51 protein-coding genes and 1 tRNA gene (1 of these 52 running past the window's edge) are annotated in these 56,636 nt (G+C 62.6%); 29 read left to right on the forward strand and 23 right to left on the reverse strand.

Annotated elements, in window-relative coordinates; translation table 11 throughout:
* From NCR40_RS00070 to NCR40_RS00105, 8 genes are all read left to right on the forward strand, one after another.
* The coding region (locus NCR40_RS00070) for a methionyl-tRNA formyltransferase (RefSeq protein ID WP_284507675.1) at positions 1–721 on the forward strand (721 nt) is incomplete at its 5' end.
* A gap of 94 nt (positions 722–815) precedes the next feature.
* Complete coding sequence (locus NCR40_RS00075) at positions 816–1,463, forward strand: LysE family translocator (protein ID WP_250508441.1); 648 nt, start codon at positions 816–818, stop codon at positions 1,461–1,463.
* A gap of 129 nt (positions 1,464–1,592) precedes the next feature.
* Positions 1,593–2,447, forward strand: coding sequence for a zinc metalloprotease HtpX (htpX, locus tag NCR40_RS00080; RefSeq protein WP_244826731.1), 855 nt, complete (start codon positions 1,593–1,595; stop codon positions 2,445–2,447).
* Positions 2,448–2,611: 164 nt separating this feature from the next.
* A complete protein-coding gene (rsmB, locus tag NCR40_RS00085) occupies positions 2,612–4,072 on the forward strand; it encodes a 16S rRNA (cytosine(967)-C(5))-methyltransferase RsmB (protein ID WP_250508442.1) in 1,461 nt (486 codons plus the stop codon).
* Positions 4,069–4,665 (forward strand): DUF4390 domain-containing protein, encoded by a 597-nt coding sequence (locus NCR40_RS00090; RefSeq protein ID WP_250462564.1) that lies wholly within the window; start codon positions 4,069–4,071, stop codon positions 4,663–4,665. Before rsmB ends, NCR40_RS00090 begins: the two co-directional genes overlap by 4 nt.
* Before the next feature lie 22 nt (positions 4,666–4,687).
* On the forward strand, positions 4,688–7,117 hold the full coding sequence (locus NCR40_RS00095) for a sensor histidine kinase (RefSeq protein ID WP_284502940.1): 2,430 nt from the start codon (positions 4,688–4,690) through the stop codon (positions 7,115–7,117).
* The gene (gene esaR / locus NCR40_RS00100) at positions 7,118–7,831 is read left to right on the forward strand and encodes a response regulator transcription factor EsaR (protein ID WP_250462569.1); all 714 of its coding nucleotides are present in this window, start codon (positions 7,118–7,120) and stop codon (positions 7,829–7,831) included.
* A 95-nt stretch (positions 7,832–7,926) separates the two neighbouring features.
* Positions 7,927–8,002: transfer RNA gene (locus tag NCR40_RS00105), tRNA-Phe, on the forward strand.
* 174 nt (positions 8,003–8,176) lie between these two features.
* Here the strand turns inward: NCR40_RS00105 and NCR40_RS00110 are convergent.
* A complete protein-coding gene (locus tag NCR40_RS00110) occupies positions 8,177–9,088 on the reverse strand; it encodes a glycoside hydrolase 5 family protein (protein ID WP_250508730.1) in 912 nt (303 codons plus the stop codon).
* 1,495 nt (positions 9,089–10,583) lie between these two features.
* Between NCR40_RS00110 and queC the strand changes: the two genes are divergently transcribed.
* The 5 genes from queC to NCR40_RS00135 all read left to right on the forward strand — a co-directional run bounded on the left by queC (position 10,584) and on the right by NCR40_RS00135 (position 14,070).
* Positions 10,584–11,318 carry a 7-cyano-7-deazaguanine synthase QueC gene (gene queC, locus NCR40_RS00115; protein WP_244826736.1) on the forward strand — a complete coding sequence of 245 codons (735 nt, stop codon included), beginning with the start codon at positions 10,584–10,586 and terminating at the stop codon, positions 11,316–11,318.
* A 24-nt stretch (positions 11,319–11,342) separates the two neighbouring features.
* On the forward strand, positions 11,343–11,975 hold the full coding sequence (queE, locus tag NCR40_RS00120; RefSeq protein WP_244826737.1) for a 7-carboxy-7-deazaguanine synthase: 633 nt from the start codon (positions 11,343–11,345) through the stop codon (positions 11,973–11,975).
* Positions 11,976–11,992: 17 nt separating this feature from the next.
* Positions 11,993–12,439 (forward strand): 6-carboxytetrahydropterin synthase QueD, encoded by a 447-nt coding sequence (gene queD, locus NCR40_RS00125; protein WP_244826738.1) that lies wholly within the window; start codon positions 11,993–11,995, stop codon positions 12,437–12,439.
* A gap of 162 nt (positions 12,440–12,601) precedes the next feature.
* Entirely contained in the window at positions 12,602–13,384 is a 783-nt protein-coding gene (locus NCR40_RS00130; protein ID WP_250462571.1) for an HpcH/HpaI aldolase family protein, read from the forward strand.
* Positions 13,381–14,070 (forward strand): tetratricopeptide repeat protein, encoded by a 690-nt coding sequence (locus NCR40_RS00135; protein ID WP_250508443.1) that lies wholly within the window; start codon positions 13,381–13,383, stop codon positions 14,068–14,070. Before NCR40_RS00130 ends, NCR40_RS00135 begins: the two co-directional genes overlap by 4 nt.
* Positions 14,071–14,110: 40 nt before the next feature.
* Here the strand turns inward: NCR40_RS00135 and rodA are convergent, their stop codons facing one another.
* The 5 genes from rodA to NCR40_RS00160 all read right to left on the reverse strand — a co-directional run bounded on the left by rodA (position 14,111) and on the right by NCR40_RS00160 (position 20,544).
* Positions 14,111–15,265, reverse strand: a complete 1,155-nt coding sequence (gene rodA, locus NCR40_RS00140) for a rod shape-determining protein RodA (protein WP_244826741.1) — start codon at positions 15,263–15,265, stop codon at positions 14,111–14,113.
* A 12-nt stretch (positions 15,266–15,277) separates the two neighbouring features.
* Positions 15,278–17,599, reverse strand: a complete 2,322-nt coding sequence (gene mrdA / locus NCR40_RS00145) for a penicillin-binding protein 2 (protein ID WP_250508444.1) — start codon at positions 17,597–17,599, stop codon at positions 15,278–15,280.
* A gap of 77 nt (positions 17,600–17,676) precedes the next feature.
* Entirely contained in the window at positions 17,677–18,189 is a 513-nt protein-coding gene (mreD, locus tag NCR40_RS00150; protein ID WP_244826743.1) for a rod shape-determining protein MreD, read from the reverse strand.
* A complete protein-coding gene (gene mreC, locus NCR40_RS00155) occupies positions 18,186–19,304 on the reverse strand; it encodes a rod shape-determining protein MreC (RefSeq protein ID WP_250508445.1) in 1,119 nt (372 codons plus the stop codon). The genes mreD and mreC overlap by 4 nt, the downstream gene beginning before the upstream one ends.
* Positions 19,305–19,500: 196 nt before the next feature.
* Positions 19,501–20,544, reverse strand: a complete 1,044-nt coding sequence (locus tag NCR40_RS00160) for a rod shape-determining protein (RefSeq protein ID WP_004189550.1) — start codon at positions 20,542–20,544, stop codon at positions 19,501–19,503.
* A 388-nt stretch (positions 20,545–20,932) separates the two neighbouring features.
* Between NCR40_RS00160 and gatC the strand changes: the two genes are divergently transcribed.
* The 5 genes from gatC to NCR40_RS00185 all read left to right on the forward strand — a co-directional run bounded on the left by gatC (position 20,933) and on the right by NCR40_RS00185 (position 26,068).
* Positions 20,933–21,232, forward strand: a complete 300-nt coding sequence (gene gatC / locus NCR40_RS00165; RefSeq protein WP_250508446.1) for an Asp-tRNA(Asn)/Glu-tRNA(Gln) amidotransferase subunit GatC — start codon at positions 20,933–20,935, stop codon at positions 21,230–21,232.
* Between the two features lie 90 nt (positions 21,233–21,322).
* Positions 21,323–22,816 carry an Asp-tRNA(Asn)/Glu-tRNA(Gln) amidotransferase subunit GatA gene (gene gatA / locus NCR40_RS00170; protein WP_250491652.1) on the forward strand — a complete coding sequence of 498 codons (1,494 nt, stop codon included), beginning with the start codon at positions 21,323–21,325 and terminating at the stop codon, positions 22,814–22,816.
* Positions 22,813–24,288, forward strand: a complete 1,476-nt coding sequence (gene gatB / locus NCR40_RS00175; protein ID WP_250508447.1) for an Asp-tRNA(Asn)/Glu-tRNA(Gln) amidotransferase subunit GatB — start codon at positions 22,813–22,815, stop codon at positions 24,286–24,288. The genes gatA and gatB overlap by 4 nt, the downstream gene beginning before the upstream one ends.
* A 138-nt stretch (positions 24,289–24,426) precedes the next feature.
* Positions 24,427–25,266 carry a PPK2 family polyphosphate kinase gene (locus NCR40_RS00180; RefSeq protein ID WP_250462594.1) on the forward strand — a complete coding sequence of 280 codons (840 nt, stop codon included), beginning with the start codon at positions 24,427–24,429 and terminating at the stop codon, positions 25,264–25,266.
* A gap of 19 nt (positions 25,267–25,285) precedes the next feature.
* Positions 25,286–26,068, forward strand: coding sequence for an exodeoxyribonuclease III (locus NCR40_RS00185; protein ID WP_244826749.1), 783 nt, complete (start codon positions 25,286–25,288; stop codon positions 26,066–26,068).
* A gap of 1 nt (position 26,069) precedes the next feature.
* Here NCR40_RS00185 and NCR40_RS00190 read toward each other — a convergent pair whose 3' ends face one another.
* The 4 genes from NCR40_RS00190 to metX are packed head-to-tail and all read right to left on the reverse strand — an operon-like array spanning position 26,070 to position 30,086.
* Positions 26,070–27,008 (reverse strand): M48 family metallopeptidase, encoded by a 939-nt coding sequence (locus NCR40_RS00190; RefSeq protein WP_350029282.1) that lies wholly within the window; start codon positions 27,006–27,008, stop codon positions 26,070–26,072.
* Complete coding sequence (locus tag NCR40_RS00195) at positions 26,990–28,276, reverse strand: AmpG family muropeptide MFS transporter (RefSeq protein WP_250491655.1); 1,287 nt, start codon at positions 28,274–28,276, stop codon at positions 26,990–26,992. The genes NCR40_RS00190 and NCR40_RS00195 overlap by 19 nt, the downstream gene beginning before the upstream one ends.
* A 59-nt stretch (positions 28,277–28,335) precedes the next feature.
* Positions 28,336–28,944, reverse strand: a complete 609-nt coding sequence (metW, locus tag NCR40_RS00200; RefSeq protein WP_250462600.1) for a methionine biosynthesis protein MetW — start codon at positions 28,942–28,944, stop codon at positions 28,336–28,338.
* The gene (gene metX, locus NCR40_RS00205) at positions 28,941–30,086 is read right to left on the reverse strand and encodes a homoserine O-succinyltransferase MetX (RefSeq protein WP_250508448.1); all 1,146 of its coding nucleotides are present in this window, start codon (positions 30,084–30,086) and stop codon (positions 28,941–28,943) included. Before metX ends, metW begins: the two co-directional genes overlap by 4 nt.
* A gap of 293 nt (positions 30,087–30,379) precedes the next feature.
* Between metX and NCR40_RS00210 the strand changes: the two genes are divergently transcribed.
* Both NCR40_RS00210 and NCR40_RS00215 read left to right on the forward strand, forming a co-directional pair.
* The gene (locus NCR40_RS00210) at positions 30,380–30,661 is read left to right on the forward strand and encodes a type II toxin-antitoxin system Phd/YefM family antitoxin (protein ID WP_244826753.1); all 282 of its coding nucleotides are present in this window, start codon (positions 30,380–30,382) and stop codon (positions 30,659–30,661) included.
* Positions 30,658–30,978: a type II toxin-antitoxin system RelE/ParE family toxin gene (locus NCR40_RS00215; RefSeq protein ID WP_244826754.1), complete on the forward strand. Its 321-nt coding sequence runs from the start codon at positions 30,658–30,660 to the stop codon at positions 30,976–30,978. Before NCR40_RS00210 ends, NCR40_RS00215 begins: the two co-directional genes overlap by 4 nt.
* Here the strand turns inward: NCR40_RS00215 and NCR40_RS00220 are convergent.
* Entirely contained in the window at positions 30,968–31,738 is a 771-nt protein-coding gene (locus NCR40_RS00220; RefSeq protein ID WP_250508449.1) for a pyrimidine 5'-nucleotidase, read from the reverse strand. The genes NCR40_RS00215 and NCR40_RS00220 overlap by 11 nt on opposite strands.
* A 76-nt stretch (positions 31,739–31,814) precedes the next feature.
* A complete protein-coding gene (gene argB, locus NCR40_RS00225) occupies positions 31,815–32,714 on the reverse strand; it encodes an acetylglutamate kinase (protein WP_244826756.1) in 900 nt (299 codons plus the stop codon).
* A gap of 148 nt (positions 32,715–32,862) precedes the next feature.
* On the opposite strand from argB, the gene NCR40_RS00230 reads away from it, so the two are divergent.
* From NCR40_RS00230 to NCR40_RS00250, 5 genes are all read left to right on the forward strand, one after another.
* Positions 32,863–33,066, forward strand: a complete 204-nt coding sequence (locus NCR40_RS00230) for a cysteine-rich CWC family protein (RefSeq protein WP_350029287.1) — start codon at positions 32,863–32,865, stop codon at positions 33,064–33,066.
* A 90-nt stretch (positions 33,067–33,156) separates the two neighbouring features.
* A complete protein-coding gene (locus tag NCR40_RS00235; RefSeq protein WP_250508450.1) occupies positions 33,157–34,449 on the forward strand; it encodes an ATP-binding protein in 1,293 nt (430 codons plus the stop codon).
* Positions 34,450–34,481: 32 nt separating this feature from the next.
* On the forward strand, positions 34,482–35,024 hold the full coding sequence (locus NCR40_RS00240; protein ID WP_244826758.1) for a response regulator transcription factor: 543 nt from the start codon (positions 34,482–34,484) through the stop codon (positions 35,022–35,024).
* A gap of 483 nt (positions 35,025–35,507) precedes the next feature.
* On the forward strand, positions 35,508–37,067 hold the full coding sequence (locus tag NCR40_RS00245) for a methyl-accepting chemotaxis protein (protein ID WP_250508451.1): 1,560 nt from the start codon (positions 35,508–35,510) through the stop codon (positions 37,065–37,067).
* A 293-nt stretch (positions 37,068–37,360) separates the two neighbouring features.
* Positions 37,361–38,662: a solute carrier family 23 protein gene (locus tag NCR40_RS00250; protein WP_250508452.1), complete on the forward strand. Its 1,302-nt coding sequence runs from the start codon at positions 37,361–37,363 to the stop codon at positions 38,660–38,662.
* 55 nt (positions 38,663–38,717) lie between these two features.
* On the opposite strand, the gene NCR40_RS00255 is transcribed toward NCR40_RS00250, so the two are convergent.
* Positions 38,718–40,382 (reverse strand): Na+/H+ antiporter, encoded by a 1,665-nt coding sequence (locus NCR40_RS00255; RefSeq protein ID WP_244828152.1) that lies wholly within the window; start codon positions 40,380–40,382, stop codon positions 38,718–38,720.
* 364 nt (positions 40,383–40,746) lie between these two features.
* Here NCR40_RS00255 and NCR40_RS00260 point away from each other — a divergent pair, with 364 nt between their 5' ends.
* Positions 40,747–42,066, forward strand: coding sequence for a sensor domain-containing phosphodiesterase (locus NCR40_RS00260; RefSeq protein WP_250508453.1), 1,320 nt, complete (start codon positions 40,747–40,749; stop codon positions 42,064–42,066).
* 24 nt (positions 42,067–42,090) lie between these two features.
* On the opposite strand, the gene NCR40_RS00265 is transcribed toward NCR40_RS00260, so the two are convergent.
* On the reverse strand, positions 42,091–45,666 hold the full coding sequence (locus tag NCR40_RS00265; RefSeq protein ID WP_250508454.1) for an indolepyruvate ferredoxin oxidoreductase family protein: 3,576 nt from the start codon (positions 45,664–45,666) through the stop codon (positions 42,091–42,093).
* A gap of 234 nt (positions 45,667–45,900) precedes the next feature.
* On the opposite strand from NCR40_RS00265, the gene NCR40_RS00270 reads away from it, so the two are divergent.
* Positions 45,901–46,548: a glutathione S-transferase family protein gene (locus NCR40_RS00270; protein WP_250462620.1), complete on the forward strand. Its 648-nt coding sequence runs from the start codon at positions 45,901–45,903 to the stop codon at positions 46,546–46,548.
* Between the two features lie 6 nt (positions 46,549–46,554).
* On the opposite strand, the gene NCR40_RS00275 is transcribed toward NCR40_RS00270, so the two are convergent.
* The 9 genes from NCR40_RS00275 to NCR40_RS00315 form a co-directional block, all read right to left on the reverse strand.
* A complete protein-coding gene (locus NCR40_RS00275) occupies positions 46,555–46,797 on the reverse strand; it encodes a hypothetical protein (protein WP_250508455.1) in 243 nt (80 codons plus the stop codon).
* A gap of 42 nt (positions 46,798–46,839) precedes the next feature.
* The gene (locus NCR40_RS00280) at positions 46,840–47,061 is read right to left on the reverse strand and encodes a hypothetical protein (RefSeq protein WP_244828154.1); all 222 of its coding nucleotides are present in this window, start codon (positions 47,059–47,061) and stop codon (positions 46,840–46,842) included.
* Between the two features lie 63 nt (positions 47,062–47,124).
* Complete coding sequence (locus tag NCR40_RS00285; protein WP_244826765.1) at positions 47,125–48,042, reverse strand: carbohydrate kinase family protein; 918 nt, start codon at positions 48,040–48,042, stop codon at positions 47,125–47,127.
* A 5-nt stretch (positions 48,043–48,047) separates the two neighbouring features.
* On the reverse strand, positions 48,048–49,292 hold the full coding sequence (locus NCR40_RS00290) for an AGE family epimerase/isomerase (protein ID WP_250508456.1): 1,245 nt from the start codon (positions 49,290–49,292) through the stop codon (positions 48,048–48,050).
* 12 nt (positions 49,293–49,304) lie between these two features.
* Positions 49,305–50,306, reverse strand: a complete 1,002-nt coding sequence (locus tag NCR40_RS00295) for a LacI family DNA-binding transcriptional regulator (protein ID WP_244826767.1) — start codon at positions 50,304–50,306, stop codon at positions 49,305–49,307.
* 194 nt (positions 50,307–50,500) lie between these two features.
* Positions 50,501–51,109, reverse strand: coding sequence for a class I SAM-dependent DNA methyltransferase (locus NCR40_RS00300; protein ID WP_250508457.1), 609 nt, complete (start codon positions 51,107–51,109; stop codon positions 50,501–50,503).
* Complete coding sequence (locus NCR40_RS00305) at positions 51,106–51,912, reverse strand: PIG-L deacetylase family protein (RefSeq protein WP_244826769.1); 807 nt, start codon at positions 51,910–51,912, stop codon at positions 51,106–51,108. The genes NCR40_RS00300 and NCR40_RS00305 overlap by 4 nt, the downstream gene beginning before the upstream one ends.
* Positions 51,900–52,946: an acyl-CoA dehydrogenase family protein gene (locus NCR40_RS00310; RefSeq protein WP_250508458.1), complete on the reverse strand. Its 1,047-nt coding sequence runs from the start codon at positions 52,944–52,946 to the stop codon at positions 51,900–51,902. The genes NCR40_RS00305 and NCR40_RS00310 overlap by 13 nt, the downstream gene beginning before the upstream one ends.
* Positions 52,947–53,216: 270 nt before the next feature.
* Entirely contained in the window at positions 53,217–54,236 is a 1,020-nt protein-coding gene (locus NCR40_RS00315) for a bile acid:sodium symporter family protein (protein ID WP_250508459.1), read from the reverse strand.
* A 477-nt stretch (positions 54,237–54,713) separates the two neighbouring features.
* Here NCR40_RS00315 and NCR40_RS00320 point away from each other — a divergent pair, with 477 nt between their 5' ends.
* Positions 54,714–55,112, forward strand: coding sequence for a hypothetical protein (locus NCR40_RS00320; RefSeq protein WP_244826772.1), 399 nt, complete (start codon positions 54,714–54,716; stop codon positions 55,110–55,112).
* 512 nt (positions 55,113–55,624) lie between these two features.
* Positions 55,625–56,636, forward strand: the 5' portion of a protein-coding gene (locus NCR40_RS00325) for a porin (protein ID WP_244826773.1). The gene runs 83 nt beyond the window's last position; 1,012 of the gene's 1,095 nt are visible here — the first part of the coding sequence; the start codon lies at positions 55,625–55,627; the stop codon falls past the right edge of the window.

Consider the following 56,636-nt stretch of genomic DNA (forward strand, 5'->3'; position numbering starts at 1 on the left):
GTGGGCGCGTGTGGGGGGCACATCGTGCGGGGGGATGGGGAGCAACGGCCGCGGCGCGGCCCAAAACACAGCCCGGGTTGGTGGGGCCGCGGCGGCCCCCCCCCCCCCCCGCGCCGCGCCGATCCATCGCGCGATCGAAGCGGGCGACGCCGAATCGGGCATTACGCTCATGCAAATGGACGCGGGCCTCGACACCGGCGCGATGATCCGCGAGGGCCGCACGGCTATCGGCGCGGACGACACCACCGCCACGCTGCACGACCGCCTTGCGAAACTTGGCGCGGATCTGATCGTCGCGGCTCTCCGCGACCTCGAACGCGACGGCGCGCTGCCATCGACACCGCAGCCTGACGACGGCACGACCTACGCACAGAAGATCGCCAAGAACGAGGCCGCGCTCGACTGGCGGCGTCCGGCGGAAACGCTTGCGCGTCAGGTGCGCGCGTTCGACCCGTTCCCCGGCGCGTTCGGCACGCTCGATGGCGTCGCGATCAAGATCTGGTCCGCGCAGCCGGTGAGCGGCGAATGGCAAGCCGATCCGGGCACCATCGTGGATGTGTCGGCGGAAGGAATCGTCGTGGCCTGCGGAACGGGCGCGCTCAGGCTCACGCAGTTGCAAAAGCCCGGTGGCAAGCGCCTGCCCGTGCGCGAGTTTCTCGCGGGCGCGCCGCTTGCCCGAGGTCAGCGTTTCGCGCTGCAAGAAACCGATCCGGACGCTTGACCCAGGCTTGAAGCACGCGCGACGGACATGTAACGCATGCGTCGCGCGGCGCTAGAATCGTGAATCTTCAACACGCGCACGCTTGGAGTTTCCGATGCTCGGCATTACCGGTTTTGCCTTCTTTCTCGTCGCCGTCTTTCTGCTGAATGTCACGCCCGGCCCCGATACCGCCTATATCGTCGGGCGCAGCGTCGCGCAGGGACGCGGCGCGGGAATCGTATCCGCGCTCGGCATCTCGGCGGGCTGCATCGTTCATACGCTCGCGTGCGCATTCGGATTGACGGCGATTCTCGCGGCATCGGCCACGGCGTTCACCGTCGTCAAGATCGCTGGCGCGATCTACCTGATTTATCTCGGCGTGCGGCTCATTCTCACGAAGCACGACAAGGCCGTAGACGCCCACGCAGACGGAACCAACGCGCAAGCCGCGCCAAAATCGCTGCATCAATTATTCGCGCAAGGCTTCGTCACGAACGTGCTGAATCCGAAAGTCGTGCTGTTTTTCGTCTCGTTCTTTCCTCAATTCGTCGCGGCGGACAGCCAGCACAAGACGCTCGCGTTTCTCACGCTCGGACTCGTGTTTATCGCCATGAGCACGGTCTGGAACAGCTTCGTTGCGTGGATTGCGGGCAGCGTCACCGAACGTTTTTCGGGCAAACCGGGGATTAAAAAGTGGCTGGATCGCGGTGTGGGCACGGCGTTCGTCGGCCTGGGACTGAAGCTCGCAACGTCACATCGCTGAACGCAACAACCCGATTGAATTTTTCGCGGACGCCCCTATCTAACGATTTGCTTACAATGAGCGTCCTGGCCAGTGTGGCCGGGACCATCGCGCAAAGTGCGCACCGTATTAGGGATAGGAGTTCCTGACATGTTCAACTGGGTCAAAACCGCGATGCTGATGGCTGCGATCACGGCCCTCTTCGTCGTGATCGGCGGGATGATCGGCGGGTCGAAGGGCATGATGCTCGCGCTCGTCGTCGCGCTCGGCATGAATTTCTTTTCGTATTGGTTCTCGGACAAGATGGTCCTGCGCATGTACAACGCGCAGGAGGTCGACGAAACCACTGCGCCGCAGTTTTATCGCATGGTGCGCGACCTGGCCACGCGCGCTCAGTTGCCGATGCCGCGTGTCTACCTCATCAACGAAGACGCGCCGAACGCGTTTGCAACCGGTCGCAATCCGGAACACGCGGCCGTCGCGGCGACCACCGGCATCCTGCGCGTGCTGTCCGAGCGCGAAATGCGCGGCGTGATGGCGCACGAACTGGCGCACGTGAAGCATCGCGACATTCTCATCTCGACCATTTCGGCGACGATGGCCGGTGCAATCTCCGCGCTCGCGAACTTCGCCATGTTCTTCGGTGGCCGCGATGACGAAGGGCGCCCGTCGAACCCGATTGCGAGCATCGCGGTGGCTATCCTCGCGCCTATCGCGGGCGCGTTGATCCAGATGGCCATTTCTCGCGCGCGTGAATTTGAGGCGGATCGCGGCGGCGCGGAGATTTCCGGCGATCCACAAGCGCTCGCCAGCGCGCTCGAGAAAATCCACGCGTACGCGTCCGGCGTGCCGTTCCCCACGGCGGAAGCGCACCCGGCCACGGCGCAGATGATGATCATGAATCCGCTGTCGGGCGGCAGCATCGCGAACTGGTTCTCGACGCACCCGGCGACGGAAGAACGCGTCGCGCGCTTGATGGAAATGGCGCGCACCGGGCGCATGTAATCCGGGGCGTCGTCACGACGCGTAACACCGAAGGCCGTTCCAGTCACGCTGGCGCGGCCTTTTTCCTTTTGTGGTGCGAAACGCGCAAGCACCGGGCCACGAAGCCTTGCACGTTACAATCGTCGTTCGAATCGATGTTCACACGAAGTCGCACGACCTTACACATGACCGACAAGCCTTCCCGGCGACTTTCCACCGCGCCGCACTCGGCGCGCGGAGCGACTCATTTGAGCGCGCTGCATCTTGCTCCCGACTCCCTTGCGTTCGCGCTCGACGGCGCGGCGCAGGCGGTCGGCGCCGTGCGCGCGGGATCGGCGTTGCCGGCCGCCTTGCAGACGGTTATCGCCGCGGGCAGACAGCCGGCGGCACGTGGCGCGATTCAGGACATCGCGTATCGCGCGATGCGCCGTCTCGCACTTGCCGATGCGCTTTTGCATAAGCTCGTCCGCAAGGCGCCGCCGCCGCACGTGGCCAACGTGCTGGTCTGCGCGTTCACGCTGCTCACCGACGACGAAGCGCACGCGGCCTACGCGCCGTTCACCGTCGTCGATCAGGCGGTGACCGCCATCGCCACGCGCCGCGAGTTTGCTTTCGCGAAGGGCCTCGTCAACGCCGTGCTGCGCGGCTTTCTGCGCGAACGCGATGCGCTCCTCGAAGAAGCGCGTGTGAGCGAAGTCGCGCGCTGGAATTACCCGCAATGGTGGATCGACGCCGTGAAGCGCGGTCAGCCGGACGCGTGGCAAGACATTCTCGATGCGGGCAACGTGCAGGCGCCGCTCACGCTGCGTGTGAGCGCGCGTCACGCCACCGTCGATGCCTATCTCGAACGCTTGCGGCAGGAACATATCCAAGCGGAAGCCGCCGGTCTGCACGCGGTGCGTCTTGAAACACCGCTGCCGGTCGAGCGTATTCCGGGCTTCGCGGATGGCGTCGTCTCCGTGCAGGACGCGGGCGCGCAACTCGCGGCACAAGCGCTCGACGCGCGTGACGGCATGCGCGTGCTCGACGCGTGCGCCGCGCCTGGCGGCAAGACCGGTCATATCCTCGAACTCGCGAATGTCGAACTCATCGCGCTGGAAAGCGATGCGACTCGCGCGGGACGTATCGGCGAAAATCTCGCGCGCCTCAAGCTGCACGCCGAGATTTGCGTGGGCGATGCCGGCGATCCTTCGCAATGGTTCGATGGCGCGCCGTTCGATCGCATTCTCGCGGACGTGCCGTGTTCGGCCTCGGGCATCGTGCGGCGTCATCCGGACATCCGCTGGTTGCGGCGGCCCTCGGACATCGTGACGCTCGTCGAAGAACAGCGGCGCATTCTAACGGCGCTCTGGCCGCTCGTCGCCAAGGGTGGCGAGTTGCTCTACGTGACTTGCTCGATCTTTCCCGAAGAAGGCGAAGAGCAGGCCCGCTGGTTTGGAAGCACGCATGAAGATGCGGTACGATTGGACGCGCCGGGCCAGTTGCTGCCGACCAGGGCGCGTGCCGGTGCGGGCGCGGGCGCGGCAAACGGGTCACGGGACAGTACACAAGTGGCCGGCCAGCCATCGAACGGGAACGCGGAAGCTGCATCGAGTTACCGCGCGGACCACGACGGATTCTTCTACGCGCGCTTTCAGAAACGGTGACGATCAAACGCCTTTTTCCGCTTCGGCTCGCGCTCGTCGTCTGGACCGCGCTGACGTTCTGCCTGTATTTCGCGGCAGCGGATTCCGCCTTCGCCGAAACCATTTCCGTGCAGCGGGCTTCGTTGCAGTCGGACAATAACGGCTGGAATCTCGATGCCCATTTCGACTTCGACCTCAACAGCAGCCTCGAAGAAGCCGTGAACCGCAGCGTGCCGCTCTATTTCACCATCGACTTCAACTTGTCCCGGCCGCGCTGGTACTGGTTCGACGAGGAGCCGGTGAATGTTTCGCAGAGCATCCGGCTGTCTTATCAGCCGTTGACCAATGAATATCGCGTGTCGACCGGCGGCCTGCAATTGCGCTTTGCATCGCTCAACGAAGCCATGGCGGTGATCAAGCACGTGACATCGTGGCATGTCTTCGACCGCAATCAGGTGCATCCCGGCGAAACCTATAACGCATCGGTGCGCATGCAACTCGACATCGCGCTGATGCCCAAGCCGTTCCAGATCGACGCGGTGAACAACCGCGACTGGAACCTTTCATCGGACTGGAAGCGTTTTACTTTTACGGCGGCAGAACGTGCGAAATAGATTTCGACGCGGCCGCACGGACATGAAAAGTCTCGTCGTCCGGTTGCTGGTCTCGACAGTGGCGGTCACGGCGGTTCTGCTGCTCGTGATGCTCGCGCTCGCCAGCGCCAATACCGAATTCTTCGACCGCTATTACGGCTGGCTCTACGCGGCGAACGTGGCGATTGCGCTCATCTTCATGCTGATCGTGATCAGCCTCACGGCGATCATCGTGGCGCGCGTGCGGCAGGGCCGCTTCGGCACGCGGCTACTGGCCAAGCTCGCGTTGATCTTCGCGCTGGTCGGCGTGCTGCCGGGCGCGATCATCTACGTCGTGTCGTATCAGTTCGTGTCGCGCAGTATCGAATCATGGTTCGACGTGAACGTCGAGACCGCGCTCACGTCGGGTCTCACGCTCGGGCGCGGCATGTTGCAGACATCGCTCGCCGACTTCAAGGCGCGCGGCCGGCAAATGAGCGATCAGCTTGCTAGCGCGGATCAGTCGAGTCTCACGCTTTCGCTCCTGCGGTTGCGCGATCAATACAACATTCAGGACGCGGTCGTGTTCGAGCGTCCGCGCGATCAGTACAACCGCGAGGATTTGTCCGCGAACAACGGCACGCAGCGCGTGTCGGGATTGCGCACTATCGCGCAGGCCTCGGGCAACTACTATTCGCTATTGCCGACGAACGAGCCGACCGGCTCGATGCTGAAGGAGGCGCAAGATCATCCATATGGCGCAATAGAAGGCGAGATCGACGGCGATCCATCGTCCACCGGGCCGAAAGGCGCGTTGCGATTGCGGGTGATCACGAAGATCCCCGATCCCACGACGACCACGGAATTTCAGCACGTCGATCGCTTCCTGCAGATCGAGCAGCCGGTGAGTCAGGAACTCGCGCGCAACGCGGATGCCGTGCAGCGCGCGTATCGTGAATATCAGGAAAAGCGGCTGGGGCGCACGGGCTTGCGCAAGATGTATATCGGCACGCTGACGCTCGCGCTCTTTCTCGCCACGTTCATCGCGATGATGCTCGCGCTCGCGCTTGGCAATCAGCTCGCGCGACCGCTGTTTCTGCTCGCGCAAGGCACGAAGGAGGTGGCCGAAGGCGACTACACGCCAAAACGCGAGATTAATTCGCGCGATGAACTCGGCTTTCTCACGCAGTCGTTCAACGCGATGACGCGGCAGCTTTCCGAGGCGCGCGCGGCGGTGGAAAACAACCGCATCGCGCTGGAGCATTCGAAGGCGTATCTGGAAAGCATTCTCGCGAATCTCACGGCGGGCGTGTTCGTGTTCGACCGGCAGTTTCGGCTCACCACTGTCAATCGCGGCGCGGAACGCATCTTCCGGCAGCGCTTTATCGGCTTGCTGAATCAGCCGCTCGATCAGATCGATGCCCTCGGCGAGTTCGGCGCGATGGTCAAGAAAGCCTTCGCCGAACGCGATGCCGCCGCTGTCGGCAGCGGGCATCCCATTGGCGATCGCGGACACTGGCAGCAGCAAGTCGCGGTGACGGTGCCTGGCGAGAACGAGCCGCTCACCTTGCTCGTGCGCGGCACGCAGTTGCTGAGCGCCACCGACGCCGACTCCGACGACGCGGAAACCACCGGCTATGTCGTCGTGTTCGACGATATCTCCGACGTGATTTCCGCACAGCGTTCCGTGGCTTGGGGCGAAGTGGCGCGGCGCCTTGCGCATGAGATCAAGAATCCGCTCACGCCCATTCAGCTTTCCGCCGAACGTCTGCAAATGAAGCTCGCGGACAAACTTGCCGCGCCGGACGCCGAAGTGCTGAGGCGCGCATCGACGACCATCGTCAATCAAGTGCAGGCGATGAAGCAGATGGTCGACGATTTCCGCGAATACGCGCGCACGCCGCCGGCCGTCCTCGGTAATCTGCAATTGAACGAATTGGTCGCCGAAGTGCTGACCTTGTATGGCATCGAGGAAGGCAAGAGCGCGATCAAGGTGGACCTCACGAAACTGCCGGTAATTCGCGGCGATGCCACGCAGATAAGACAGGTGATTCACAACCTGTTGCAGAACGCGCAGGACGCCGTGGCCGATGTCGCGGAGCCGCGCGTGCTTCTCGAAACGAGAACAGTAGAATATGGCGAGCCTGACGCATCGGGCCATGCGCGTGTCGCGGTACGGCTCACGGTGTCGGACAACGGTTCGGGCTTCCCGGCGCGCATCTTGTCACGCGCTTTCGAGCCGTACGTCACGACGAAAGCAAAGGGCACGGGACTAGGACTTGCAACGGTGAAGAAGATCGTCGACGAGCACGGCGCGCGCATCGACATTCGCAATCGGTCGAAGAACGCGGATGTCATCGAGGGCGCGCAGATATCGATTCTGTTTCTTCAACTCGCGGACGATACCGCCGCTCCCGGCGCGACGACGCGGGGAACGGGCACGGCAGCGAATCACGGAACGACAAAAGCAACAGTGCAGACAAGGGCAGCTTAAATGGCGACCATCCTGGTAGTAGACGATGAAATGGGGATCCGGGAACTGCTCTCCGAGATCCTGAGCGACGAAGGCCACGTGGTGGACGTGGCGGAGAACGCGCAACACGCGCGCGACTACCGCTTGCAGCAGACGCCCGACCTCGTGCTGCTCGACATCTGGATGCCCGACACCGACGGCGTAACGCTGCTGAAGGAGTGGGCCGCGCAGGGCAAGCTCACGATGCCGGTGATCATGATGTCGGGGCACGCGACCATCGACACGGCCGTCGAAGCGACGAAGATCGGCGCGCTCAATTTTCTCGAGAAGCCGATCGCGTTGCAGAAACTGCTGAAGGCGGTCGAGCAGGGCCTGGCGCATGGAAGCGCGGCGCCCGCGGTCGTGTCATCGACCAAGCCGCTGACGAGCGCGGGGGCATCCGGCGTGCCGGTGGCCGCTGCGCTGCCGAGCGCGTCGGCGTTGAACGCCACACCCGGCGACGCGGCTTCGGGCGGGGCATCGCCGAACGCGGGACAGACGGCATCGATCTCGTTCGATATTCCCTTGCGCGACGCCCGCGATGCTTTCGAGCGCGCGTACTTCGAATATCACCTCGCGCGCGAGAACGGCAGCATGACGCGCGTCGCCGAAAAGACAGGGCTCGAACGTACGCACTTGTATCGCAAGCTCAAGCAATTGGGCGTCGATCTCGGAAAGAACAAGAACGACGTTTGACCTGCGGCATCGAGCCGATTGCGTCGAATTGGAGAAAAATTCGGCTCAAGGCTTGAGCCTCGTGCATCACTCTGATATAGTCTCACTTCTCCGATGGCCCGGTAGCTCAGTTGGTAGAGCAGCGGATTGAAAATCCGCGTGTCGATGGTTCGATTCCGTCCCAGGCCACCAGAATTAAGAAGCCCGAGAGTGTCATCACTCTCGGGCTTTTTCTTTTGCGGTCGGGCTTTCGTCAGGCTCGGTATCTGCACGAAACAAGCGAAAAAGCGGACAGGCGTTTGATTTGCCTGTCCGCTTTTTTTTGCTTCATGCGACCCCGACTGCGAGCCGCTTGGAAGAACATCTTTACTTCGGGTTTGCCGTGACGAAGTTCTTGAATGCCGTGTAAGCCGCCTTCACCGTCTTGCCGTCGTTCTTAATCAGACCGTAAGCACCTTCGCCGCCCGCCGGATCGTCGTACAGTTCGTACGTCTGGATAGCCTGGATGTTGTACTTCGTCGCCACCGAGACGAACTGCGCCATCATCTTGTTGCCAACGAGGTACGACGCGATCTGTTGATCCGTGCCCATGTTCGGACGCACGCCGAATTCGTTAATCCAGATCGGCTTGCCCATTGCCTGCAGCGTCGCAAGGATGTCGTGGCAGCCCGTGCCGCCGCATGCGTTCGTGATGTCGCCCTGGTCCGAGTACCAGTGCCATGCGGTGACGTCCCAGCTCACAACAGGGTGACCCGTCGTGCCGTCCGGCTGCGTGCCGGCCGCGAGCATTTGGTCGAAGCCGTAGTGCATCCATGCGCCGCCGCCCATGATGATCTTGCCCGCCGTATCCACCGACTTCACGCCGGCGATCATGCCGCGGATCACGCCACGCGCAATCTGGAACTTCTTGTTGTCGAAGTGCTGGGGATAGACGCCATCCACGTTGCCCGTAAGGCAGTCCGCTTCGAGTTCGTTGCTGACTTCATAGTACGGATACTTGTTCGCGGCGGCCGTTTGCTGGCCGAGCGCGAAGCCTGCGTTATAAGCATCGGTTTCGCTGTTGAAGTCGATACCCATCAGCATCACCGGATACACTGTCACGCCGCCTGCCGCCATCGTCTTCGCAATGCCCGCGAGCTTGGTCGCCGCAGCCTGGCTATAGACCTCGTTGCGGTACAGCTTCACGCCGAGATCCTGCAGTTGCGACAGTTGCAGCGCGGGGCTGGAAATGTCGTATGCGCCGCCTTCGTTATTGTGGCCGTTCGCGCCGTAGAAGATCTTGGTGGTGGTCGGCGTGGCAGGCGTCGTGGCCTTCGTGTTCGACACCGTCACGCTGACGTTTTGCACCGAGCGCACGCTGTTCGATGCATTCGCCGCCGTGATCTGCCACGTATGCACGCCGTTGACCTGACGCGTGGTATCGACGGTCGTCGAGAATGCCCCGCTTGCGGGCACGGCATCGCGCGCTACCTTGTTGCCCGTCGTCATGTCGACGACAGAAACCGTGGTCCATTTCGATCCGGTCGTGCCTTTCACGGTCACGGTGCCGGTCGCGGTTGCGTTGACCGTCGGCGCCGTCACGACGAATGCCGATGTATTGCGCTTCGAGGCTTCAGCGGTCGATGCGAGGTCGAAGGCGTCGTTGCCGGCCCCGCCGCACGCGGTGAGCAGCACGCTGGCGACGATCGTGGCGGCAATCAGACTTGCCTTGGGAGCGGTGAAGGCGAAACGGGCAGGGGTATGGGTCGAATTCTTCATATTATTAGTTAGCGTTACTAATGATGTGTTGTGCGTCGGCTCAGAAAATGAGTGCGTTGACCAAAGCGCCGGAAATGAATCGGCAAATCGGTTACGGACCTGCGTCCCGCTTAACCCTGCGGATGGGTGCCGGGAGCGAGTTCATTCGGATGCCGAATGAAATTGCCCCGAAGGGTGGGCAGATCAGTCCAACGGCAATGCCGGACGCCGCCAGACAGCCGGACCAGCGCCGGTCGTCCACACGTTTCGAGCGCCTGGAGCGATTGCGGCGTATTAACCTATGGACCGGCACGAAGAAAAAGCCACGCGCTCGCTGCGTTTAAACGTTTGCGCGTTGAATTCGCCTTCAGGCGCGAATTCTGGTAAAGCGGAACTTATTGCTTGACGCAAACCGTCTTTCGGGACGATTACCTAGAATTACGGCTCATCGGCGCGGACCTTTAGCTTTTAAAGACAGTTTTGCCGATTTCATTTTGGCAGATAAGTATATATTTCCGAATTCGAGTGTGTCGCACACAGTTGCGACGGATAACCGGGAGGTCATCCACGACCGCGTGTGTGGAAAAGATGATCCATTCAAGTGACGGCGTTTCCTTATAGAAGAATGACCTTCAGCCGCGTGGTGGTATGTCTCCCGCAACCAGAGTTCGGTGCGTATCGCCGGCCTTTACCGATAATCCGTGCTGAATCTTCGAAGCGTTTTGGGTAACTCTTCGCTCGGCGCAGCGAGCCTAACGATCGGCAAACAATCGCGCTGCGTGATAAAATCCGCATCGAATTAAGGACTTGCCTGTCCTCGGACCGCAGGTCCTTTTTGTTTTTCGACGTTGTTGCTCACAAGTGCGGCCGGTAAAAAGCGTGCCAATTCTGGCGACGCCTTCGTATATGGGACATAAGAGTCGCCGCACGTGGGGAAAGGGTCGTCGGCCTATACTGAAACGTCGGGGTAAAAGCATGTCTCTCTTACCGACCGGCGACATGGCCCGCAGGCCAATCTCAAACACGGAGTTTCACGGTGACTCGTACAGACGCTAAGGACAGCGCGCTCGTGCTGTTTTCCGGCGGACAGGACTCGGCCACATGCCTTGCCTGGGCGCTCGAACGCTATAAGACCGTCGAGACGCTGGGTTTCGACTACGGTCAGCGGCATCGCGTCGAACTCGAGTGTCGTGACGGTTTTCGCGCCGCCGTGCTGCGCGATTTTCCGCATTGGGCTGAGCGGCTCGGCGAAGACCACACAATCGATCTATCGGTTCTCGGCGCCATCAGCGATACCGCGATGACACGCGAAATCGAGATTCAGTCGACCGCAAGCGGCCTGCCGAACACCTTCGTGCCCGGACGCAATCTGTTGTTCATGACGATCGCGGCGGCGGTGGCGTATCGGCGCGGATTGAAAGTTCTCGTCGGCGGCATGTGCGAGACGGATTTCTCCGGCTATCCCGATTGCCGTGACGACACCATGAAAGCGCTGCAAGTGGCGCTCAATCTCGGCATGGAGACGCGTTACGCGCTGGAAACGCCGCTGATGTGGCTCGACAAGGCCGACACGTGGCGTCTGGCTGAAACGCTCGGCGGCGACGCGCTCGTCGAATTGATCCGCGTCGAAACGCACACGTGCTATGTAGGCGAGCGAGCCGAGCTACACGACTGGGGCTTCGGCTGCGGCCAATGCCCGGCGTGCAAGCTGCGCAAACGCGGTTACGAGGCATACCGCGCGGGCGAGCAAGTCACTATCGCGCCGGTTTGAACTTCAATTGATCACAGAGCAGTCATGACGTACGCAGTGAAGGAAATCTTCTACACGTTGCAAGGCGAAGGCGCGAACGCCGGGCGTCCGGCCGTGTTTTGCCGCTTTGCCGGCTGCAATCTGTGGTCGGGTCGCGAGCAGGATCGCGCTGAAGCCGTCTGCCAGTTCTGCGATACCGACTTCGTCGGCACCGATGGCGAGAACGGCGGCAAATACCGCACGCCCGCCGAACTCGTCGCGATGATCGCCTCGCTCTGGCCCGAAGGCGAGGCGAACAAGTTCGTCGTCTGCACGGGCGGCGAACCGATGCTGCAAATCGACCAGCCTTTCGTCGATGCCCTTCACGGCGCCGGCTTCGAAATGGCTATCGAAACGAATGGCTCGCTGCCGGTACTCGACAGCATCGACTGGATTTGCGTGAGTCCGAAAGCCGACGCACCGCTCGTCGTGACCAAGGGCCATGAGCTGAAGGTCGTCGTGCCGCAGGACAACCAGCGCCTCGCCGATTACGAAAAGCTCGATTTCGAGTACTTCCTCGTCCAGCCAATGGACGGCCCGTCGCGCGACATCAACACGAAGCTCGCGGTCGACTGGTGCAAGCGGCATCCCAAGTGGCGGCTGTCGATGCAGACGCATAAATATTTGAACATTCCCTGACAGACGGTCCCGCCGACGTGCAGACGATTACCCGAAAACTCGAATTCGATGCGGGCCACCGCATCCCCGATCACCGCAGTCAGTGCCGCAATTTGCACGGGCATCGTTACGTGCTCGAAATCACGCTGCAAGGCGATCTCGTGGATGTCGAAGGCGCGCCCGATCGCGGCATGGTCATGGACTTCGCGGATGTGAAGTCGCTCGCCATGGAGCATCTCGTCAACAAGTGGGATCACGCTTTCATCGTCTACGAAGGCGACGTGAAAGTACGCGATTTCTTGCAGTCGATGGCCGATCACAAGACCGTCGTGTTCGACCGCATTCCGACGGTCGAGAATATGGCGGCGGTCGCGTTCAAGATTCTCGCGGAAGTCTACGACGCGCATTACGGCGTCAATCTCAAGCTCAAGCGCCTTCGCTTGTACGAAACGCCCAATTGTTGGGCCGACGTGGAACACGCCTGACGCATCCGGCGGCGCGGCCCACGCCTGCGTCGCCGTCACGGTATCATCGCTCGTTGAATCGCCCGTCTTCCGCGGCGACACAAACGGAGCGCGAGTAATGCCGTCATTCCTTCCGCCGTTTTTCCGCTTCTCGAAGCGCGCCCAACTTCCAGGAGCCGCGCAATGAGCACCTTCACGAATCCCCTCAAGCAACGTCTCGCCGAACCCGGCGCGCTCTTCGGCCTGTGGCTGTCGCTCGGCAGTGCCGATGCCGCCGAAGCGCTCGCGCACGCGGGCTTCGACTGGCTGTGTATCGACATGGAGCACTCGCCGAACGATAGCCGCGACGTCGTCGATCAATTGCGCGCGATCGCGGCGGCGCATCTGCCGAGCGAGCCGATCGTGCGCGTGCCGTTCTCCGATGGCTGGCTCGTCAAGCGCGTGCTCGACGCGGGCGCGCGCACGCTGATGTTCCCCAACGTGCAATCGGCCGACGATGCCGCGCGCATCGTGCAGCTCACGCAGTATCCGACCGAAGCCCAGCTCGACGGCTTGCGCGGCGTCGCGGGCATGGTGCGCGCGGCTGCGTACGGCATGCGGCGCGACTACGTGACGGGCGCGAACGCGCAGATCGCGACCATCGTGCAGATCGAATCGGTGGCGGCGCTCGAAGCCGTCGACGAGATCGCGGCGACGCCGGGCATAGACTGCCTCTTCATCGGGCCCGCGGATCTCGCGGCAAGCCTCGGCCATCTCGGCGACATGAAGCACCCGGATGTGCAGGCAGCCATCGACAAGGTTGCGGCAGCCGCGAAGCGCGCGGGCATCGCGAGCGGCATTTTCGCGATCGATGTCGCTGGCGCGCGGCAATATGCGCAAGCCGGCATCAACCTGATCGCGCTCGCCGCCGATGTCATGTGGCTCCTGAAGGCGACGCGTCAGGCTTTGCAGGAGGCGAGAGCATGAACACGGCTTGGCGTGGCGGCATCGCTGCGGCCTGTCTGATGTTCGGCGTGGCGTTCGCGGCCAACGCGCAGTCGCAGACGATGCCAAAGCCGACGGACCTCGCGACGCAAAACGCCGTCGCCGATTACAACGCGGGCAATCTCGTCTCAGCGCGTTCGCAGTTCCGTCGCGCCGCGCAAAAGGGCAGCCGCCTCGCCGAATTCAATTACGCGATGATGCTGCTGAACGGCGAAGGCGGTCCCGCCAATGTCCCCGAAGGCAAGAAGTGGTTGCGTAGCGCCGCCGACGCCAACATGTCTCACGCGCAGTTCGTGTACGGCAAGATGTACGACGACGGCCAGTTCGTGGACAAGGACCCGGCGGAAGCGCATCGCTGGTTCTTGCGCGCCGCGAGTCAGGGACACGTGCAGGCGGAACTCGCGCTCGCCAACCAGTTCCTCGATGGACGCGGCACCACGCGCGACAACGAGCAGGCATTCACTTGGTACAAGAAGGCGGCGGAAGGAGGCGACATGACCGCGCAATACGTGGCGGGATCGTTCTACGAACGTGGCGGCGATGGCGTCGAGCGCAATCTCAACGTCGCGCGTGCTTATTACGCGGCGGCCGCCGCGCAAGGCGATCCGGCGGCGAAGCTCAAGTACCTGCAACTGAGCGCGGAGCTGGAAAAGCAAAAGCCGCAGTGAACATGACACTTCGGCTTTTTTCGGGACACGGGGATTGAGGCTAGCCTTGCATCAATCGCTTCTGTCGCGCGACGCTCATGATGAGTCCAACAGCGACGCCGAGCGTGGTGAGCGCTGTCCCGCCGTAACTCATGAACGGCAATGGCACGCCGACCACGGGCAGAATTCCGCTCACCATGCCGATATTGACGAACGCGTAGGTGAAGAACGCGAGCGTGAGCGAACCGGCCAATAATCGCCCGAAGAAGGTGGCGCCGTTTGCCGCGATGAACAGTCCGCGCGCGATCAGCGCCATATAGAGAAAGAGCAGCACGAGCCCGCCCGCGAGGCCGAATTCCTCGGCGAACACCGCGAAGATGAAGTCCGTGTGCTTTTCGGGGATGAATTCCAGGTGCGCCTGCGTGCCCTTCAGCCAGCCCTTGCCGAGCGTGCCGCCGGAGCCGATGGCAATCACCGCCTGAATGGTGTGAAAGCCTTTGCCGAGCGGGTCTGAAGTCGGATCGAGCAGCGTGCAGATACGATGCTTTTGATAGTCGTGCATCATCGGCCAGTTCACTTCGGGCTGGCAGATGCGGTTCTGGAACACCGCCACGCACGCGATGACGACCACGGCCGCCGCGAGCACCGGCACGATCAGCTTGAAACTGAGTCCGGCGAAATAGATCACGAACATCCCCGCCGCGAACACGAGCACTGCCGTCCCGAGGTCCGGCTGCTTGGCGATCAGCGCAACGGGCAGCAGCAGAATGACGAACCCGGCAACGTAATCCCACCAGCGAATGTTGCCTTCACGCCGTTGGTAATACCACGCGAGCATGAGCGGCATCGCTATCTTCATGATTTCCGACGGCTGGATCACCACGCCGACATTGAGCCAGCGTTTTGCACCCTTGCGCGTGAGCCCGAACGCCGCGACCGCTATCAGCAGCGCCACGCCGACGGTGTACAGCGGGACGGCGAAGCGCATCAGCGTTTGCGGCGGGATATTGGCGAGCACCCACATCAGCCCGAAGGTCAGCATGATGTTGCGCAGTTGGTCTTCCACGCGGCCCGGCATGTCGATACTCGCGCTATACAGGGTCACGATTCCCACGCACAGCAACAAGAAGACGATCAGCGCGAGCGGCTTGTCGAAGCCTGCGAACATGCGCTTTGCGTGCTCTTTCCAGACGTGCTTGTCGAAGGTGAGTTGCATGCCGGTCATCCTTTATTCGTCGATACCGCCGGACGGCGCCAGCGTGCGCACGGCGTCGTTCGGGTTGCTGCGGACCATCGTCGGCGTGGGCTCGGCGGGTCGTTTGTTCGGCGCGGGCTTGCGGCCCGGCGCGGACGCGGGCAACGCCGCGGCAGGCGCCGAAGCGACGCGCGCGTTCGCGGCCCGTGCTGCAGACGCCGCCGCTGGCGCCGAAGCGATGCGCGCGTTCGCTGCTTTCGGCGATGATGCAGGCAACGCCGGCGCCGATGCAGCCCGAGCCACCGCCGGATTCGATGCCGCCAGCGGCGAGAACGCCGGCGACGCGTTCACTACCGAGGCCGGCAGCGCCGCCGCGACGGGCGATTGCGTGCCGCCGATCATCGGCAGGCCGGCGTCCGTGGTCGCGGATGCGGCGGCTTCGATCGCGGCCGCCTCGGCGCCAGGCTTCAGGCGATCGACCAGATAATAGTCGAGCACCTTGCGCGCGACCGGCCCCGCCGATTCCGCGCCCCAGCCGCCGTTTTCGACGATCAGCGCAAGCGCGATCTTCGGCTGCTCGGCCGGCGCAAACGCGATGAACAACGCGTGGTCGCGCAAATGCTCTGCCGTCGCGTGACCGTGATAGTTCGCGCCCTGCAGCGAGTAAACCTGCGCGGTTCCGGTCTTGCCCGCTGCCTGATAAGGCGCGCCCACGAAGAGCTTCGCGGCCGTACCGTTCGTGATGACGCCTTCCATTGCGCGCTTGATGAAGTCGACGTCTTGCTGGCGCACGGGAATCTTGTCGCTCGGGTCGCGCACCACGACGCGCATGGCCTTCGTCAGCGGATTCTCGATGTCGCGCACCAGGTGCGGCTTCATCACGACGCCGTTATTGGCAAGCGTCGCCGTGGCGTGCGCGAGTTGCAGGATGGTGAACGAGTTGTAGCCCTGCCCGATGCCAAGGCTGATCGTTTCGCCTTCGTACCAGCGTTGCTGCTCCGGCTTGCGATACGCCTTGCGCTTCCATTCCGTCGACGGAAGAATGCCGCGCGCCTCACCCGAAATGTCGATCCCGGTAATTTGGCCGAATCCCCACGGCTTCATGAAGCCGGCCATCGCGTTCACGCCGAGGTCGCGCGCGAGCATGTAGAAGTACGTGTCATTCGACACGACGATCGCGCGATTCATGTCCACCCAGCCCTGACCCGAGCGCACGTCGTTGCGGAACGTGTGACCGCCGAACGTGAAGAAGCCGGGGTCCTGAAAGCCCCAGCCGGGCGTGCGCTTGTGCAGCGTGAGCGCGGCGAGCGCCATGAACGGCTTATAGGTCGAGCCCGGCGGATACGTGCCATGCAGCGGACGATTCAGCAACGGATGATCGGGCGAGTTGTTGAGCGCGTCCCACGTCTGCTGATCGATACCATCGACGAAGGAATTCGGATCGAAGCTCGGCGCGGACACGAACGCGAGCACGTCGCCCGTCGATGGCTCGATTGCCACGAGCGCGCCGCGCTTGCCCGCGAATGCTTGCTCGGCGACCTGCTGCAGCCCGATATCGAGCGACAACACGAGGTTGTTGCCGGGCGTCGCCTGCGTGCGCGACATCGTGCGGACCGGGCGGCCGCCCGCCGTGACTTCGACTTCCTCGAAACCTGTCAGACCATGCAGCTCGGTTTCGTAACTCTGCTCGACCCCGATCTTGCCGACGTAATCCGTGCCCTTGTAGTTGTTGGCGTCGAGACGCGGATCGTAGTGATCGGAGGCTTCGTCGTTGGCGTCGCTCGCGTCGTCGATACGCTCCTGATCGCGCTGCGAAATTCGCCCGATATAGCCGATGACGTGCGCGGCCGTCATGCCGAGCGGATATTGCCGGAAGAGCCGCGCGCGCACTTCGACGCCCGGAAAGCGATAATGCTGCGCGGTGAACTTGGCGACCTCGTCGTCGGTGAGACGCGTGCGGATTGGCAGGCTTTCGAAGTTCTTCGAGTCTTCCAGCAGCTTCTTGAAACGCCGGCGATCGCGTGAATCGATAGGAATGACTTGCGAGAGTGCGTCGATGGTGTCGTCGAGCGACGCGGTGATCTTGGACGGCGTGATTTCGAGCGTGTAAGCGGAATAGTTCTTCGCCAGCACCACGCCGTTGCGATCGGTGATGATGCCGCGGTTCGGCACGATCGGCGCCACGGAGATGCGGTTCTCGTTTGCCTGCAACGAGTATTTGCTGAAGTTCCAGACCTGCAAATAGAGGAAACGCAGGCCGATCAAACCGAAGCAGACGAACACGAACATTCCCGCCGCCGCGACGCGCAGGCGGAATCTGGACAACTGTTGCTCGGTGTTCTTTATTTCGGTCATGCAGCTTTCGCGGTGGGTCGCGATTCAAGTGTAGTCCGCGCGCGTTCGCATCGGGGGCGGCACGCGCGCGGTGGCGCTCAGATCGGGCGCGTATCGTCGGGATCGGCGGCGCGTCGTTGCGGTATCAGCAGCAGAAAACTCGTGACCGGCCAGAGCGCGGCTTCGACAAATCCGTTGACCAGATAACTCCAGCCGGGAAACGCGGCGCCCGTCATCAGGCGGATCACGAACGGCACGAGATGCGCGCCCACCAAAAGCGGCGCGACGACGAAGGTTTGTACAGGCAGGGACATCCACAGGACACGCCTGTGAATGGTAATCGCGCCATAAGACAACAAGGTATAAGCCAGCGCATGTTCGCCGAGCAGATTCGCGTTATGCACATCCATCAACAGCCCAAGCAGAAACGCGATGCCCATGCCCACCTTGCGCGGTTGATGGACGTTCCAGAACAGCAGCACGAGCGCGACGAAATCCGGTATGCCGATAAGCCGGCCCCAAGGCACCAGATTCAGCAGAAACGCTGCAGCGAGGCTGAAGGTGATGAAGTACGGATTGACCGGCTGAAGGATGTATTGCGGGCGGTTCATTGCGCGGCCCTCGCGGATGCGGGCTTAGGCATATGCGCTTTTCGCGATGGCCGGGCGGTAGCGGCCGAGGCGGCTTTCGGCGCGGCAGGTTTCGCGCTGGGCTTTTCCACGGCAGCGGGAGCGGATACCGGAGCGGCAGCCGACGCGGCCGACGTCGCCGATGCGCCGCTTGCACCCTCGGTGGAGACAGTGGCCTTCGCCGTAGGCTTCTTCTTGCCCTTGTTCTCTTTCGCTTCCTTTGCAGCGGCGGCGGCTTCGACTTCGATCGGATTCGGCGGCACGTTTACGTTGTAATGCAGTACGAGCAACTGACGCGCGCCGCGAACAGCGGCGATAGGCACGCAGACGACGCGCGCGAATGCCGTATCCGCCTGCTTGTCGACGCGCAACACTTTGGCCACCGCGAGTCCCGGCGGATAAATGCCATCGAGACCGCTCGTCACGAGCTCGTCGCCAGCTTGGACGTCGGCGCTGATCGGCACGAAGCGCAGGTCGAGTGTGTCGCCTTTCGGCGTGCCGTAGATCACGCTGCGCAAACCCGTGCGCGCGATCTGCACCGGCACCGCTTGATCCTTGTCCGTCAGCAGCGTGACTTCCGATTGCAACGGAAACACGCGCGTGACCTGACCGATCACGCCGTCTTCTGTCACGACGGGCGCGCCATCCTGGATGTTTTGCTGCGAACCCTTGCCGATCACGACTTTCTGCGTGAAAGGATCGCGCGTGTCGTATTGGATTTCGACGGGCGTGGTTTGCGTCGTCGCGCGCGATTGCAGATTCAGCAATGCACGCAGATGCGCGTTCTCAGCCGAAAGCTGAGAGGCATCGCCCGCCTTGACGGACAGGTCCAGATTCTTGTCGGAGAGCTTGCGGTTCTCGCTGCGCAAGGTGGCGCTCGTAACCGCGAGGTCGGCCGCGCCCATGAAGATGTCGCGCGGCACGAGCGCCGCGCGTTGCAGCGGATAGAGGCCGGCGCCGAGCATGCCGCGCGCAATTTCCAGCGTATTGAACCGCGCATCCGAAACGAGCAATGCGATGGCGAGCACCACAAAGAAGATCAGTCGCGCGAGCGCGGAAGGGCCTTGCTTGAAAAGTGGCGGCGGACTGTATTCCATGGTCGGCGCCGAGGGCGTGAGCGGGTGGATCGATGCTGCAGGTTTGCCGGTTTCGGCTGAGCCTGCCCTACGCTGTTTCAACAACGGCCCGGACATGAGCCGGGCCGTGTGCGCGTCGCGTTACGCGGGTGCGTTCAGACTGTGCGTTGAAGACCGTGAGGTCGTGGAACAGTAAAGTCTGAAGGTCACGGCCGTATCACTCGTAGGAGAAGATGCTGCCGAGCTTGTCCATGCGTTCGAGCGCCATGCCCGAACCACGCACGACGCAGGTCAGCGGATCTTCCGCGACCAGCACCGGCAAGCCGGTTTCTTCCGCGAGCAGACGGTCGAGATCGCGCAACAGCGCGCCGCCGCCAGTCAGCATCATGCCGCGTTCGGCGATATCCGCGCCGAGTTCCGGCGGAGTTTGTTCCAGCGCGATCTTCACCGACGAGACGATCTGATTCAGCGGGTCGGTCAGCGCTTCGAGAATTTCGTTGCTGGAAATGGTGAAGCTGCGCGGAATGCCTTCGGAAAGATTGCGGCCCTTGACTTCCATCTCCTTCACTTCGGAGCCGGGGAACGCCGAACCGATTTCCTTCTTGATGGCTTCAGCCGTTTGCTCGCCGATCAACATGCCGTAGTTGCGACGGATGTAGTTGACGATGGCTTCATCGAACTTGTCGCCGCCAACGCGCACCGAGCCTTTGTACACGATGCCGCCAAGCGAGATGACGCCGACTTCCGTGGTGCCGCCGCCGATGTCGACGACCATGGAGCCCGTGGCTTCCGAAACCGGCAGACCCGCGCCGATGGCAGCGGCCATGGGTTCTTCAATGAGATAAACCTGCGAGGCGCCCGCGCCGTGCGCTGCTTCCTTGATGGCGCGCCGCTCGACTTGCGTGGACCCGCACGGCACGCAGATGATGATGCGCGGCGACGGCGAGAACATGCGGGATTCATGTGCAGTCTTGATGAACTGCTTGATCATCTGCTCGGTAACGGTGAAGTCGGCGATCACGCCGTCCTTCATCGGGCGGATGGCCTCGATGTTGCCCGGCACTTTGCCGAGCATCTGTTTGGCTTCCTTGCCGACTGCCTGAATGGTCTTCTTGCCGTTCGGGCCGCCTTCCTGGCGAATTGAAACGACCGATGGCTCGTCGAGAACGATGCCCTTGCCGCGCATGTAGATCAGCGTGTTGGCGGTGCCGAGGTCAATCGCCAGGTCGTTGGAAAAGTAGCTGCGCAAAAAACCGAACATTCAAAAATCCTGTCTCGCTGGGTGGCCGTGCGTCGCTATGAGCGCCGGGGACGGCAGCGGAAAAAATAACGGTTTGCCGGGGCGGCGAAGGTTCGCCGTGAAGTGCAAATCCGCGAGGAAATCTACCGCAGGATGAGACGTGTCGCGTAAACGTTTCTCGCAATTTAACGATTCAAGGAGAAAGCCGCTGGCAGGTCAATCCAGATGTGAGTCGAACGTGTAATGATACCTTATAATTTGGGCGTATCTATAGGAAAAGGATGGCACTTTTTGCCGTCGCCAGTCTGCTTTTTAGCGCTTTTCCCAGGATCGCAACGCGCGCCGCAAACGATCGCGGCGCAGTGTGTTTTCGAGATTGGGAAGTCCACGCTTATCTCCGGTGATTTTCATGTCTTTGACCCTGACCGACGTAAAACGTATCGCGCATCTCGCGCGGCTCGAGTTGCCCGAACACGAGGCAGAACCCACGCTCGCGCGCCTGAATGACTTCTTCGGTCTCGTCGAACAGATGCAGGCCGTGGATACCTCCGGCATCGAACCGCTTGCGCATCCGATCGAACAGATCGAGGAAGTCGCGCTGTGCCTGCGCGACGACGCAGTTTCAGAGCGCGTCGAGCGCGAAGAGTTCCAGCGCAGTGCGCCAGCCGTTCAAGACGGGCTGTATCTGGTGCCGAAGGTCATCGAATAACGCAATCGAACAAGTAACGCGTCGGGCGTATCCAGCGCCGAAACGACACTCCCGCGCGGCGTTCACCGCCGCGCTCATCAGGGAACTGCAATGCATCAGAAAAGTTTGACCGAACTGCGCGCCGCGCTCGACTCCAAGGAAATCTCCGCGGTCGAGCTGGCGCAGTCGTATCTGCAGCGCATCGAGGCCGCGAAGAATCTGAACGCCTTCATCGGCATGGACCGCGACCTCACGCTCGCTCAGGCTAAAGCCGCCGACGCGCTCATCGCGGAAGGAAAGGCGGGCGCGCTCACCGGTTTGCCGATTGCGCACAAGGACGTGTTCGTGACGCGCGGCTGGGCATCCACGGCCGGTTCGCACATGCTCGAAAACTACGCGAGCCCGTTCGATGCCACCGTCGTCGATCGCTTGAAGCAAGCGGGCATGGTCTGTCTCGGCAAGACCAACATGGACGAGTTCGCCATGGGTTCGTCCAACGAGAATTCGTACTTCGGCGCGGTGAAAAATCCGTGGGACCTGAAGGCCGTGCCGGGCGGTTCGTCGGGCGGCTCGGCCGCTGCCGTCGCCGCGCGTCTTGCGCCCGCCGCGACCGGCACCGACACGGGCGGCTCCATTCGCCAGCCCGCGTCGTTCACCGGCATCACCGGTATCAAGCCGACTTACGGCCGCGTGTCGCGTTACGGCATGATCGCGTTCGCGTCGTCGCTGGATCAGGGCGGGCCGATGGCTCAGACCGCCGCGGACTGCGCGCTCTTGCTCAACGCAATGGGCGGCTTCGACGAACGCGACTCCACCAGCCTGCAACGCGACAACGAAGACTACACGCGCCATCTCGGCCAGACGTGGAACGGCGGCGACGCGCAAAAGCCGCTCGCCGGATTGCGTATCGGCATGCCGAAGGAGTACTTCGGCGCAGGGCTTGCCGACGACGTGCGCGCCGCCATCGACGCCGCGTTGAAGCAATACGAAGCGCTCGGCGCGACGCTCGTCGAAGTATCGTTGCCGAAGACCGAGCTTTCCATTCCCGTGTACTACATCATTGCGCCGGCGGAGGCCTCGTCGAATCTGTCGCGTTTCGACGGCGTGCGCTACGGGCATCGCGCGGCGCACTATACGGACTTGCTCGACATGTACAAGAAGTCGCGCGCGGAAGGCTTCGGTCCCGAAGTGAAGCGGCGCATTCTGGTTGGCACGTACGTGTTGTCGCATGGCTACTACGACGCGTATTACCTTCAAGCGCAGAAGATTCGCCGCATCATCGCGCGCGATTTCCAGGAAGCGTTCAAGCGGTGCGACGTCATCATGGGACCGGTCGCGCCGTCGGTCGCGTGGAATCTCGGCGAGAAGGCCGACGATCCCGTGCAGATGTATCTCGCCGATATCTACACGCTCTCCGTGAGCCTCGCGGGTCTGCCCGGCATGAGCGTGCCGTGCGGTTTCGGCGCGGGCGCGAATGCGAATCGGCCGGTCGGTCTGCAGATCGTCGGCAACTATTTCAACGAAGCCCGGATGCTTCAGGTCGCCGACGCGTTCCAGCGCGCGACCGACTGGCATGCCAAGGCACCATCGGCAGCGGGAGTATGAGCATGCAGTGGGAAGTCGTCATCGGTCTGGAAACGCATGCGCAGTTATCCACCGTTTCCAAGATTTTCTCGGGCGCGGCAACGCAGTTCGGCGCAGCGCCGAACACGCAAGCCTGTCCTGTCGATCTCGCGTTGCCGGGCGTGCTGCCCGTGATGAATCGCGGCGCGGTCGAACGCGCGATTCGCTTCGGCTTGTCGATCGGCGCTCATATCGCGCCGCGCAGCGTCTTCGCGCGCAAGAACTACTTCTATCCGGATTTGCCGAAGGGCTATCAGATCAGCCAGTACGAGATTCCTGTCGTGCAGGGCGGTCAGCTCACCATCCAGGTTCCAGCCAATGAAAAGGCCGGCAAGGACGCATACGAGAAGACCGTCAATCTGACGCGCGCTCACCTCGAGGAAGACGCGGGCAAGTCGCTGCACGAAGACTTCGCGGGCATGACGGGCATCGATTTGAATCGCGCGGGCACGCCGCTGCTCGAGATCGTCACCGAGCCGGAAATGCGCAGCGCGGCGGAAGCGGTTGCGTATGCGAAGGCGTTGCATGGTCTCGTCGTGTGGCTAGGCATCTGCGACGGCAACATGCAGGAAGGCTCGTTCCGTTGCGATGCCAACGTGTCGGTGCGCCCGGTCGGTCAGAAGGAATTCGGCACGCGCGCGGAGATCAAGAACCTGAACTCGTTCCGGTTCCTCGAAGAAGCGATTCATTATGAAGTGCGCCGTCAGATCGAACTGATCGAAGACGGCGGCACCGTCGTGCAAGAGACGCGTCTTTACGATCCCGACAAGCGCGAAACGCGCTCCATGCGCAGCAAGGAAGACGCGCACGACTACCGCTATTTCCCAGACCCGGACTTGATGCCCCTGGTTATCGAGGAGAGCTGGGTGGCGCGCGTGAAGTCGGAACTGCCGGAGTTGCCAGCCGACATGCAGAAGCGTTTCGCCGAAACGTACGGCTTGACGCCTTACGACGCCGGCGTGCTCACGTCGTCGAAGGCAATGGCTTCATATTTCGAAGCCGTCGTGCAGGCGGCGGGCGCGGCGCAGGCGAAGATCGCCGCCAATTGGCTCATGGGCGACGTCTCCGCGCAACTGAACCGCGAATCGCTCGACATCGGCGAGTCGCCGGTCGCGGCGGCACAACTCGCGCTGCTTCTGCAACGCATTGCGGATGGCACCATCTCCAACAAGATCGCGAAGGACATTTTCCAGGCGATCTGGGACGAGAAGGCGACCGACGTGGGCGCGGCGGACCGCATCATCGAAGCCAAGGGGCTCAAGCAGATTTCCGATACCGGCGCGCTCGAAGCGATCATCGACGAGGTGCTCGCGGCGAACCAGAAATCGGTGGAAGAATTCCGCGCGGGCAAGGAAAAGGCGTTCAACGCGCTGATCGGCCAGGCAATGAAGGCGACCAAGGGCAAGGCAAACCCGCAGCAGGTAAACGAGCTTCTGAAGAAAAAGCTATCCTGAGCAAGCACTTGGGCGAAATCCTCCGCGTCGACGGAGAGCCGGTCGCCTGGAAGTAGCACGACGAACGGGCTGTTGCCGTCTAGCTTGGCAGCGGCCCGTTTTCATTGGCGTTTCGGGATAGAACAAAAGGTTGGCGACATGGCAAAGAAACCGTCTCTGGACGACTTCCTCGTCCCGTATTTCGATGACGACAAGAAGCTCAAGCCCTTCGATCTGAGTTCGATCGATCCATCCGGCAAGCCGTTTTCGAACGGCTCGAAAGACGAAGACCGCGACCGGCTCGCGGCAATCGGCGCGCAGCTCGACGACCTGCAGGAGAAGCTGCACGCACAGCGTCTTCGGCGCGTGCTGCTCGTGCTGCAAGGCATGGACACGAGCGGCAAGGACGGTACGGTGCGCGCGGTGTTCCATGACGTCGATCCGCTCGGCTTGCGCATCGTGCCGTTTCGCGCGCCTTCCGAGCGCGAGGCCTCGCACGATTTCCTCTGGCGCGTGCACGCGCAGGCGCCGATGGCCGGCGAGTTCGCTGTCTTCAATCGCAGCCACTATGAAGACGTGCTCGTGCCGCGGGTGATGAAGTCTATCGACGATGACGAATGCGAGCGCCGTTACCGGCATATTCGCGAGTTCGAGGCGTTGCTCGCGGATAGCGGTACGACCATCGTCAAATGCTTTCTGCATATCTCGAAGGACGAGCAGCGCGAGCGCTTGCAAGCGCGTATCGACGATCCGACCAAGCACTGGAAGTTCGATGTCTCCGATCTCGACGCTCGGAAGCTGTGGGACGAATATCAGCGCTCGTATGAGCTGGCGTTAGGCGCGACCTCGACCGAATACGCGCCGTGGTACATCATTCCCGGCGATTCGAAACCGCATCGCAACGTGATGGTCGCGGAGCTTTTGCTGCGCACCATGCAGGGCATGAAACTCGAATTTCCGGCCGCCAAGGAATCGCTCAAGGGCGTGAAGGTCGAATAAACAAGGAAAGAGGACAAGTATGTTTCGGGTGATTACCGCCAATCTGAATGGCATCCGTTCGGCGGCCAAGAAAGGTTTCTTCGACTGGTTCGGCGAGCAGAAATCGGACGTCGTGTGCGTGCAGGAAATCAAGTGTTCGCAGGACGATCTCACGCCGGAGTTTCTCGCGCCGCACGGTTTCAAGGGTTATTTCCAGCACGCGGTGAAGAAGGGTTATAGCGGCGCGGGTTTGTACACGCGTCACGAGCCGGACGATGTCGTGATCGGCTTCGGCAGTGCCGAGTTCGATCCCGAAGGACGTTACGTGGAAGCGCGTTTCGGCAAGCTGTCCGTGGTGTCGGTGTATGTCCCGTCCGGGTCGAGCGGCGAAGAGCGGCAGCAGGCGAAGTATCGTTTCATGGACGAATTCATGCCGCATCTCGCCGGGCTTTCGCAAGAGCGTGAGGTGATCGTGTGCGGTGACGTGAATATCGTGCACAAGGAAATCGACATCAAGAACTGGAAGAGCAACCAGAAGAACTCGGGTTGTCTGCCGCAAGAGCGCGAGTGGCTCACGAAGCTTTTCGACGATGTCGGTTACGTCGATGTCTTTCGCACGCTCGACCAGCGTGCCGAGCAATACACGTGGTGGAGCAATCGCGGGCAGGCGTACGCGAAGAACGTGGGGTGGCGTATCGACTATCAAATCGCGACGCAGGAAGTCGCGGCGACCGCCAAGAAGACTTCCATTTTCCGCGACATCAAATTCAGCGATCACGCGCCGCTGACTATCGATTACAACTGGAAGATTGGGAAGAAGTAGGTTAACGCCCCCCCTTCTTAAACCGCCCCAACCCGCCGTAATTCGGCAACTGGTCGATGCTCTTTCCCACCGCTTTGGCATACAGCGGCATCATGTCCGGCAGGCGCTTGAGCAAGTCCTGCCGGCGCTCCGGCCCATACGGATGCATCCAGATGAAACCGTTGTCGGAGCGTCGCGTGGCGGTATCGATCTTGTTCCACAAGGTGATGGCCGCGCGCGGATCGTAACCTGCGCGCGAAGCAATCTCGCTGCCGATGACATCCGCTTCGGTCTCGTCGGCGGGGGCGTATTTCATGGCCAGCAACTGATCGCCGATGCCAAGCGGCTGCGAACCGTAATCGGTAAAGCCGAAAAGCTGCGGCATGGTACCCGACGACAACTGCTGCGCCTGCTGCCGCCCGAGCCGTTCGCGCGCATGTTCGCGCAGCGCGTGCGCGATCTCATGGCCGATCATCATGCCGATCTCGTTGTCGTTCAGATGCAGCTTGTCGATGAGCCCGCTATACACCACGATCTTGCCGCCCGGCAAACAGTACATGCGCACTTCGGGCGACTTGATGACGTTGATTTCCCACTTCCAGTTCTTCGCGCGGTCATTCCACTTGAGCGCGAACGGAATCTCGTGAGTGGCGATATCGCGCACGCGCTTGACGAGCGGGTTGTCATTGCCGAGCAGTGTCTTGCTGCGCTCGGCGTCGTGAATGATCTGCGCATATTCATCGCTTGCCTGCTGTTCGAGCGTCGCGGGCGGAATCAGATTGCGGAACAACGCCGAGTTGCCGAAGCGGATCTGGCTGTTCGGCGCCGTGTAAGGCGGCGCGCGCTCTTCGTCCTGCGCGCGCGCGGACATGGGCGCGAGCGTCGCCAGCATGAGCGCGCAGATGAGCGCGCCAAGCGTGGGCCGGGCCGGCATCGATACCGTCATCGTGGCGTTCTCCATGGCGCGATCTTCGGCAACAGTAGCATGCCGGGTATGGACAGCGCGACGCACACCATGAAGTACGGAAACCATCCTGTTTCACTCACGATAAAGCCGCTGCCCGCCGCCGCGAAAGTCCGTGGCACGGCGGCGAGGCTCGTGAAGAGCGCGAACTGAGTCGCGGTGTAGCGCGGATCGGTCGTGCTCGCGATATACGCCGTGAATGTGGCGAGCGTGAGGCCCGTCGCGAACGTTTCGAAGCCGTAAAGCACCGCGAGCGCGGCGGGCGACGGCCCGATTTTCGTGAGCCACGCAAAGCCGAGCGTCGCGATGATCTGCAAGAAGCCGAAGACCCAGAGTCCGCGCGCAATGCCGATCTTCACGAGGCAGATACCGCCGATCAAGCCGCCCGCGATGCTCGCCCAGAACGCCACCGCTTTCGCTATCACGCCGATCTGCGTGAGCGTGAAGCCTACGTCGATGAAGAACTTCGTGGCAAGCGCGGTCGCCATGGTGTCGCCGAGCTTGTAGAGGAAGATGAAGCCCAGCACCAGCAGCGCGGATTGCCAGCCATTGCGCGTGATGAACTCGTGGAACGGCTCGACGATCGCCTCGCGCAACGTCTTGGGTGGCGCGCCGTGAATGGCCGGCTCCTTGACCACGAGCGTCATGATGAGGCCAGGCAGCATGAACGCGGCGGTGATCAGAAACACGGTCTTCCACGGAAGAACGTTCGTGAGAATCAGCGAAAGCGAGCCAGGCACAAGCCCCGCCACCTTGTACGCGTTGACATGAACCGCGTTGCCGAGACCTTGCTCGGTATCGGCGAGCAGCTCGCGGCGGTAGGCATCGATGACGATATCCTGACTCGCGCTGAAGAACGCGACGAGCGCGGCGATGGCCGCAACCGCCCACAGGTTCTGCGAGGGCGAAAAGAACCCGAAGGAGCCGATGGCCACCATCACGAGCACTTGCGTGACGAACATCCAGCCGCGCCGTCGGCCCGGACGCCAGCCCGGAAAGCGCGGAATGAAGCGGTCCATCAGCGGCGACCAGACGAACTTCCACGTATAGGGAAGCCCGATCAGCGCGAAGAGGCCGATCTCCTTGACGTTGACGCCCGCAGTCGAGAGCCACGCCTGCAACAGGCTGTAGAGCGTGAAGAGCGGCAGTCCGGACGTGAAGCCCAGAAAGACGCAAATGAGGATGCGCGCGTTGAGGAACGCGTGCAAGCCGGGATCTTCTTCGTGAGCTGTAAGAGCGGGCGCCTCGCGTGGCGTTTCGGGCATATCGATGTGGGTAATACGTCGTGGTGGTGCGTTTCGATGCGTGACGGGCCGATTCGAACTCAACGGCGCTTCACGCGATAGACCGCAAGACTACCACGCCAGTTCGCGCCCCAACGGACCGTTTGCCCGTCGTGCAGCACCACGCGGTCCAGTATCTCGATGCCCACTTCGGGCGCGAGCGCCTCGAAGTCCTTGATGGTCAAAACGCGCACGTTCGGCGTGTTATGCCATTGATACGGCAGCGATTTCGAAACCGGCATGCGCCCTTGAATAACCGAGAGCCGATGCTGCCAGTACCCGAAGTTCGGGAACGAGACAATGCATTCGCGACCCACGCGAACGGTTTCACGCAGGATCGCCGCGGTCTGATGAATGGTCTGCAGCGTCTGCGAAAGCACGGCGAAATCGAAGCTGTCGTCTTCGAAGAGACGCAGGCCGTCTTCGAGATTCTGCTGGATCACGTTCACGCCTTTTTGCGCGCATGCGAGCACGCCGGCGTCGTTGATTTCGATGCCGTAACCGTGCACTTCGAGTTCTTCGCCGAGCAGCGAGAGCAGCGAACCGTCGCCACAACCGAGATCGAGCACGGAGGAACGCGGTTCGACCCAGCGCGCGATGGCGCGAAAGTCCGAACGCAGCGCGAGGGAATCGAGAGTGTGCTGGTTCATGCGCCGATCTCCGTGGCAATGCGTTCGTAATAGGCGCGCATCAAGTTGTGATAGCGCGCGTCGTCGAGCAGGAAGGCGTCGTGGCCGTGCGGCGCGTCGATCTCCGCGTAGCTCACGGTGCGCTTGTTGTCGAGCAGCGCTTTGACGATCTCGCGGGAACGCGCGGGCGCGAAACGCCAGTCGGTCGTAAAGCTCGCGATCAGATACTTCGCCGTGGTGTTGGCGAGCGCGCGGCGCAGGTCGCCTTCGAAGGCCTTGGCGGGATCGAAATAATCGAGCGCGCGCGTGATGAGCAGGTACGTGTTGGCGTCGAAGTATTCAGCGAACTTGTCGGCCTGATAGCGCAAATACGACTCCACTTCGAACTCGACGTCGAAGTTGAAGTTGTACGCGTCGAGCGCGCCTTCGGCACGGCGCAGCGCGCGGCCGAACTTCACGGCCATGTCGTCATCCGACAGATAGGTGATATGGCCGATCATGCGTGCCACGCGCAAGCCGCGGCGCGGCTTCACGTCGTGTGCGTAGTAGTCGCCGCCGTGGAAGTCGGGGTCGGAGAGAATTGCCGAGCGCGCCGTTTCGTTGAACGCGATGTTCTGCGCCGAAAGCTTCGGCGTCGATGCCACCACGATGCAATGCCCGAGCCGCTCCGGATACATCGTGCTCCAGGCAAGCGCCTGCATGCCGCCGAGACTGCCGCCCATCACCGCCGCGAAGCGTTCGATGCCGAAGCGGTCGGCCACGCGCGCCTGCGCATGCACCCAGTCTTCCACCGTCACGACGGGAAAGCTCTTGCCGTAGGGCTTACCGCTTGTACGGTCGATGCTCATCGGCCCGGTCGAGCCGAAACACGAACCGAGATTGTTCACGCCGATCACGAAGAAGCGGTTCGTATCGAGCGGCTTGCCGGGACCAACCATGTTGTCCCACCAGCCTACGTCTTTCGGGTTGTCGGCATAGACGCCCGCCACGTGATGCGACGCATTGAGCGCGTGGCAAACGAGCACGGCGTTCGAGCGCGCGGCGTTGAGTTCGCCGTAGGTTTCGACGACGAGTTCGTAGTCGTTGAGCGTCGAGCCGCTTTGCATGACGAGCGGCTCGGTGAAGCGCAAGGTTTGGGGAGTGACGATGCCGATTGATTCCATTCATTCCGCCTTGAAATAGCGGCTAAACGGGTGTCGGCGATGCGCGTGTGGATTGACGGCGCGGCTGACGACCTCTTTAGCCGCATTTGTATTGAACCTCCCGGCAATACCGCTTGGGAAGGTTCGCGCGCCCGCAATCGAGTCAGCAAATCGGCGCGTGTTCGAATTCAGATTCAGCGAAGAAGTATAGCGGAAAACGTAATAAAGCCGCCAATAGCGGTGCCCGGGCGTTCTGGATATGGCCCGAGTTTGTGTCTATATTGTCTAATCTGCGCGTGGGCCCTGGAGCGGAAATGAAACCGAGTCGTGTGAGGCCGCTGAGCCATCTCAAGAGCCGCGCGGCCGAAATGATCCGCAACGTCGTCGAGAGCCGCGAGCCCATGCTCATCACGCAAAACGGCGAAGGCCGGGTGGTCGTGCAGGACGTGCAGTCTTATGAAGACCTGCATCAGACCGTGGCTTTGCTCAAGATTCTGGCGATGGGGCAGAAGTACATCGAGGCCGGGCATTGCATAGACGCAATCGACCTCTTCGGCGAACTCGAACGGCTCGACAGGGAAGAAGGCGTCAAGTGAAAACCGTCTTTCTCGATCCGGTGCAGCAGGAGTTGCGCGACTATAGACGCTACGTCATCAACAAGTTCGGCAAGATGGCGTGGAAGGCCACGCGCGACGGCCTGGCCGACACCATCGCCGAGATAGAAGCGTCACCGCGCCGTGGCGCGACGCCGCCCGAACTGGTCGACTTCCGCATGACGGGATACTACGAAGTGGCGAGCGGCACTAACCGCGTCATCTACAAGGTGGATGGCGAAACCATCTACGTGCATCTCGTCGTCGATCAGCGCTCGGACCTCGAAGACATGCTCGCGCGGCGCCTCTTCAGGATGTAGTCGCTTTCGCCGCTCGAAAGCCGCCGCCGCGCATGCCGAGCGTGAGCGCGCGCAACGAACGCACGGTGCGATCCACGTAATGCGGCCGGCCCGAGCCGGGCAAGCGCTGCGAAATGCCGCCGCTTGACGTGCGCGCCATCGGCAAATGGCCGACGATCCACACCGTGCGAATGCCGAGCCGCCGGTAACGCTTCAGATGCCCGCGCGTGTCTTCCACCAGAATCGCGTCTTTCAAATGCACGTGCGCGCGGCGCATCGCGCGACGGAGCATGGGCGCATCGGGCTTGGCGCGCCAGCGTTCGCCGTCGCGCATGTCCTCGATGGCGATCACGCGCTCGAACAGCTTGCCGATACCCAGTTCCGCGAGCACCGAGCGCGCGTAGAGCGTCGGTCCGTTGGTGAGCACGATCTTGCGGCCCGGCAGCGCGTGCACGATGCGCTTCAGGCCGCGCTCGGCGCGCAGCATGGACGGCAGATCGGGGAAGGTATGGACTTCGCGCAGGAAATCGGCGGGATCGATGCCGTGATGCCGCACGAGTCCGAGCAAGGTCGCGCCGTATCGCACCGTGTAGCCGACGCGCAGCCGGTTCGCTTCGTCGATATCCACGCCCAGCCGGTCGATGATGTACTGCGTCATCGCGCGATTGATCGCCGGAAAAATCTCGTGCGACGCGTGATGCAGCGTGTTGTCGAGATCGAAGAGCCAAACTGGGCCGCGCGTTTTGACATGACGGCGGCGAGCACTGCGAGATGAACTCATGCGCGATTACGTTCGGCAAATAAAAACGCCCGCGCGGAGCAAACCGCAGCGGGCGTTGGAGGAAGAGTGACGAAGCTCAATGCGAGCGGATCATCGTGCCGAACGGCTGCTCGGTCAGAATTTCGAGCAGCACCGAATGCTCGATACGCCCGTCGATGATGTGCACCGAACGCACGCCGCTTTTCGCCGCATCCAGCGCGGAGGAAATTTTCGGCAACATGCCGCCGGAGATGGTGCCGTCGGCGAAAAGGGCGTCGATCTCGCGCGCGGAAAGGTCGGTGAGAAGATTGCCTTCCTTGTCCATCACGCCGGGAATGTTGGTCATCATCACGAGCTTTTCGGCGTTCAGGACGACCGCCAACTTGCCCGCGACCAGATCCGCGTTGATGTTGTAGGAGAGTCCGTCTTCGCCGAAACCGATAGGCGAGATGACCGGAATGAACGCGTCGTCCTGCAGCGCCTTCACCACCGCCGGGTTGATGGACTCCACTTCACCCACCTGACCGATATCGATGAACTGGCCCGGATTATCGCGATCCGGCATCATCAGCTTGCGCGCGTGGATGAGCCCGCCGTCCTTGCCGGTCAAGCCGACCGCCTGACCGCCGAAATGGTTGATGAGCGTGACGATGTCCTGCTGTACCTCGCCGCCGAGCACCCATTCGACCACTTCCATGGTCTCTTCGTCGGTGACGCGCATGCCCTGAATGAAGGTGCCCTGCTTGCCGATCTTCTTGAGCGCCTGGTCGATCTGCGGACCGCCGCCGTGCACGATCACCGGATTGATGCCGACGAGCTTCAAGAGGATCACGTCGCGCGCGAAGCCTTGCTTGAGGCGCTCTTCGGTCATTGCGTTGCCGCCGTATTTGATCACGACCGTCTTGCCGTGATACTGACGGATATAAGGCAGCGCCTCGGCCAGAATTTCGGCTTTCAGCGTAGGCGCGATCTGCGTGAGGTCAGGTAGCTCGGACATGGCGGCAAATGAGGCGAGGAGCGTTTAAACACGCGGATTGTACAGGAGTGACGCTACACGACAGGTCGTTTTTCCCCGCGCGCCGTCTCGTTTTCCGGCATGGCGGCCGGGCATGCGATCATCGCTTATCAATGTCGATGACACGATGATGAACGTATCGCTTCAATCAGGCTCCGACGCGACGCAACGGTGCACGCGCTGCGGCGCGGCGTTTCATTGCGGCGCGCTCGCCGGCGCTGCGACGTGCTGGTGCGCAACCTTGCCCGCGCTGCCGCGCGAACGCTTGCGGCCGGACTCGACTTGCCTGTGCCGCGCATGCCTGGCAGCGGAAATAGGCCAAGCGTCACGCTGATATTAGGGTGCGACAAATCGCGCCACGTTCGGTTTCACTATAGGCGCAAGCGGGATAATGTCGCATGGACCGCACGCACTCAATCACCCGATGCATCGCATAACCAATACCGGACGGGTCAACCTCGGTCACCTCTTCTGGCTTCGCTCGCTGGCGATCATCGGCCAGTTGACGACCATCGCCGTCGTGCAGATTTTCTACAGCGCGAAGCTGCCCTTGCCGGCCATGCTCCTCGTCGTCGCGCTCGAAATGTTCTTCAACGGGCTGACGTGGCTGCGCGTGGCGCGGGCTCAGCCGGAAACCAATGTCGAACTCTTCGGCCAGATGTGGGTCGACTTAGGCGCGCTCTCCGCGCTTCTGTTTCTCTCGGGCGGCTCGACCAATCCGTTCGTCACCTTGTATCTGCCGTCGCTGGCCATTTCCGCGGCCATTCTGCCGTGGACCATGACCGCGTGGCTCGCGCTCTTCGCGGTCTCTTGTTATGCGCTCCTGAGCTACAACTACGTGCCGCTCAACATAGAGAATCCATCGAATCTGTTCGACTACTTCCGCACGGGTCTGTGGGTGAACTTCATGGTGAGCGTCGGGCTGATCGGCTGGTTCGTCGCACGCATGTCGCGGGCGCTGCGCGTGCGTGACGCTGCGCTCGCCGACGCCCAGCAACGCCATCTGCGCGACGAACGCGCCGTTGCGCTTGGCGTGCAGGCGGCCACGGTTGCGCACGAAATGGGCACGCCGCTGTCCACCATTGCAATGCTGAGCGAGGAATTGCGCGATTCCGCTGCGCACGACCGCAACCTCGCGCCGTATGCGGCCGACTTCGAATTGCTCGAACAGCAGATGGCGCTGTGCACCTCGGCGCTCGCGCGCTTGCGCAGCCGCGCGACGGGGCCGTCGAATCGCCAGCCGCTTCGCGAATGGCTCGCGAGCTTCATCGAGCAATGGCGGCTGCGGCATCCGCAAGTGAAGTTCGAGCACGCGGGCAAGACGCCGGAGTCCATGTCCATCGACGATTCCGTTGCCATCGGTCAGATTCTCACGATCTTGCTGGACAACGCGGCGCGCGCGAGCAGCGAGCTCGTGACCTTGCAGGCATCGGCTGAAAAGGTGGAAGGCGTGCAGATGGTGCGCTTCGATATCTGCGATCGCGGGCCGGGCATTCCGCCCGCGCTGCGTTCGAGCCTGGGCGCCGCGCCAGTGGACAGCACGCAGGGCGGCCACGGCGTCGGGCTATACCTTGCGTTCGCGGCGGCGGCGCGCCTGCAGGGATCGATAGAACTCGCGGCGGATCAGCCACGCGGCACGCGCGCGATCCTGCGTCTGCCGAATATCGGCGCATCGCCCGCCGATGATGCACGAACCGAATCAAGCGGCGCGGCGTGAGCACGACGCCGGCCAACATTGGAGAAAGAAGCATGAGCGACATGAATTTCCTGATCATCGACGACGACGAGGTTTTTTCGGGCATTCTCGCGCGCGGCCTGGTTCGGCGCGGCTACACCGCGCATCAGGCGCACGACGCGAGCGAAGCGCTGAAGCTCGCCAATCAGCACAAGTTCGGCCAGATCACGGTCGATCTTCACCTCGGCAACGATTCCGGTTTGCGTCTTGTCTCGCCGCTGCGCGACTTGCAGCCGGACGCGCGCATTCTCGTGCTGACGGGCTACGCGAGCATTGCGACGGCGGTTCAGGCGGTAAAGGACGGCGCGGACAATTATCTGGCGAAGCCCGCGAACGTCGAGTCCATTCTTGCCGCGCTGCATGAACAGGCGAGCGAGCAGACGGCGGAAGAAGCGATTGAGAATCCGACTTTGCTTTCCGTGGCGCGGCTCGAGTGGGAGCACATTCAGCGGGCGCTGGCCGAGAACAACGGCAATATTTCGGCGACGGCGCGTGCGCTCAACATGCACCGGCGGACGTTGCAGCGGAAGCTGGCGAAGAAGCCCGTGCGCCAATAAAAAAAGAACCGCCCAAGCCGGGGGAACGAGGGCGGTAATCGGAGAGTTACAACGACTACGTGCATATACAGGGGAATACGCACAGGGAAAGAATACGTCGACTCGTTGCGGCCAAATATACGATTATTCCGAATCTAGGAAGACTCCTAGAAAGCTGCGATTCAGCAGGAACTTGAAGGCGGCGAGCATCCTCGGCGCAGCACTGAACGACAGCGAGCGCGCACGCGCAACGCAAGCGTCCAGCGCTTGCACGACAACGCCAGTTTTCGTCCGCCTTTCGCCTCACATCTCATCCGCCGTATTCTCCGCATTCGATCTCAAGAAGGCCGCAACCCGCGCCGTAAAGCTCTCTGTGCGCGAACCTGAGTTCGCACCACGCCGTCCGTGGGCGTCGTCTGCGGGGCGTGGGACCAGACGGACCGGCGCGGAAGCTCGACGCTCGAACGCCGGTCGATGAAGCGCTGGTCGACAGAGGAGACATCGATGAACTGGTTTGACCGCCTTTCCGTGTTTGGCAAGCTCGTGCTGTCATTCGCGGTGGTGATTGTATTTACCGCATGCGTGGGCGTGACCGGCGTCGTATCGCTGGCGAAGATGAACAGCTTGATCGGCGAGATCGGCGCGAAACACATGGACGGCCTTTACTGGGTCGAGGAAGCCAACAAGCACAAGCTGAACACCGACCTTGCCGCCGCGAATCTCACCTTCGCCGACGATGCCGGCAAGGCGAAGCTCAAGGAGGGCATGACCGCCTCGCTCGCAAGCATGCATCGGGCGCTCGACAACCTGCGCCCCACGATGACGACGACGGATGGCCGCGCGCTCTACGACTCGGCGGCGCAGGCTATCGCCGGATGGGAAGACATCGTGCATATGCAGATCGGCACGAAACCCATGCCGACGGACGTCGATCAGATGGGTCTCATCGCCCGTGCGATCGATGCCAGCGAGAAAGCGCGCGCATCGCTCGAACGTCTCGCCGACTTCAAGCGTGAGCGCGCAACCGGCGCACGCAACAACGCGGCGTCCGAGTACCAGACGATGCGCGTCGTGATGCTCGCACTCGTGCTCGGCGCGATGGCGGCCGGCGGCTTGCTCGCGGTCTTGATCGGCAGGCGGCTGTCGGCGCAGCTCGGCGGCGAGCCGGGCTATGCGGCGCAAATTGCGAACCGTATCGCGGAAGGCGATCTCACGGCGCGCGTGCAAACGCGTCCGGGCGACGACAGCAGCATGCTTCACAGCCTCGGCAACATGAGCGTGAAGCTGGCGGAGATCGTCGGCGGCATCCGGCATTCGAGCGAATCGATTCTGTTCGCATCGCGTGAAATCGCACAAGGCAACACCGACTTGTCGCAACGCACGGAAGAGCAGGCGGCGTCGCTGGAAGAAACCGCGTCGAGCATGGAGCAGCTCACCGCGACCGTGCGTCAGAACGCCAGCAACGCCGATGAAGCCAGCGGCCTGGCGCGCGGCGCATCGGATGTCTCGACGCGCGGCAGCGAACTCGTCGGCGAAGTGGTGGACAACATGCGCGAACTCGCGGCGGGCTCGAAGCGAATGACGGACATCATCGCGGTGATCGAAGGCATCGCGTTTCAGACCAATATCCTGGCGCTGAATGCTGCTGTCGAAGCGGCGCGCGCGGGCGAGGAAGGACGCGGTTTCGCGGTCGTCGCCGGTGAAGTGCGTTCGCTTGCGCAACGCAGCGCGATGTCGGCGAAGGAGATCAAGGAACTGATCGAAGCGTCGACGGCGCGGGTGGACAGCGGCGCGGCGATCGCCGAGCGCGCGGGTTCGACCATGGCCGAAGTGACGGAAGCCGTGCAGCGCGTGACGGACATCATGGCGCAGATTTCGGCGGCCTCGCACGAGCAGAGCGCGGGCATCGAACAGGTGAATCGCGCGGTGGCGCAAATGGACCAGGTGACGCAGCAGAACGCGGCGTTGGTCGAGCAAGCGGCGGCCGCTGCGGGCGCGATGGCCGATCAGGCCGAGCAACTGAAGGGCGCGGTCGCGGTGTTCGAACTGGACGGGCGCGGGTAATTCGGTTCGCGCTGGCCGCTTGCGATGGCGGCCAGCGTCGAATCTCGCCGACGGCAAGCAGCGGACGCGCTAGCGTTTCGGTGCTCATCGTGCGGTCGCGTTCGAGCAGGCCGCGCATGAATCTCGGCGCCAATGCGCCTTTCGCAACGATGTGTACGAAGCGCTCATCACCGCAAGCCTCCCGTAATATCACCTCGCTTGCCACCTTGCATCCCACTCCGTAAACTCGCGCCAGTTTCCAGAACACCCGCGCCGCACGAAACGGCGTCAATGTCGAGAAGGAGTTGTTTCCCATGTCCAATCCCTATTTCCCGCGCTGGCCCGTCCAGCCGGATGCGCAAGGCGGCCGCGTCGTCGGCCCCGATGAGCGCCTGCCCTGGCCGCAGATGTTCGCCATGGGCATTCAGCACGTCGTCGCCATGTTCGGCTCGACCGTGCTCGCGCCGCTTCTCATGGGCTTCGATCCCAATCTGTGCATCTTCATGTCGGGCATCGGCACGCTGCTTTTCTTCGTGCTGGTCGGCGGACGCGTGCCTAGCTATCTCGGTTCGAGCTTCGCGTTCATCGGGCTCGTCATCGCGGTGACGGGCTACAGCGGCCACGGCCCGAACATGAACATTCCCGTTGCGCTCGGCGGCATCGTGGCGTGCGGCGTGGCTTACGCGATCATCGGTGCAATCGTCACGGCGGTCGGCACGAAGTGGATCGAAGCGCTGATGCCGCCCGTCGTCACCGGTGCGATCGTCTGCGTGATCGGACTGAATCTCGCGCCTATCGCCGTGAAAGGCGTGAGCGCCAGCAACTTCGATTCGTGGATGGCGCTTGTCACCGTGCTTTGCGTGGGCGGCGTGGCCGTGTTCGCGCGCGGCATGGCGCAGCGCCTGTTGATTCTGATCGGGCTGGCGATTGCCTACATCATCTACGCGGTGCTGACCAATGGCATGAGCATGGGCAAACCGATCGACTTCTCGATCGTCGCGAACGCCGCGTGGTTCGGCATGCCGCACTTCACCGCGCCCGTGTTCGAACCGCGGGCGATGACCCTGCTCGCGCCCATCGCGATCATTCTCGTCGCCGAGAACCTCGGCCACATCAAGGCGGTCGGCGCGATGACGGGACAGAGTCTCGACCGTTACATCGGACGCGCGTTCATCGGCGACGGACTGGCGACCATCGTCTCCGGTTTCGCGGGCGGCACGGGCGTGACGACTTATGCGGAGAACATCGGCGTGATGGCCGTCACGAAGATTTATTCGACGCTCGTGTTCGCCATCGCGGCATTGTTCGCCATCGTGCTCGGCTTCTCGCCGAAGTTCGGCGCGGTCATTCAAACCATTCCGGGGCCGGTGCTCGGCGGCGTGTCGATCGTGGTGTTCGGGCTGATCGCGGTGACGGGCGCGCGCATCTGGGTGGTCAACAAGGTGGACTTCTCGGATAACCGCAATCTGATCGTCGCGGCCGTCACGCTCGTGCTCGGCGCGGGCGACTTCACGCTCAAACTCGGCGGTTTCGCGCTTGGCGGGATTGGCACCGCGACGTTCGGCGCGATCATTCTGTATGCGCTGCTGCGCCGGCGTGGGTCGGGCGTGGTCTGATGACAAAGCGCCTGCGCGCCCGGTGGAACGCACGCGCAGGCAAGAGAGCATGCTCTCAAGCCGACAACCCCCGCTTCCGATTCACCAGCGCGGTCTCCGCCAGATCGATCTCCCGGATGAGCTTGTTCAACGTCTCGTCGTTGATCGTCTGAGCGGCGCGCAACCTGAACAACTCGGCCCGCTCGGCGCGCATCGCGGCCATGCGCAGCCGTGTCTCGACCATTTCGCTTCTCTTCGCGGCCACGCGTGGCGCTTCCTCATCGCCGAGGGATTCCAGCCTGCGCCGGTAAATGCCCATCACACGCGCGGATGAATCCGTGCAGCGCGCCGCCGCCGTTTCGTCCATCTGCTCGATGAGCGTCTCGTGCGTGTCGTCGATAGCGCGTATCGCCGCCTGCGCGATGCGCCGCCGCGCCATGCGCTCCTCCGCCGCGTAGGGCTTGTCGATGCGCGCGGTGCCGCGCAAGAGAATAGGCAAGCCGATGACCGCGATGATGAGCGACACCAGGATCACCGCCGACGCGATGAAAATTGCCACGTCGCGACCCGCGAGCGGCGTGCCGTTATCGAGCGTGACCGGCAGCGAGAGCACGCCCGCGAGTGTGACCGCGCCGCGCACGCCGCCAATCGTGGTCATGGCGAGCGTGCGAAAACCGGGCGCCGCGCCAATGCCCTGTTTCGCGGCGTTGCGGCTCGCCACCCAGCGCAGGCAATACACCCACACGAAGCGCAACGCATACAACGCGACGACGGTCGCAAGCACATAGCCGATCAAAAGGCCCACTTGAGCGTCGCCATCGTGATGTGCTTCGATCAGCGCCTGCCCGATCACGTGCGGCAACTGCAGGCCGAGCAGAATGAACACCATTCCGTTGAAGACGAACTCGATCATCGCCCAGGTGCTCGTCATGCGGATACGCACCGCGCTCGGAATGCTGTCGCGCAGGCTCTGGATGTTCATCATCATCCCCGCCGATACCGCCGCCAGAATGCCCGAGCAACCCGCGCGCTCGGCGATCACGTAGGCGGCGAACGGAATCAGCACGGTGAGAATGACGCCCGCCGCGGGGTCGTCGTCCTCGGAAAACTTGAGGATGCGCGCGGGTATCTCCGTGATCGCCCAACTGATCGCCGCGCCGATGGCGAGCCCGCCCGCCGCGATGATGAAGAAGCTGATGGTCGCGTCGCGCAGGGAGAACACGCCGGTGAGCGCCGCCGCGATGGCGAACTTCAGCGCGACGAGGCCGGACGCGTCGTTCATCAGCGCTTCGCCTTCGAGGATATGCATGAGGTTCGGCGGAATGCGATTGCGCCCGGCAATGCCCGTCAGCGCGACGGCATCCGTCGGCGAAAGTACGGCCGCGAGCGCAAACGCGACGGGCAGCGGCATCTCGGGAATCATCGCGTGCAGGAAGTAGCCGAGCAGCCCGACCGTGATGAACACGAGGCCGAGCGCGAGCATGAGGATCGCGCGGCGCTGCATGTAGAGCTCGCGCTTCGGAATGCGCCAGCCATCCGCGAAAAGCAGCGGCGGAATGAACAGCAGCATGAAGAGTTCGGGATCGAACGTGACGTGAAGCCCGAAGCCGTGCCACGCCAGCACCGCGCCGATGGCGATCTGGATCAGCGGCAGCGGCAGCTTGACCGGAAGCAGGCTCAGTCCGAAGCCGGACAGCGCGACCACCATCAGAAGAATGAGTACGGTGAAGACGATTTCCATATGTGCGGTACTGCACGACGCAAAGAGGCGAAAGCCCTTGATGCCGTCTAGCATTGTTCGGGCGACGCGAAAGTTTATCGCGTGAGCCGGTCAGGGTTGATATACGGTGATATACGACGCTCGCACCGCGGTGGTGCGCATGCACGCGAAATCGCCTGATAGCGGTGCACATTCCACCTAAAACGCCGACAAATCCACATGCATTGCTCGCATGGAGCTTGCTTTATCGTCAGCCACGGGGGACGCAAGACTCCCGGCAGATCAACGAGGGCTGTTCTATGAAATCGGTATTGGACGGGGCCGGGGCGGGACCGGTCAGGCTTGGCCAGGCAAGAGATTCGGCGTTTTGCGGGAGGGCACGGACATGGTGATCGCGAATCCGGAAAAAGCGACGGTCACCACGCGTAGCTTCGAACTGGGCGTGACCTCGGGCTTCGACCGCTATTCCGTCGAACATGGCGACCTGACGCTCTCGAGCGTCTTCCAGCCGGTCTTCAGCCTTTCGCATATGCGCGCGGTCGGCTACGAAGGCTTGTTGCGCGCGCATGACTCGCTCGATCGTCCGGTTCCTCCGGTCGATGTTTTCGGGCAGGCATCGCGTATTGGCGAAGCCATGCTGATCGACCGGCTGGCGCAGGCGCTGCATCTGGAAAACTTCAAGATGCTGGGCGCGCAGACCGAATGGCTCTTTCTCAACGTGCATCCCGGCGCGCTGACCGAGCCGTATCACGCCGCCGCGTTGATGGCCAACCTCAAGCGGCTGCATATCGAGCCGCGCCGCGTCGTGCTCGAAGTGCTGGAGCAGAGCGCCGAAGACATGGAACGGCTCGCGCTCGCCGTGCAGCAGTTCCGCGATCAGGGCTTTCTCATTGCGCTGGACGACTTCGGCGCGGGACATACGAACATCGAACGCATCTGGCAACTCGATCCGGATATCGTGAAGCTAGATCGCGTGATGCTGTCGCACGCCGGGCAGAACGTGCACGCGCCTTCGTCGTCGCGCACGATCAAGCAGCGGCAGAACATGGAAGCGGTGCTCTCGGGCATCGTGTCCTTGCTGCACGAAGCGGGCAAGCTCGTGCTGATAGAAGGCGTCGAGACCGAACACGAGGCGCAATTGGCGCTTGCGAGCGGCGCGGACTTCGTGCAGGGCTTCTTCTTCGCGCGGCCGCATCCGGGTCTCGCGGATGGCGACCACGCGAAAACCGTCATCGGCGAACTCACCGAGCGCTACCGCCTGCAGACCGAGGCGCGCGAACGGCGCGTGGCGACGCGTCTGCAACCCTACGTGCGTGCCTTCGAGCGCGCGGCGGAACGGCTTGCGGCGGGCGAGCCGCTCGACGAAGTGTGCTGGAACTTCCTCGCGCTCGATAACGCCGCCCGCTGCTTCCTGCTCGACGCCAACGGTCGCCAGGCGGGCCGCAATGTCGTGCTGCGCGCCGACCGCGCGGCGCACGAAGCACGATTTCTCCCGCTGATCGACGCGCAAGGCGCGAACTGGCTGCGCCGGCCGTATTTTCGGGCGGCGCTCGGCGAGCCGGAGCGCGTGCACGTGACGAAGCCGTATCTGTCGATCAACGAGGCGATGCCTTGCGTCACGTTGTCGGTGGAGACGCGGCTCGACGGCAAGCGCTGCGTGCTGTGCGGCGACATCGACTGGATCTCGGACGACGAGCTCGCCTGAGAGCCGAGGCGTCACACGTCCCGATCATTTCGCCACGACGACCGGAATTCCCTTCAGGCTCGACGCGCCCTTCATCGTTTCGATGGACGCGCGCACCGCGTCGCCCGTCGCCGCTTCAATGCCGATGCGCGCCGCGATATCGCGTTCGCCGCGCTTGACCATCGCGAGGCTGGCGAGCTTCACGTGACCGTAGCCGCGCACACGTTCGAAGAGCGCGGCAAGTGCCAACACGTCTTGCGCGTTGTGCGTATCGCGTTTGGCGAGCGCGCGTTGCATCGTGAGTTCGTAATCGCTGGCGAGTTGACGCTCCATGCGCCGTTCGAGCGTCTTGCCGAACGGATCGAGCACCGTGCCGCGCAGCGCGCGAAATCTTGACAAGCCGCCGAGCACGGACCACATCCATTGACCGAACACCTTCTTTTTCGGCGCGCGTGACATGGCGGGCGGCGCGAGATTGAACTTCACGGTGTAGTCGTCGCCGGCCGCGCCTTCGAACTGCGCGGCGAGCGCGGCGCGAAACGCCGGGTCCGTGTAGAGGCGCGCGACTTCGTACTCGTCCTTTACCGCGAGCAGCTTGTAGAACGTGACCGCAACGGCGCGCGTGAGGACGTCATCGCCCGATGCGGCCTCGACGAGCGTGCGATAACGCGCGACATACTTCGGGCCGCCATACGCGAGAAGCCGTTCCTCGCGGTCGCGGATCAGCTCGCGCAAGGGCATGTCCGCCATCGCGACACGCTTGTTTTCCTTCGATGCCGCCAGCGCTTCCAGCGCGCTCGCATCCGCCGCCGCGAGCCGTCCGATGGCGAAGGCCAGCTTGTTCGCGGCCACCGCAACGTTGTTCAGTTCGAGCGCGCGCATGAGCGCCGCGTGCGACAACGGCACGAGCCCCAACTGCCACGCGAAGCCCAGTATCAGAATGTTCGCGCCGATGGTGTCGCCGAGAAAGCGCGTGGCGAGCGCCTGTGCATCGCAGCTTCGGAGCGCGTCGGCGGCATGGGGCCCGGCTGCGTGCCGCATCTTGTCGATGAGCGCATCCGCGTGAAGATTCGCCTCGGGGTTCTGCACGAAGCTCGCGTTGGCGATAGCGTGCGTGTTCACGACGATCTTCGTTCTGTCGTGCCGCACCGTTTGCAAGGCTTCGGGACTCGCGCCCACCACCATGTCGCAAGCGAGCAGCAAGTCGGCCTGTTGCGTGTCGATGCGCACCTGGTTCAGAAGCGCATCGGTCGCGGCGAAGCGCACGAACGACAGCACCGAGCCGCCTTTCTGCGCGAAGCCCATGAAGTCGAGCACCGACGCGCTCTTGCCTTCCAGATGCGCCGCCATGCTGATGAGCGCGCCCACGGTGACCACGCCCGTGCCGCCTACGCCCGTGACCAGGATGTCATAGGGCGCAGCGTCGAGGTGCGCTTGCGGCAAGGGCAGGGAATCGACCTTTCGCGCGAGTTCGGCTGGATCGAACGCGTGGCCTTCCGCCTTCTTGAGCTTCGCGCCTTCGAGCGTGACGAAGCTCGGGCAGAAGCCATTCACGCACGAATAGTCCTTGTTGCACGACGACTGATCGATGCGGCGCTTTCTTCCCAACTCCGTTTCCACCGGTTCGACCGATAGACAGTTCGACTTCACGCCGCAGTCGCCGCAACCTTCGCACACCGCTTCGTTGATGAAGAGCCGCTTGTCTGGATCGGGAAATTCGCCTTTCTTGCGGCGGCGGCGCTTTTCGGCGGCGCAGGTCTGGTCGTAGATGAGCACGGTGACGCCCGGCGTGTCGCGCAGACGGCGCTGCACGGCATCGAGTTCGTCGCGATGATGAAACGTCGTGCCGCGCGGAAACTGATCTTCGTGGCCGTCGTACTTTTCGGGCTCGTCGCTGACCACGACGAGCAGCGCAATGCCTTCGGCTTCCACTTGCCGCGCGATTTGCGGCACGGAAATGCTGCCATCGACGGGCTGGCCGCCGGTCATCGCGACGGCGTCGTTATAGAGAATCTTGTACGTGATGTTCGCCTTCGCGGCCACGGCTTGACGAATCGCGAGAATGCCCGAGTGGAAATAGGTGCCGTCGCCCAGGTTCTGAAACACGTGCGGCGTTTTCGTGAACATGGAATGCGAAGCCCAATCGACGCCTTCGCCACCCATCTGAATGAGACCGGTCGTGTCGCGCTCCATCCACGAAGCCATGAAGTGACAGCCGATGCCCGCCTGCGCCACCGACCCTTCGGGCACCTTCGTCGACGTGTTGTGCGGACAGCCCGAGCAGAAGTAGGGCGTGCGCTTCACGGCATCGGCGATATTGGACAGAATTTGCGGCGCGACGAGATCCACCACTTTGTCGCGGCGATCGAGCGCGGGCTTGTGACGCGCGAGCCATTGCGCGAACACCGGCAGCACGCGCGAGGGCCGCAACTCGCCGAGCGCGGACAGAAGCGGCGCGCCATCTTGCGCCGTCTTGCCAATCACGACGGGACGCGCACCTTGCGCGCGGTTGTAGAGATGGTCCTTGATCTGCTGCTCGATGACCGGCCCTTTCTCCTCGATCACGAGCACTTCCGCGAGCCCTTCGACGAACGATTCGAGCCGCGTCGTTTCGAGCGGATACGAGAGCCCGACCTTGTAGATGCGCACGCCCGCCGCATCCAGATCGGCGATGGTGAGATCGAGGCGGCGCAGCGTTTCCATGAGATCGAGATGCGCCTTGCCGCACGTCACGATTCCCACGTTGGCGCGCGGGCTCGGCGCAATCCATTTGTCGATGCTGTTTTCGCGCGCGAAGTGCCGCGCCGCTTCTATCTTCGCGGCGAGGCGCGATTCGATGGTGAGACTTGGCAGATCGGGCCAGCGGTTGTGCAATCCGCCCGGCGGCGGCGTGAAGTCTTGCGGCGCTGGCCAGTCACGGCGGATGCCGTCCAGATCGACGGTCGAGCCGGATTCGACCGTCTCCGAAATCGCCTTGAAGCCGACCCACGCGCCCGAAAAGCGCGACAGCGCCCAGCCGTAGAGACCGAACTCCAGCATGTCGGCCACGTTCGACGGATTCACCACCGGCATGTGCCACGCGATCATCGCCTGATCGCTCTGATGCGGCATCGACGAAGACACGCAGCCGTGATCGTCGCCGGCGACGACGAGCACGCCTCCATGCGGCGAAGAACCGTAGGCGTTGCCGTGCTTGAGCGCATCGCCCGCGCGGTCCACGCCAGGGCCTTTGCCGTACCACATCGCGAAGACGCCATCGACGGTGCGCTCCGGGTCCGATTCAACGCGCTGCGTGCCGAGCACCGCCGTGCCGCCGAGTTCCTCGTTGATCGCGGGCAGAAAGCGCACGTCGTGCGACGCGAGCAGTTTCTTCGCCTTCCACAATTGCTGATCGACCATGCCAAGCGGCGAGCCTCGATAGCCGCTCACGAAACCGGCCGTGTTGAGATTCGCCGCGCGGTCGAGTTCGCGCTGCATCAGGACGAGCCGCACGAGCGCCTGCGTGCCGGTGAGGAAGATGCGGCCGCTCGTGGCGCTCAGGTTGTCGGTCAGTCGATAGCCCGACAATGCCGGTTCTTTAGAGTGCGAGGCGAATGAGTCAGCGGGAACACGCGCGTTCATGGAGTCTCCGTTCTTTTAGGTACGCGGGGCAGGTCTCCATTTTTCGCTGTCGAAGGCGGAAAGTTTTTGCGCACTTCCCGACTATCGCGCTCTCTCGGAAAGTAATTGGATTAATTTCGAGATAACCGAGCGGAATCTTCTCGATTGCCGGTGTGCTCACGTATACCCGAAGCGGGATCGCGCATGCTTTGGGTCTAACCTGAACGCCCGACGATCGCCCCAAGAAGGATGCCGATGAAGCTCTATTACTGGCCGAAGACCCGCGCTTTTCGCGCGCTGTGGATGCTCGAGGAAATGCGCGTGCCTTACGACCTCGAGTTCGTGAACATCCGCGCGGGCGTACAGAACGAGCCCGCGTTCTGCCGCGTCAATCCGATGTCGAAACTGCCCGCGCTGGAAGACGGCGACGTCAAGGTGGCGGAGTCGGGCGCGCTGCTGCTGTATCTCGCGGATCGCTATCCGGAAACGAAGCTCGGCGCTTCGCCGCACGACCCGTTGCGCGGCCGCTTTCTGCAGTGGATGTTCTTCACCGGTTCATGTCTCGAACCCGCGATGGCCGAACGCATGACCGGCGCACAAGGAAACACGGTGAGCTTCGGATGGGGCGATCTGGCGCGCGTGGAGCGCGCCATCGAAGGCGCGCTCGAAGAAGGCCCGTGGCTGCTCGGCGAACAGTTCAGCGCCGCCGACATCCTCGCGGCGAGCACGCTGCAGATTGCGTTCATGGCGAAGCTGATCGCGCCGCAGGGCGTGCTCTTCGATTATGTCGAACGGGCGGTGGCGCGCGATGGTCATGAACGCGCGGCGGCGATCGATCATCGGGAAGCGGAGCGGCTCGCGTTACGGCCGCATACCGGCGCGATCACGCCGCCCGCGCATTGAATGTGATTAGGGAAAGGTGCGCGGCTTAGGAATTCCCGCACCGGCTTCGATATCCGCTACCGCGCGTTGATGCGCAAGCTCGACCGCGGCGGCGGAATCGGCAAGGCCGTCGCCGCCGACCGTGGACCACGCTTGCACGGGTTTGTCGTTATGACGGATTTCGTACTCCGCATCCCACCGCGCGCCTTGCAACTCGAGCGGCTTGACGTGGATTGCGTAGACGCCATAGAGGAAGACCTGCTCCGGCATGATGCCCTCCCGATCAGGATAAGCAGCGGCGCGCCGCTGCTCCTACAGTTCGATTTCCCCGAGAATTCGATGCGCAAGCGCGCGCGCTTCTTCCAGCGCTTCGTGCTCGTTTTCCGATGCGGCTTCCACTTCGTAGAGTGTCGGCTCGGTGTCTTCGCCGTCGTCGCGTTCGAGTGAGACGAGACCCTGATACTTGTCCCCGTCGATGGCGCGCACGCCGATCGTCGCGGTATAGATGCCTTTCGTGTACGTCGTGTCTTCCATGAGCGCCTCCGGCAAGGACGAAATCATGCTAGCACGCGGTCATGGAACGCGTATGACGCCGTGCTACCGGAGCAGCTCCTCCACTTCTTCGAGCGATGGCGAATGCCCGCCCGAATGCCGGCATGCCGCCGCGCCTGCCGCCAGCGCGAACTTCAGGTGATCGGGCCATTGGCCGTGACGCGCCATCAGGCTATAGAGCAAGCCGCCGATGGACGCATCGCCGGCGCCGACCGTATCCGCCACTTCGACGCTCGGCGGCCGCGCGCGATATTCCTGGCCATCCGCATAAAGCGTGGCTTCGTCCGAACCGCGCGTGACGAGCACGGTGGCTTGCGGGTTCATCGCGCGGATTTGCGCGAGCGCGTCCGCTTCGGACAAGCCCTTGAACAGCATGTGCAGGTCTTCGTCGGAGACCTTGATGAGATCGGCGAGGGCGGCCATCTTGCGCAGCGTCGGCTCGTAGCCGTGCTCCATCAAGTTGCGATAGTTCGGATCGAAGCTGATCTTCACGCCGTGCTGACGCAGTTGCGCGGCGAGCGCGGCGAGCGTGTTGCCGAGCGGTTGACGCACGAGGCTGATGCAGCCGAAATGCGCCCACTTCACGCGCTCCATCCAGCCTTGCGGCAGCTTCGACGGATCGAACGCGAGGTCCGCGCCGTTCTCGCCCATGAAGTAGTAAGTGGGCGGCTGCGTCTTGTGGACGATGGCGAGCAGCGGCGGACGTTCCACGCGCTGCAGGAAACGCATGTCGAGGCCGGCGGCGACGCTTGCGTCCCAGAGATCGTCGGAGAAATTATCGGTGCCGAGCGACCCGGCCGCCGCCGTCGGCAACCCGAGACGCGCAACCGCGCGCGCCACGTTCCAGCCCGCGCCGCCCGGACGCGAAAGCCAGCTCGACACGTCGGTGCGGATCATGTCCGTGAGGATGTCGCCTGCGGAAACGAATTGCGGAAAGGTCTCGGATGTCTTCTCGGTTGCCATGCGCGTCACCGTTGTGTCGAATGGGACCCGAGCGCGTTCAGCACTTCGTAGCACGCGCCCATGGTGTGATAGTCGGTCTTGCCGGCAGGACTTTTCTCATCGCCGTACTTGCGGTTGTCGCACGTGAGGATGCGATACCACGCGCCGTATTCGTGATCGACGAAGTGTTCCCAGCTATAGCGCCAGAGTTCGTCGTAGCTGTCCCAGAAGCGCTCGCGGCCCGTGCGCGCGCCGAGCAGCGCCGCCGCCGCGAAGCTTTCGGCCTGCACCCAGAAGTACTTGTCGTGATCGCAGATGGTGTCGTCGGGGCCGAAGCCGTAATAGAGGCCGCCATGACGATCGTCCCAGGCGCGGCAGAAGCCTGCATCGAACAATTCGATGGCGCGCGGCGCAAGCCACGGCAGCGCGCGATGCCGCTCCAGGATCAGCAGCAGCTTCGCCCATTCGGTCTGATGCCCCGGCTGAAAACCCCACGGACGAAAAATGTTCGAGCTGTCGGATTCGTTGTAATGCCAGTCCACCGACCAGTCGCGCTTGAAGTGTTCCCAGACGAGGCCGTGCGAAAGCTTCGCCTGCCGCAGCGTGATGTTGCCCGCGATCTTCTCCGCGCGATCCAGATAAATCACGTGGCCGGTGGCTTCATACGCGGCGAGCAGCGCCTCGGTCGCGTGCATGTTGGCGTTCTGCCCGCGATAGTCGGACAACTGCCAGTCGGGCGTGGCTTCGTCGGCGTAGAGACCGGCTTCGGCGTCCCAGAAGCGGCGCTCCATCAGCGCGAAAGTCTCGTCGATGAACGGCTTCGCCTCGTCGATGCCCGCCATGGCTGCGTGCGCGCAAGCAAGCAGCACGAACGCATGGCCATAGCAATGACGCGTGCCGTCGAGCGTGTTCGCCTGGCCGTCGCGCCATTCGATTTCCCAGTCGTAGCCTTCGTGCTTCGCGTCCCAGTGGGCGTCGCGCAGGAATTGGAACGCGTGGCGCGCCCAATCCTGATACGACGGATCGCCGAAATGGCGATAAGCCATCGCGTAATTGAAGACGAAGCGCGTGCTGCTGACGAGATGGCGCGTGGTGCGGTCGTAGACGCGGCCGTCGTCCTTGAAGAAGTGGAAAAAGCCGCCTGACTCGTCGCGCGCGGTGGGCGCGTAGAACGCGAGCGTGTCGTGCACGTGCGAGAGCAGGAAGTCGCGGCTGCGGAAATCGACGCTCGCTTGCGGCGCGGTTTCCACGGGGGATGCGGTCAGGTTCATGTATCGCTCATCTCATATCTGGCCGGAGCTCGCGCGGGCGATGAAATCGACGCCCACCAGCGTGTCGGCCTGCCCCGGCGGGTTCGCATTGTCCTCCAGCAACAAGTCGACGCCACGACGGCCGAGCGCTTCCTTGTCGACCGTCACGGTCGAAAGCGGCGGCGTGCTCTGCGCGGCGGCCGGGATATCGTCGAAACCGACGAAGGCGATGTCCTCCGGCACGCGCATGCCGTGCGCGAGGCATACGCGCATGGCGGCGAGGGCCGCTGCATCGTTATAGGCGAAAACCGCGTCGGGCAAAGGAATGGATTGCGCGCGCGACTCGCCGATCAGCCGCTGCATGGCGTCGGCGGCGGCGAGATCGGGAGGCGATCCAGGGTGCGTGACGAGTTCCAGCATTGGGTCGAACAGCAGGCCGGCATCGAAATACGCCTTGCGATAGCCGAGCGCGCGCTGCGCGATGCTGTAATGCGCAAGCGACCCGCCGATGAACGCCACGCGCCGCCGCCCTTGCGCGAACAGATGCTGCATTGCAAGCGACGCGCCCCTTACGTTGTCGATGTTTACCGAGCGAAAGCCCGGCGCGCGCAGGTCGATGAGCACCGTGGGGCGCGCCAGCGAGTGCAGATGCGCAAGCAGTTCCGGCTCGACGAAGCCCGCGACCGCGATGGCGTCGGGAGCGTGCAGGCGCATTTGCTGCGCGAGATCGAGCGTGGGACCCGCGGTCAACACCGACGGCACGAGCCGATGTTCTCGACAGGCTTCCTCGAAGCCATGCAGCACATGCGAGAAAAACGGGCTGGCGGCGAAGTTGTTGTGCTGCCGATGCAGCAGAAACGTGACACGACGAATGCGCGTGCGCAGTTGCGCGGCATCGTAACCGAGTTGCTGCGCGACTTCGACGACGCGCACGCGCGTGGCTTCCGACAGCCCCGGCTGGTTCTTGAGCGCGCGTGACACCGTCCCGATCGAGACGCTTGCCGCGCGCGCGACATCGCGAATGGTGGTGGCCATCGTGGTGATTCTGTCTCCGCGGATTTCCTGCGGCGCGCGCGGTGTTTAGCGCGAACCGGCTACATTCGTTTTGCGGCGATTGTATAGTAAAAAACCGCAAAACAAACCGTGGGGACAGGGTGGGGGAACCACTAAGCCCAATGCTGTATGGCGTTTGAAGCCTTCTTGTTTGTTTAGTAAAAAGCAGAAAACATTTACATCGAGCCTTCGCGCTGGTGTACCGAACGCTTGTCGGGCGTCCAAACGTCGAGTAGAAGGTCGTCGTCCCAGTAGTGGCACAAGAGCGGCAAGCCCATTCGACCGCGCAGACGCGCGTGCACGTCTTCGCCGGTATGCGTCCAGCCTTCCATGGGTTTTCGCCAGTGGCATGCCACGACCGTTCCGTCCGGCGTAAGCGTGCGGCGCACATGTTCGACGATATGCCACAGCTGCGGCTCATCGAGGTAATAGCCGATTTCGCTGAGGAGCACGAGATCGAACTTGCCTTCGGGCCACGCGTCCGGAAGCAGCATGTGCTCGACCGTCACGTTGTCGAATTGCGCGATGCGCTGCCGCGTCAGCTCGACGGCGTCCGCGCTGATGTCCGTGGCGACGACTTCGTCGCAGCGCGCGGCAAGCAGCGCCGTTAGTTCACCGTTGCCGCAGCCCGGTTCGAATGCGCGCGCGTAGCGGTCGTTGGGAAGCGTGGCTAGCGTCAACGCGCGCTTGCGGCGTTCGTACCAACGGTTCCTGATCTTCCAGGGATCGTCGTTGTCCTTGTAAAGCTGGTCAAAGTACTGCTTCGGATCGTTGATGTTGCTCATATGAGAATGACTTCGAAGGGCCTCGTCAGGCGGGCCAGAACATGCTCGGGCAGAACCGGCGCTTGTCCGGTCGTTTTATCCGGCTCGGTCTGGCTTCTGAAGGCTTGCACGGCCCGGAGCTTCCTGGTGTGCGTTGCCGCGTCCAGGGCGATGCGCCGCGCGCGGCTCCACGGCACGCGCGAATCGTCCGGCGACGCCCAGTGCCAGGTCCAAAGCGGCACTTCGACAAACGGCAAACCAAGCTCGTTCGCGGCCAGACACGTGGCGCGCCCGACGGCCTCGTGATCGGGATGGCCATCGTACCGCCACGTAGTGAAAACGATGTCACCAGGCTGAAGAAATTTAGCCAGAAGTACTGATAGATCCGCTTCGATTTGTCGCGCCCCGCCATCCGGCAAGCCCAGCCGGACGACTTGCGCGTTACGCAGATGCAGCCGCTGCAAGGCGTCCCGCGTTTCTTGCGGACGCACGCTGGCAAGGCGATCCGGCGTCCATTCGGTCGATTCCGGATGGCTCGCGGTGCCGTCCGTCACGGCGACGATCAACACGTTCCGGCTTAATTCCGAGAGGCGTGAAAGTAATCCGCCCGTACCGAGCACTTCGTCGTCCGGGTGTGGCGCCACGACGACAGCGCGGCCGCCCAGCGGGACGAGATCGGCGGGATCGACTTCCGGTAGCGCGCTCAGCTTGCCCCAATCTTGCCAGCTTTTCTCGGGCGTGCCTCGCCCTTCGATTACCCTGTCGTGCTCCGGCGCACCGGTTTCGGCGAGCGCCTTCGGCTCTTGCGTCGTCAAACTTTCCATGAGTCAGGCTCCCGTTCGAGCAGATGTTCCGCGAGCGATGCCTCGTCGCGTTCCGCGTGGCTTTGTCTGATGAAGACCGGCAAATCCGCCATCAAGTGAGCGAAGTGATCGTCGCGGCAGAGTGGCGCCGCTCCGAGCGCGCGGCCCGCATGCTCGATGACATGCGCGGCGCAGCGTTCGGCCGCCAGACGCGCGCGCATGGCAGCGAGCATGGCGTTGGCCTGCGGCTCGCGGTCGATGAATGCCGCCGTTTCGCGCAGCAGCGCGACCGTGGCGCAAAGCGTGGTGTCGATAGCGCCGAGATGCGCGAGCTTGTACGGATCGGCGCCGCGTCGCGCGCCCTTTTCGACGAAGCGCGCAATGCCCGCCGCCGCGCCGAACCAGCACGCTGCAATGCCCGCGCCGCCTTGCCAAAAGCCAGGACGCTCGACATAGCTTCCCGGCTTGCCGATTCGCCGCGCAGGCACGTTGTCGAAGTGGACATCGACGCTCGCGCTTGCTTGCATGCCGACGGCAAACCAGCCTTCGCGCGTCACCTTGACGCCCGGCTGGCGGATATCGACGGCGGCGAGCATCGGCTCTCCGCGCTCGTTCCAAGCCGTCACGAGCGCGTGTGTCACCGAAGCCGCGCCGGAACACCACGCCTTGACGCCGTGAAGAAGCACATCGTCCGACTCCGGGTTGCCTATGGCCGCAAGGCGGGCGTTCGGCGGCTCGGCGGCCCATACGCCCCACGCTTCGTTCGAGGCGTGATGCTTTTCGTCGAGTTCGGCGAGGATGGCGAGCGCGTCCGTATGGCCTTCGTACAGTTTGACGAGCGCGAGGTCGAAAGCGGCGACGGCGCCGAGCGCGCGCCAGCGCTCACGCGTGGCGCCGCGTCCGGGCAAGGGCAGCCGGTCGAGGCGCGCGTCGATCAGCACGCGTAGGGCGCGAGCCGTGTCGTCTGCGTTGCCGCGCTGAAAAGACAAATCTCCGAGACATGCTTGCAGGGCGGATGCCGATACAAGCGGCTCGGCGGCCGAGGCAAGTGACATGGCGTGACTCACTCCCAATCTTCGCTGTGCTGGAGGGCGCTAGCGTTCCGCATGGACATCTCCTGTTCTCGTTTGCGTATTACTTGGACAAGAGTGTGGCAAGCGACATGCCCGGACGCCATTCAGCCAGACGGGATAAGCAAAAGCGCCGGACAGGAGTCAGGCAAATCGACTTACGCCGTCCGGCCGAGTCGACGGTATCGATCAGACGGGTTCAAATGCACAAAGGCCGCACGAGGCGGCCTTTGTCGGGAAACGATGATGGACGTGTCAGCGCCGCGCGGTTGCGGCGATGTTCTTGCCTTCGCGCGGGGGTTCAGCCGCGGTCTTACGCGCGCCCCAACGTTGCGCCAGGACCGCGCACACCATTAACTGAATTTGATGGAACAGCATCAACGGGAGCACGACGGCGCCAACCGTATGGGACGCGAAAATCACCTTCGCCATTGGAATGCCGGAAGCGAGGCTCTTCTTCGAACCGCAGAAGATGATGGTGATTTGATCGGCGCGGCTGAAACCGAGACGCCGCGCGGTGAAGGCCGTTACCAGGAGCGCGACGGTGAGCAGCAGCACGTTGACGACGAGAAGGCCCAAAAGCGTGGAAGCGGAAATCGAATGCCAGATGCCTTCGTTCACGGCTTCGCTGAACGCGACATAGACCACGAGCAGAATCGAGCCTTGATCGACGAACTTGAGCACCGCCTTGCGCCGGTCGATCCACTTGCCGATAGCCGGACGTAGCAACTGCCCCGCCACGAACGGCACGAGCAATTGCATGACGATACTGCCAACCGTATGCCACGGCGAACCCGTTGTCGCGCCATTGCTCGTCACGAGCAAGCCGACGAGCGCAGGCGTAATGAAGATGCCGAGCAGGCTGGACGCCGACGCGCTGCATACCGCCGCAGGCACGTTGCCTTTTGCCATCGATGTGAACGCGATCGACGACTGCACCGTGGAGGGCAATGTGCACAGGAACAGAATGCCGGTGTAAAGGGCAGGCGTGACGAGCGGCATGAGCAACGGCTTGAGCGCGAAGCCAAGCAACGGGAACAGCACGAAAGTGCTCAACAGAACGAGCAGATGCAGCCGCCAGTGTGTTGCGCCAGCGACGATCGCCTCGCGGGAAAGCTTTGCGCCATGCAGAAAGAACAGCAGCCCGATAGCAACGTTGGTGATCCAGTTGAACGCCGTGGCCACGTTGCCGCGACAAGGCAAAAAGCTCGCGAGGATGACCGTGCTGACGAGCGCCAGCGTGAAGTTATCGGGAAGAAGTTTGGGCCGCGCCATCGGTTGGATCTCGCACTCGTGCTTACGGGCCGAAGTATTCGGGTACCGCGCGCGTCAAGTCAGTAAAAACCATGATTTTCGCTCGTAGGCGATTGAAAAGGCAAATTCATTTACAGGATTGATTGATTACCACCGCGCATGAGCGCACTTGTTTTCCTTCGATGCAGAAGCACCAACCGGGCCGCCAGACCGGTCACTTCGACAGTGCGCAAATCCTCCGTGAGCGACTTTTTTCATCGGACGATTTGTCTTTCAAATCAGCAGGATGCAGCGGAAAAACTCCGACGTAACATGGTGTTACAACCATGAATCGGGCCTAACACTTTTTGGCTCGACGGCCGACGCCGGGCGAAATAAATTGTGGAGCATGCCGGTCGACGAGTGCGCGCGAGATCTCCTCGCCGTCGCCATTGGTCCGACTTTGACCGGTTGTCCGTTGGGCGTCGACTTCTCTTTTTGCGTCGCTAACGGGCAGGGATGGTGTCGGACACTGGCTGTTTTCTCGACATGGCGCTCATCGGCATACGCACTACGACTCGCTTTCTTGCAGCCACCGCGATCTCTTCGCTGGCGGTCGCGGGTTCGCTCGCGCTCGCCGGTCCGCGTGTCGAATGGCTGTCGTCGGCGGTGTTTCAAGATTCCGCGAGCAGCCGTCAGTCGCTGCACCATACGCCGGTTGCCGCCAAGGACGGTCTCACGCCAGTGAGCGCCGAAGTGCGGCCCGTGCCGCGCGCCGAACAGGCGGCGTCGCTCAGAGGCGCGGGTTCCATTCGCGCGGACATCGCCCGCTATAACGAAGAGCGCAGCCTGCCACGTCAACCCGGCCGCCCGGTCGATGACGGCCGCACCTCCGGCAACGCCAACTTCCGCAACTGAGCTTCATCTGCTGCGACGTCTTGTTGCAATTCCGCAATGCTTGCGCGTTAACTTCGTGGTTAACTAAAAATTAATTGCGCGTCTAGTTGCGCCGTGACGGTGACGCAATCACGCCACAGTTGTTCATTCGTGACCGCATAAACATTCCTCTCTTTTCGCGCTGCACGGACAATGCGCCCTGCGCGGGATTTCGCAATCCAAAGCAGTTTCGATTTCCCTTTCATCGCCTTCAAAGGCGCGCCGTTGCTCGGCTTCCTATAAAGACCGCTCGGAACGATTCGGCTTTGACGCGAGAAGCGACGCGCATCGAAGCGTGAAAAGGCGCGCCTGCCTATTCAAACCGTGATACCCGCAATAACCAAAAACATTTTTGACCGGAAAAATGGTCCGTAAAGATGGTGCCGCTCCACTAGCGACACCGCTCTCGCCGAAATCATTAGCCGACAGAAGAGGCGAGTGCACCGTTCCTCGCCCGCCAAGCATTCAATTTTTGACAAACGACAGGAGAGTTCATGAAGCCAACCGTCAACCGTGCGATGAAGACCACGGTCAAGGCCACCGTAGTCGCCGCCATGTTCGGCTTTCTCGCCGCGGGCGCGGCGCAGGCGCAATCGAGCGTCTCGCTTTACGGTCAGGTCGACGAATGGGTCGGCGCACAAAAGTTTCCCGGCGGCGATCGCGCCTGGAATGTGAGCGGCGGCGGTATGTCCACGTCGTACTGGGGCTTGAAGGGCGCCGAAGATCTGGGCAACGGCTACAAGGCGATCTTCACCCTGGAAAGCTTCTTCCGCGCGCAGAACGGCCAATACGGTCGCTTCCAGGGCGACACGTTCTTTGCACGTAACTCGTATGTTGGTATTCAAGGGCCAATCGGTACGTTCACCGCTGGCCGCCTGACGACGCAGTTGTTCGTTTCGACGATTCTGTTCAACCCGTTCGTCGACTCGTATGTCTTCTCGCCGATGGTCTATCACGTGTTCCTCGGTCAGGGCACGTTCCCGACCTACACGACGGATCAGGGCGTGACGGGCGATTCGGGCTGGAACAACTCGTTGCAGTACACGACGCCCGACTTCAACGGCTTGTCCGGCAGCGCAATGTACAGCTTCGGCAACAACGCGGGCGATGGCCGCTCGAAGAAGTACAGCGCGCAGTTCCTGTACTTCCACGGCCCGTTCGCCGCGACCGGCGTTTATCAATATGTGAACTTCAACAACACGCCGGGCGATCTGGTTACCTCGAACGCCTTCGCCATTCCCGGCTACAAGAGCCAGAGCGTTGCCCAGTTGGGTGCGTCGTACGACTTGAAGTACGTGAAGTTCTTCGCCCAGTACATGTACACGAAGAACGACATCGACCCCGGCACGTTCCACGTGAACACGGGGCAGGGCGGTGTGACGGTGCCGCTCGGCCCGGGCCTGGTAATGGCGTCCTACGCGTATTCGCGCAGCAACGGCGGTCTGGACCAGACGCATAAGAGCTGGGCCGTAGGCTACGACTACCCGCTGTCGAAGCGTACCGACG

Source organism: Caballeronia sp. GACF4 (genome assembly GCF_023631025.1).
GTDB lineage: Bacteria > Pseudomonadota > Gammaproteobacteria > Burkholderiales > Burkholderiaceae > Caballeronia.

What these genes read in the sequence shown, in the direction of transcription:
- NCR40_RS00075 (WP_250508441.1), top strand. Translation starts at nt 816, where the DNA reads ATGCTCGGCATTACCGGTTTTGCCTTCTTTCTCGTCGCCGTCTTTCTG.
- htpX (WP_244826731.1), top strand. Translation starts at nt 1,593, where the DNA reads ATGTTCAACTGGGTCAAAACCGCGATGCTGATGGCTGCGATCACGGCC.
- rsmB (WP_250508442.1), top strand. Translation starts at nt 2,612, where the DNA reads ATGACCGACAAGCCTTCCCGGCGACTTTCCACCGCGCCGCACTCGGCG.
- NCR40_RS00095 (WP_284502940.1), top strand. Translation starts at nt 4,688, where the DNA reads ATGAAAAGTCTCGTCGTCCGGTTGCTGGTCTCGACAGTGGCGGTCACG.
- esaR (WP_250462569.1), top strand. Translation starts at nt 7,118, where the DNA reads ATGGCGACCATCCTGGTAGTAGACGATGAAATGGGGATCCGGGAACTG.
- queE (WP_244826737.1), top strand. Translation starts at nt 11,343, where the DNA reads ATGACGTACGCAGTGAAGGAAATCTTCTACACGTTGCAAGGCGAAGGC.
- NCR40_RS00130 (WP_250462571.1), top strand. Translation starts at nt 12,602, where the DNA reads ATGAGCACCTTCACGAATCCCCTCAAGCAACGTCTCGCCGAACCCGGC.
- NCR40_RS00135 (WP_250508443.1), top strand. Translation starts at nt 13,381, where the DNA reads ATGAACACGGCTTGGCGTGGCGGCATCGCTGCGGCCTGTCTGATGTTC.
- rodA (WP_244826741.1), bottom strand. Translation starts at nt 15,265, where the DNA reads ATGCAACTCACCTTCGACAAGCACGTCTGGAAAGAGCACGCAAAGCGC.
- mrdA (WP_250508444.1), bottom strand. Translation starts at nt 17,599, where the DNA reads ATGACCGAAATAAAGAACACCGAGCAACAGTTGTCCAGATTCCGCCTG.
- mreD (WP_244826743.1), bottom strand. Translation starts at nt 18,189, where the DNA reads ATGAACCGCCCGCAATACATCCTTCAGCCGGTCAATCCGTACTTCATC.
- mreC (WP_250508445.1), bottom strand. Translation starts at nt 19,304, where the DNA reads ATGGAATACAGTCCGCCGCCACTTTTCAAGCAAGGCCCTTCCGCGCTC.
- NCR40_RS00160 (WP_004189550.1), bottom strand. Translation starts at nt 20,544, where the DNA reads ATGTTCGGTTTTTTGCGCAGCTACTTTTCCAACGACCTGGCGATTGAC.
- gatC (WP_250508446.1), top strand. Translation starts at nt 20,933, where the DNA reads ATGTCTTTGACCCTGACCGACGTAAAACGTATCGCGCATCTCGCGCGG.
- gatA (WP_250491652.1), top strand. Translation starts at nt 21,323, where the DNA reads ATGCATCAGAAAAGTTTGACCGAACTGCGCGCCGCGCTCGACTCCAAG.
- gatB (WP_250508447.1), top strand. Translation starts at nt 22,813, where the DNA reads ATGAGCATGCAGTGGGAAGTCGTCATCGGTCTGGAAACGCATGCGCAG.
- NCR40_RS00180 (WP_250462594.1), top strand. Translation starts at nt 24,427, where the DNA reads ATGGCAAAGAAACCGTCTCTGGACGACTTCCTCGTCCCGTATTTCGAT.
- NCR40_RS00185 (WP_244826749.1), top strand. Translation starts at nt 25,286, where the DNA reads ATGTTTCGGGTGATTACCGCCAATCTGAATGGCATCCGTTCGGCGGCC.
- NCR40_RS00190 (WP_350029282.1), bottom strand. Translation starts at nt 27,008, where the DNA reads ATGGAGAACGCCACGATGACGGTATCGATGCCGGCCCGGCCCACGCTT.
- NCR40_RS00195 (WP_250491655.1), bottom strand. Translation starts at nt 28,276, where the DNA reads ATGCCCGAAACGCCACGCGAGGCGCCCGCTCTTACAGCTCACGAAGAA.
- metW (WP_250462600.1), bottom strand. Translation starts at nt 28,944, where the DNA reads ATGAACCAGCACACTCTCGATTCCCTCGCGCTGCGTTCGGACTTTCGC.
- metX (WP_250508448.1), bottom strand. Translation starts at nt 30,086, where the DNA reads ATGGAATCAATCGGCATCGTCACTCCCCAAACCTTGCGCTTCACCGAG.
- NCR40_RS00210 (WP_244826753.1), top strand. Translation starts at nt 30,380, where the DNA reads ATGAAACCGAGTCGTGTGAGGCCGCTGAGCCATCTCAAGAGCCGCGCG.
- NCR40_RS00220 (WP_250508449.1), bottom strand. Translation starts at nt 31,738, where the DNA reads ATGAGTTCATCTCGCAGTGCTCGCCGCCGTCATGTCAAAACGCGCGGC.
- argB (WP_244826756.1), bottom strand. Translation starts at nt 32,714, where the DNA reads ATGTCCGAGCTACCTGACCTCACGCAGATCGCGCCTACGCTGAAAGCC.
- NCR40_RS00230 (WP_350029287.1), top strand. Translation starts at nt 32,863, where the DNA reads ATGAACGTATCGCTTCAATCAGGCTCCGACGCGACGCAACGGTGCACG.
- NCR40_RS00235 (WP_250508450.1), top strand. Translation starts at nt 33,157, where the DNA reads ATGCATCGCATAACCAATACCGGACGGGTCAACCTCGGTCACCTCTTC.
- NCR40_RS00240 (WP_244826758.1), top strand. Translation starts at nt 34,482, where the DNA reads ATGAGCGACATGAATTTCCTGATCATCGACGACGACGAGGTTTTTTCG.
- NCR40_RS00245 (WP_250508451.1), top strand. Translation starts at nt 35,508, where the DNA reads ATGAACTGGTTTGACCGCCTTTCCGTGTTTGGCAAGCTCGTGCTGTCA.
- NCR40_RS00250 (WP_250508452.1), top strand. Translation starts at nt 37,361, where the DNA reads ATGTCCAATCCCTATTTCCCGCGCTGGCCCGTCCAGCCGGATGCGCAA.
- NCR40_RS00255 (WP_244828152.1), bottom strand. Translation starts at nt 40,382, where the DNA reads ATGGAAATCGTCTTCACCGTACTCATTCTTCTGATGGTGGTCGCGCTG.
- NCR40_RS00260 (WP_250508453.1), top strand. Translation starts at nt 40,747, where the DNA reads ATGGTGATCGCGAATCCGGAAAAAGCGACGGTCACCACGCGTAGCTTC.
- NCR40_RS00265 (WP_250508454.1), bottom strand. Translation starts at nt 45,666, where the DNA reads ATGAACGCGCGTGTTCCCGCTGACTCATTCGCCTCGCACTCTAAAGAA.
- NCR40_RS00270 (WP_250462620.1), top strand. Translation starts at nt 45,901, where the DNA reads ATGAAGCTCTATTACTGGCCGAAGACCCGCGCTTTTCGCGCGCTGTGG.
- NCR40_RS00275 (WP_250508455.1), bottom strand. Translation starts at nt 46,797, where the DNA reads ATGCCGGAGCAGGTCTTCCTCTATGGCGTCTACGCAATCCACGTCAAG.
- NCR40_RS00280 (WP_244828154.1), bottom strand. Translation starts at nt 47,061, where the DNA reads ATGGAAGACACGACGTACACGAAAGGCATCTATACCGCGACGATCGGC.
- NCR40_RS00285 (WP_244826765.1), bottom strand. Translation starts at nt 48,042, where the DNA reads ATGGCAACCGAGAAGACATCCGAGACCTTTCCGCAATTCGTTTCCGCA.
- NCR40_RS00290 (WP_250508456.1), bottom strand. Translation starts at nt 49,292, where the DNA reads ATGAACCTGACCGCATCCCCCGTGGAAACCGCGCCGCAAGCGAGCGTC.
- NCR40_RS00295 (WP_244826767.1), bottom strand. Translation starts at nt 50,306, where the DNA reads ATGGCCACCACCATTCGCGATGTCGCGCGCGCGGCAAGCGTCTCGATC.
- NCR40_RS00300 (WP_250508457.1), bottom strand. Translation starts at nt 51,109, where the DNA reads ATGAGCAACATCAACGATCCGAAGCAGTACTTTGACCAGCTTTACAAG.
- NCR40_RS00305 (WP_244826769.1), bottom strand. Translation starts at nt 51,912, where the DNA reads ATGGAAAGTTTGACGACGCAAGAGCCGAAGGCGCTCGCCGAAACCGGT.
- NCR40_RS00310 (WP_250508458.1), bottom strand. Translation starts at nt 52,946, where the DNA reads ATGTCACTTGCCTCGGCCGCCGAGCCGCTTGTATCGGCATCCGCCCTG.
- NCR40_RS00315 (WP_250508459.1), bottom strand. Translation starts at nt 54,236, where the DNA reads ATGGCGCGGCCCAAACTTCTTCCCGATAACTTCACGCTGGCGCTCGTC.
- NCR40_RS00320 (WP_244826772.1), top strand. Translation starts at nt 54,714, where the DNA reads ATGGTGTCGGACACTGGCTGTTTTCTCGACATGGCGCTCATCGGCATA.